General features: G+C 57.8%; 58 protein-coding genes and 1 tRNA gene (2 of these 59 running past the window's edge). 32 read left to right on the top strand and 27 right to left on the bottom strand.

All coding sequences use genetic code 11. The annotated features are described in order from the left end of the window. The 4 genes in view from ACR0DB_RS16705 to ACR0DB_RS16690 are tightly spaced (at most 34 nt apart) and all read left to right on the top strand, a layout consistent with a single transcriptional unit that may run on beyond the window. Positions 1-1,466, top strand: partial view of a L,D-transpeptidase family protein gene (locus tag ACR0DB_RS16705; RefSeq protein ID WP_480552147.1) — the 3' portion only. The gene continues 133 nt to the left of window position 1, outside the view; 1,466 of the gene's 1,599 nt are visible here — the last part of the coding sequence; the start codon falls outside the window, past its left edge; its stop codon occupies positions 1,464-1,466. Between the two features lie 34 nt (positions 1,467-1,500). Then, positions 1,501-2,592: a UDP-3-O-(3-hydroxymyristoyl)glucosamine N-acyltransferase gene (lpxD, locus tag ACR0DB_RS16700; RefSeq protein ID WP_480552146.1), complete on the top strand. Its 1,092-nt coding sequence runs from the start codon at positions 1,501-1,503 to the stop codon at positions 2,590-2,592. Positions 2,593-2,624: 32 nt separating this feature from the next. Next, complete coding sequence (locus ACR0DB_RS16695; RefSeq protein ID WP_170786803.1) at positions 2,625-2,882, top strand: acyl carrier protein; 258 nt, start codon at positions 2,625-2,627, stop codon at positions 2,880-2,882. Between the two features lie 9 nt (positions 2,883-2,891). Then, positions 2,892-4,100 (top strand): beta-ketoacyl-[acyl-carrier-protein] synthase family protein, encoded by a 1,209-nt coding sequence (locus ACR0DB_RS16690; protein WP_170769776.1) that lies wholly within the window; start codon positions 2,892-2,894, stop codon positions 4,098-4,100. A 42-nt stretch (positions 4,101-4,142) separates the two neighbouring features. On the opposite strand, the gene ACR0DB_RS16685 is transcribed toward ACR0DB_RS16690, so the two are convergent. Beyond that, complete coding sequence (locus tag ACR0DB_RS16685) at positions 4,143-4,742, bottom strand: invasion associated locus B family protein (RefSeq protein WP_480552145.1); 600 nt, start codon at positions 4,740-4,742, stop codon at positions 4,143-4,145. Between the two features lie 437 nt (positions 4,743-5,179). Between ACR0DB_RS16685 and ACR0DB_RS16680 the strand changes: the two genes are divergently transcribed. Beyond that, entirely contained in the window at positions 5,180-6,721 is a 1,542-nt protein-coding gene (locus tag ACR0DB_RS16680) for a helicase HerA-like domain-containing protein (RefSeq protein ID WP_480552144.1), read from the top strand. Positions 6,722-6,757: 36 nt separating this feature from the next. Here ACR0DB_RS16680 and ACR0DB_RS16675 read toward each other — a convergent pair whose 3' ends face one another. The 7 genes from ACR0DB_RS16675 to ACR0DB_RS16645 form a co-directional block, all read right to left on the bottom strand. Then, complete coding sequence (locus ACR0DB_RS16675) at positions 6,758-7,012, bottom strand: hypothetical protein (protein WP_170769773.1); 255 nt, start codon at positions 7,010-7,012, stop codon at positions 6,758-6,760. Between the two features lie 180 nt (positions 7,013-7,192). Next, on the bottom strand, positions 7,193-8,506 hold the full coding sequence (locus ACR0DB_RS16670) for a branched-chain amino acid ABC transporter permease (protein WP_480552143.1): 1,314 nt from the start codon (positions 8,504-8,506) through the stop codon (positions 7,193-7,195). Further along, positions 8,503-9,513, bottom strand: a complete 1,011-nt coding sequence (locus ACR0DB_RS16665; RefSeq protein WP_170786795.1) for a branched-chain amino acid ABC transporter permease — start codon at positions 9,511-9,513, stop codon at positions 8,503-8,505. The genes ACR0DB_RS16670 and ACR0DB_RS16665 overlap by 4 nt, the downstream gene beginning before the upstream one ends. Then, on the bottom strand, positions 9,513-9,977 hold the full coding sequence (locus ACR0DB_RS16660) for a hypothetical protein (RefSeq protein WP_480552142.1): 465 nt from the start codon (positions 9,975-9,977) through the stop codon (positions 9,513-9,515). Before ACR0DB_RS16660 ends, ACR0DB_RS16665 begins: the two co-directional genes overlap by 1 nt. A gap of 2 nt (positions 9,978-9,979) precedes the next feature. Beyond that, positions 9,980-10,810 carry an ABC transporter ATP-binding protein gene (locus ACR0DB_RS16655; RefSeq protein WP_480552141.1) on the bottom strand — a complete coding sequence of 277 codons (831 nt, stop codon included), beginning with the start codon at positions 10,808-10,810 and terminating at the stop codon, positions 9,980-9,982. Then, complete coding sequence (locus ACR0DB_RS16650; protein ID WP_480552158.1) at positions 10,807-11,595, bottom strand: ABC transporter ATP-binding protein; 789 nt, start codon at positions 11,593-11,595, stop codon at positions 10,807-10,809. Before ACR0DB_RS16650 ends, ACR0DB_RS16655 begins: the two co-directional genes overlap by 4 nt. A gap of 126 nt (positions 11,596-11,721) precedes the next feature. Continuing rightward, on the bottom strand, positions 11,722-12,903 hold the full coding sequence (locus ACR0DB_RS16645) for an ABC transporter substrate-binding protein (protein ID WP_480552140.1): 1,182 nt from the start codon (positions 12,901-12,903) through the stop codon (positions 11,722-11,724). Between the two features lie 151 nt (positions 12,904-13,054). Between ACR0DB_RS16645 and ACR0DB_RS16640 the strand changes: the two genes are divergently transcribed. After that, positions 13,055-14,149, top strand: a complete 1,095-nt coding sequence (locus ACR0DB_RS16640; protein WP_480552139.1) for a PQQ-dependent sugar dehydrogenase — start codon at positions 13,055-13,057, stop codon at positions 14,147-14,149. Here the strand turns inward: ACR0DB_RS16640 and ACR0DB_RS16635 are convergent. Beyond that, positions 14,146-15,150: a GlxA family transcriptional regulator gene (locus ACR0DB_RS16635; RefSeq protein ID WP_170786786.1), complete on the bottom strand. Its 1,005-nt coding sequence runs from the start codon at positions 15,148-15,150 to the stop codon at positions 14,146-14,148. The two genes, ACR0DB_RS16640 and ACR0DB_RS16635, sit on opposite strands and share 4 nt — an antisense overlap. Before the next feature lie 170 nt (positions 15,151-15,320). Between ACR0DB_RS16635 and ACR0DB_RS16630 the strand changes: the two genes are divergently transcribed. Then, positions 15,321-16,691 (top strand): class II 3-deoxy-7-phosphoheptulonate synthase, encoded by a 1,371-nt coding sequence (locus tag ACR0DB_RS16630; protein WP_480552138.1) that lies wholly within the window; start codon positions 15,321-15,323, stop codon positions 16,689-16,691. Between the two features lie 264 nt (positions 16,692-16,955). On the opposite strand, the gene ACR0DB_RS16625 is transcribed toward ACR0DB_RS16630, so the two are convergent. Then, positions 16,956-17,630: a PAS domain-containing protein gene (locus ACR0DB_RS16625; protein WP_480552137.1), complete on the bottom strand. Its 675-nt coding sequence runs from the start codon at positions 17,628-17,630 to the stop codon at positions 16,956-16,958. Positions 17,631-17,884: 254 nt separating this feature from the next. Here ACR0DB_RS16625 and ACR0DB_RS16620 point away from each other — a divergent pair, with 254 nt between their 5' ends. The 12 genes from ACR0DB_RS16620 (at position 17,885) to ACR0DB_RS16565 (ending at position 29,608) form a co-directional block, all read left to right on the top strand. Beyond that, on the top strand, positions 17,885-18,763 hold the full coding sequence (locus ACR0DB_RS16620; protein WP_480552136.1) for a YicC/YloC family endoribonuclease: 879 nt from the start codon (positions 17,885-17,887) through the stop codon (positions 18,761-18,763). A gap of 16 nt (positions 18,764-18,779) precedes the next feature. Continuing rightward, positions 18,780-19,421: a guanylate kinase gene (gmk, locus tag ACR0DB_RS16615; protein WP_480552135.1), complete on the top strand. Its 642-nt coding sequence runs from the start codon at positions 18,780-18,782 to the stop codon at positions 19,419-19,421. Then, complete coding sequence (locus ACR0DB_RS16610) at positions 19,418-19,942, top strand: gamma carbonic anhydrase family protein (RefSeq protein ID WP_170786778.1); 525 nt, start codon at positions 19,418-19,420, stop codon at positions 19,940-19,942. Before gmk ends, ACR0DB_RS16610 begins: the two co-directional genes overlap by 4 nt. Positions 19,943-19,972: 30 nt before the next feature. Next, positions 19,973-21,046 (top strand): sensor histidine kinase, encoded by a 1,074-nt coding sequence (locus tag ACR0DB_RS16605; protein WP_480552134.1) that lies wholly within the window; start codon positions 19,973-19,975, stop codon positions 21,044-21,046. Positions 21,047-21,206: 160 nt separating this feature from the next. Then, complete coding sequence (locus ACR0DB_RS16600) at positions 21,207-22,247, top strand: substrate-binding domain-containing protein (protein ID WP_170769759.1); 1,041 nt, start codon at positions 21,207-21,209, stop codon at positions 22,245-22,247. 83 nt (positions 22,248-22,330) lie between these two features. Then, the gene (gene pstC, locus ACR0DB_RS16595) at positions 22,331-23,803 is read left to right on the top strand and encodes a phosphate ABC transporter permease subunit PstC (RefSeq protein ID WP_480552133.1); all 1,473 of its coding nucleotides are present in this window, start codon (positions 22,331-22,333) and stop codon (positions 23,801-23,803) included. Then, a complete protein-coding gene (pstA, locus tag ACR0DB_RS16590; RefSeq protein WP_170769757.1) occupies positions 23,800-25,161 on the top strand; it encodes a phosphate ABC transporter permease PstA in 1,362 nt (453 codons plus the stop codon). The genes pstC and pstA overlap by 4 nt, the downstream gene beginning before the upstream one ends. Before the next feature lie 10 nt (positions 25,162-25,171). Continuing rightward, positions 25,172-25,969, top strand: coding sequence for a phosphate ABC transporter ATP-binding protein PstB (pstB, locus tag ACR0DB_RS16585; protein WP_170769756.1), 798 nt, complete (start codon positions 25,172-25,174; stop codon positions 25,967-25,969). A gap of 16 nt (positions 25,970-25,985) precedes the next feature. Beyond that, positions 25,986-26,687, top strand: coding sequence for a phosphate signaling complex protein PhoU (gene phoU / locus ACR0DB_RS16580; RefSeq protein WP_170769755.1), 702 nt, complete (start codon positions 25,986-25,988; stop codon positions 26,685-26,687). A 13-nt stretch (positions 26,688-26,700) separates the two neighbouring features. Continuing rightward, positions 26,701-27,390 carry a phosphate regulon transcriptional regulator PhoB gene (gene phoB, locus ACR0DB_RS16575; protein WP_170769754.1) on the top strand — a complete coding sequence of 230 codons (690 nt, stop codon included), beginning with the start codon at positions 26,701-26,703 and terminating at the stop codon, positions 27,388-27,390. A 110-nt stretch (positions 27,391-27,500) separates the two neighbouring features. Then, positions 27,501-28,730 carry an acyl-CoA dehydrogenase gene (locus ACR0DB_RS16570; protein WP_480552132.1) on the top strand — a complete coding sequence of 410 codons (1,230 nt, stop codon included), beginning with the start codon at positions 27,501-27,503 and terminating at the stop codon, positions 28,728-28,730. Between the two features lie 110 nt (positions 28,731-28,840). After that, positions 28,841-29,608 (top strand): SDR family oxidoreductase, encoded by a 768-nt coding sequence (locus tag ACR0DB_RS16565; RefSeq protein WP_170786762.1) that lies wholly within the window; start codon positions 28,841-28,843, stop codon positions 29,606-29,608. A gap of 5 nt (positions 29,609-29,613) precedes the next feature. Here ACR0DB_RS16565 and ACR0DB_RS16560 read toward each other — a convergent pair whose 3' ends face one another. Together ACR0DB_RS16560 and ACR0DB_RS16555 are read right to left on the bottom strand one after the other, a co-directional pair. Further along, on the bottom strand, positions 29,614-30,474 hold the full coding sequence (locus ACR0DB_RS16560; RefSeq protein WP_170786760.1) for an acyl-CoA thioesterase: 861 nt from the start codon (positions 30,472-30,474) through the stop codon (positions 29,614-29,616). A gap of 49 nt (positions 30,475-30,523) precedes the next feature. Further along, complete coding sequence (locus ACR0DB_RS16555; protein ID WP_480552131.1) at positions 30,524-31,753, bottom strand: serine hydrolase domain-containing protein; 1,230 nt, start codon at positions 31,751-31,753, stop codon at positions 30,524-30,526. 143 nt (positions 31,754-31,896) lie between these two features. Between ACR0DB_RS16555 and ACR0DB_RS16550 the strand changes: the two genes are divergently transcribed. After that, the gene (locus tag ACR0DB_RS16550; protein ID WP_480552130.1) at positions 31,897-32,502 is read left to right on the top strand and encodes a DsbA family protein; all 606 of its coding nucleotides are present in this window, start codon (positions 31,897-31,899) and stop codon (positions 32,500-32,502) included. On the opposite strand, the gene ACR0DB_RS16545 is transcribed toward ACR0DB_RS16550, so the two are convergent. After that, entirely contained in the window at positions 32,488-33,531 is a 1,044-nt protein-coding gene (locus ACR0DB_RS16545; RefSeq protein ID WP_480552129.1) for a phosphotransferase family protein, read from the bottom strand. The two genes, ACR0DB_RS16550 and ACR0DB_RS16545, sit on opposite strands and share 15 nt — an antisense overlap. A gap of 17 nt (positions 33,532-33,548) precedes the next feature. Further along, entirely contained in the window at positions 33,549-34,367 is an 819-nt protein-coding gene (locus ACR0DB_RS16540; RefSeq protein ID WP_480552128.1) for an SDR family oxidoreductase, read from the bottom strand. A gap of 138 nt (positions 34,368-34,505) precedes the next feature. Here ACR0DB_RS16540 and ACR0DB_RS16535 point away from each other — a divergent pair, with 138 nt between their 5' ends. The 3 genes from ACR0DB_RS16535 to ACR0DB_RS16525 all read left to right on the top strand — a co-directional run bounded on the left by ACR0DB_RS16535 (position 34,506) and on the right by ACR0DB_RS16525 (position 36,839). Further along, positions 34,506-35,501 carry an NADPH:quinone oxidoreductase family protein gene (locus ACR0DB_RS16535; protein WP_480504319.1) on the top strand — a complete coding sequence of 332 codons (996 nt, stop codon included), beginning with the start codon at positions 34,506-34,508 and terminating at the stop codon, positions 35,499-35,501. Positions 35,502-35,637: 136 nt separating this feature from the next. Further along, complete coding sequence (gene aroQ, locus ACR0DB_RS16530; protein WP_480552127.1) at positions 35,638-36,084, top strand: type II 3-dehydroquinate dehydratase; 447 nt, start codon at positions 35,638-35,640, stop codon at positions 36,082-36,084. Then, positions 36,084-36,839 (top strand): helix-turn-helix transcriptional regulator, encoded by a 756-nt coding sequence (locus tag ACR0DB_RS16525; protein ID WP_170769744.1) that lies wholly within the window; start codon positions 36,084-36,086, stop codon positions 36,837-36,839. Before aroQ ends, ACR0DB_RS16525 begins: the two co-directional genes overlap by 1 nt. 372 nt (positions 36,840-37,211) lie before the next feature. Here ACR0DB_RS16525 and tsf read toward each other — a convergent pair whose 3' ends face one another. From tsf to ACR0DB_RS16500, 5 genes are all read right to left on the bottom strand, one after another. Next, positions 37,212-38,087, bottom strand: a complete 876-nt coding sequence (tsf, locus tag ACR0DB_RS16520) for a translation elongation factor Ts (RefSeq protein ID WP_480552126.1) — start codon at positions 38,085-38,087, stop codon at positions 37,212-37,214. A 77-nt stretch (positions 38,088-38,164) separates the two neighbouring features. Further along, a complete protein-coding gene (rpsB, locus tag ACR0DB_RS16515; protein ID WP_170769743.1) occupies positions 38,165-38,947 on the bottom strand; it encodes a 30S ribosomal protein S2 in 783 nt (260 codons plus the stop codon). A 167-nt stretch (positions 38,948-39,114) separates the two neighbouring features. Beyond that, on the bottom strand, positions 39,115-39,951 hold the full coding sequence (gene olsA / locus ACR0DB_RS16510; RefSeq protein WP_480552125.1) for a lyso-ornithine lipid O-acyltransferase: 837 nt from the start codon (positions 39,949-39,951) through the stop codon (positions 39,115-39,117). A 3-nt stretch (positions 39,952-39,954) separates the two neighbouring features. Further along, entirely contained in the window at positions 39,955-40,710 is a 756-nt protein-coding gene (olsB, locus tag ACR0DB_RS16505) for an L-ornithine N(alpha)-acyltransferase (protein ID WP_170769741.1), read from the bottom strand. A gap of 97 nt (positions 40,711-40,807) precedes the next feature. Further along, the gene (locus tag ACR0DB_RS16500; protein WP_170786746.1) at positions 40,808-40,990 is read right to left on the bottom strand and encodes a DUF3553 domain-containing protein; all 183 of its coding nucleotides are present in this window, start codon (positions 40,988-40,990) and stop codon (positions 40,808-40,810) included. Between the two features lie 43 nt (positions 40,991-41,033). Here ACR0DB_RS16500 and ACR0DB_RS16495 point away from each other — a divergent pair, with 43 nt between their 5' ends. After that, positions 41,034-41,630, top strand: a complete 597-nt coding sequence (locus ACR0DB_RS16495; protein WP_170786745.1) for a histidine phosphotransferase family protein — start codon at positions 41,034-41,036, stop codon at positions 41,628-41,630. On the opposite strand, the gene ACR0DB_RS16490 is transcribed toward ACR0DB_RS16495, so the two are convergent. The 8 genes from ACR0DB_RS16490 to ACR0DB_RS16455 all read right to left on the bottom strand — a co-directional run bounded on the left by ACR0DB_RS16490 (position 41,627) and on the right by ACR0DB_RS16455 (position 48,604). Beyond that, a complete protein-coding gene (locus tag ACR0DB_RS16490) occupies positions 41,627-42,889 on the bottom strand; it encodes a glutamate-5-semialdehyde dehydrogenase (RefSeq protein WP_480552124.1) in 1,263 nt (420 codons plus the stop codon). The genes ACR0DB_RS16495 and ACR0DB_RS16490 overlap by 4 nt on opposite strands. A gap of 22 nt (positions 42,890-42,911) precedes the next feature. Next, positions 42,912-44,018, bottom strand: coding sequence for a glutamate 5-kinase (gene proB, locus ACR0DB_RS16485; RefSeq protein WP_480552123.1), 1,107 nt, complete (start codon positions 44,016-44,018; stop codon positions 42,912-42,914). Then, positions 44,006-45,040 carry a GTPase ObgE gene (gene obgE, locus ACR0DB_RS16480; RefSeq protein WP_480552122.1) on the bottom strand — a complete coding sequence of 345 codons (1,035 nt, stop codon included), beginning with the start codon at positions 45,038-45,040 and terminating at the stop codon, positions 44,006-44,008. Before obgE ends, proB begins: the two co-directional genes overlap by 13 nt. Positions 45,041-45,077: 37 nt before the next feature. Beyond that, complete coding sequence (locus tag ACR0DB_RS16475; RefSeq protein ID WP_480552121.1) at positions 45,078-45,614, bottom strand: GNAT family N-acetyltransferase; 537 nt, start codon at positions 45,612-45,614, stop codon at positions 45,078-45,080. 249 nt (positions 45,615-45,863) lie between these two features. Then, positions 45,864-46,133 carry a 50S ribosomal protein L27 gene (gene rpmA, locus ACR0DB_RS16470; protein ID WP_010440093.1) on the bottom strand — a complete coding sequence of 90 codons (270 nt, stop codon included), beginning with the start codon at positions 46,131-46,133 and terminating at the stop codon, positions 45,864-45,866. Between the two features lie 11 nt (positions 46,134-46,144). Then, the gene (locus ACR0DB_RS16465; protein WP_480552120.1) at positions 46,145-46,756 is read right to left on the bottom strand and encodes a 50S ribosomal protein L21; all 612 of its coding nucleotides are present in this window, start codon (positions 46,754-46,756) and stop codon (positions 46,145-46,147) included. Positions 46,757-46,964: 208 nt separating this feature from the next. Next, entirely contained in the window at positions 46,965-47,762 is a 798-nt protein-coding gene (locus ACR0DB_RS16460) for a DUF2059 domain-containing protein (RefSeq protein ID WP_480504330.1), read from the bottom strand. Beyond that, the gene (locus ACR0DB_RS16455; RefSeq protein WP_480552119.1) at positions 47,762-48,604 is read right to left on the bottom strand and encodes a DUF2059 domain-containing protein; all 843 of its coding nucleotides are present in this window, start codon (positions 48,602-48,604) and stop codon (positions 47,762-47,764) included. Before ACR0DB_RS16455 ends, ACR0DB_RS16460 begins: the two co-directional genes overlap by 1 nt. A gap of 124 nt (positions 48,605-48,728) precedes the next feature. Between ACR0DB_RS16455 and ACR0DB_RS16450 the strand changes: the two genes are divergently transcribed. From ACR0DB_RS16450 to ACR0DB_RS16415, 8 genes are all read left to right on the top strand, one after another. Then, positions 48,729-48,818 (top strand) — tRNA-Ser (locus tag ACR0DB_RS16450). Positions 48,819-48,998: 180 nt separating this feature from the next. After that, complete coding sequence (locus ACR0DB_RS16445; protein ID WP_480552118.1) at positions 48,999-49,403, top strand: hypothetical protein; 405 nt, start codon at positions 48,999-49,001, stop codon at positions 49,401-49,403. Positions 49,404-49,563: 160 nt separating this feature from the next. Continuing rightward, positions 49,564-50,592, top strand: a complete 1,029-nt coding sequence (locus ACR0DB_RS16440; protein WP_480552117.1) for an alcohol dehydrogenase catalytic domain-containing protein — start codon at positions 49,564-49,566, stop codon at positions 50,590-50,592. A 74-nt stretch (positions 50,593-50,666) separates the two neighbouring features. After that, positions 50,667-51,542: a branched-chain amino acid ABC transporter permease gene (locus ACR0DB_RS16435; RefSeq protein WP_480552116.1), complete on the top strand. Its 876-nt coding sequence runs from the start codon at positions 50,667-50,669 to the stop codon at positions 51,540-51,542. A 4-nt stretch (positions 51,543-51,546) separates the two neighbouring features. Continuing rightward, positions 51,547-52,644: a branched-chain amino acid ABC transporter permease gene (locus ACR0DB_RS16430; protein ID WP_170769728.1), complete on the top strand. Its 1,098-nt coding sequence runs from the start codon at positions 51,547-51,549 to the stop codon at positions 52,642-52,644. Then, complete coding sequence (locus ACR0DB_RS16425) at positions 52,641-53,405, top strand: ABC transporter ATP-binding protein (RefSeq protein ID WP_170786725.1); 765 nt, start codon at positions 52,641-52,643, stop codon at positions 53,403-53,405. Before ACR0DB_RS16430 ends, ACR0DB_RS16425 begins: the two co-directional genes overlap by 4 nt. Continuing rightward, a complete protein-coding gene (locus ACR0DB_RS16420) occupies positions 53,402-54,175 on the top strand; it encodes an ABC transporter ATP-binding protein (RefSeq protein WP_170786723.1) in 774 nt (257 codons plus the stop codon). The genes ACR0DB_RS16425 and ACR0DB_RS16420 overlap by 4 nt, the downstream gene beginning before the upstream one ends. Positions 54,176-54,180: 5 nt before the next feature. Next, positions 54,181-55,405, top strand: partial view of an AMP-dependent synthetase/ligase gene (locus tag ACR0DB_RS16415; protein WP_480552115.1) — the 5' portion only. Its footprint extends 662 nt past the window's final position; only the first 1,225 of its 1,887 coding nucleotides appear in the window; its start codon is at positions 54,181-54,183; its stop codon lies beyond the right edge, outside the window.

Here is a 55,405-nt window from a genome sequence, read left to right as displayed (position 1 = left end):
GGTCGGAGATTGCTGATTTTTACCGCGCGAACGGGTTTACACCGATTTGGGTGGGTGAGACGCCAGAACATGCGACGCGTCGTGCGAGCCTGATTCAGGCGTTGGCCACTGCCCATAGGCACGGCCTGCCCGATGCCTATAACGTCGAGGCGCTGTTGACCAAGATGCAAGAGGCCCGTTCGGTCCGGGATCTGGGCGCTGTCGAAATGGCGCTGAGCCGGGCCTTTATCGCATATGCAAATGACCTTTATTCCGGAGCGCTCCGGCCTGCGGATATCGATGAGGGGTTGGTGCGCAAGGTACAGCGCCGCTCGACCGTGGATCATTTGCAAGGGGTCGTGTCCGAGAACGCGGCCTATTTTGATCAACTTGCGCCGCAGACCGCCCAGTATCGGGCATTGATGAAGCAGAAAGTGGCCTTGAAAGCTTTGATCGATCAGGGCGGATGGGGTGCGACTGTGCCTCAGGACAAGCTGGAACTTGGTGATACCGGTCCCAACGTCATCAAGTTGCGCAACCGTCTGGTTGCCATGGGGTATCTGAAGCCGACGGCAAGTCCGCGTTTTGATGACGCGATGCTAACCGCAGTAAAGGACTTTCAGACGGCCCATGGTCTGGCTTCCGATGGTGTCGCGGGGCAAGGGACGATCACCGATCTCAACCGTTCGGCCGCTGATCGGCTTAAGGCTGTCTACGTTGCGTTGGAGCGTGAACGCTGGTTGCCGCGTGAACGGGGCGAGCGGCACATCCTGGTCAATCAAGCGGATTTCTCGGCCAAGATCGTAGATGACGGCTTGGTGACGTTTGAAACCCGTGCGGTCATTGGAAAGAACGTTCACGATCGCCGCAGCCCGGAGTTCTCGGATGAGATGGAGCACATGGTCATCAACCCTAGTTGGTATGTACCACGCTCGATCATCACAAAAGAATACCTGCCGCAGCTGCAATCGAACCCGAATGCGGTGAACCATATCCATATCACTGACCGCAGCGGGCGGCAGATCGACCGCGGGGCGGTGGACTTTACGCAATTCACCGCGCGCAACTTCCCGTTTGCGATGCGTCAGCCGCCCAGCAAAAGTAATGCGTTGGGGTTGGTGAAGTTCATGTTCCCCAACCAGTACAATATCTATCTGCATGATACGCCCCAGAAATCTCTGTTCGCGCGCGAGTCGCGGGCGTTTTCGCATGGCTGTATCCGGCTGGCGCAACCCTTTGAGTTTGCCTATGCGTTGCTGGCCAAGCAGGAGGAAAACCCAAGGGCGTTTTTCCAGCGGGTTCTGGCAACCGGCAAGGAAACCACGGTGCCTCTGAAACAGCACGTCCCGGTGCATTTGATCTATCGCACGGCCTATATCGGCCCCAAGGGCGAAGTTCAGTATCGCCGCGACGTCTATGACCGTGACCAGAAAATCTGGGACGCTTTGCAGAAAGCGGGGGTAGCCCTGCCGGACGTTCAGGGGTAGTCACCGGGTTAAGCCTTAATCCGGGGAACCCGACATGCACTATACCATCCAGCAAATTGCCCAAGCCCTTGGCGTGGAATGTCAGGGCGATGTTAGCCTGATCATCGCGCGCGCAGCGGAACCGGCGGATGCAGGTCCTGATGATCTGGCGATGGCAATGTCCCCCAAATATGCCGAGGCTTTGGGCAACGGCGCGGCCCGCGCGGCCGTGTTGTGGGAAGGTGCGGATTGGCAGGCCATGGGGTTGCAGGCCGCCATCTTTGTTCCGCGTCCACGGATGGCAATGGCGGGGATCACCACGATGCTGGACCGGGGGCAGGGGATTGCGCCCGGCATTCACCCGTCAGCCGTTGTCGACCCAACGGCAGAGATCAGCGAAGACGTCTCGATCGGCCCATTGGCGGTGATCGGCGCTCGGGCGAAAATCGGCGCGAGGTCGGTTATCGGGGCGCATTGTGTGGTCGGGATGGATGCAGTTCTGGGTCAGAACGCCATGCTGCGCGAAATGGTCAGCATCGGTGCCCGCGCACAGATCGGAGACCGCTTTATTGCTCAACCCGGCGCGCGTATCGGCGGCGACGGATTCAGCTTTGTCACGCCCGAGGTGTCGGACGTCGAAAACGTGCGCAAGACCATGGGCGACAAGGGCGACGCACGGGCCCAAAGCTGGTTGCGCATTCACTCACTCGGCGCGGTCGAGATCGGTGATGATGTCGAAGTTGGCGCCAACTGCACTGTCGACAATGGTACGATCCGCAATACCCAGATCGGCGACGGCTCGAAACTGGATAACCTGGTCCATGTGGGCCACAATACCCGCGTGGGGCGCGATTGCTTGCTGTGCGGGCAAACCGGTGTGTCAGGCTCGGTCGAGATTGGAAACAACGTTGTTTTGGGCGGTCAGACCGGTGTGGTCGACAATATTTTTATTGGCGACGGCGTGATCTCAGGCGGTGGCACAAAGATCCTGTCCAACGTACCAGCGGGCCGTGTCATCATGGGTTATCCGGGAATAAAAATGGAATCTCATACGGACATTTACAAAGCGCAACGCCGCCTGCCGCGTATGGCCCGTGACGTAGAGGCGTTGAAAAAGGCTGTTTTCAAACAGTCTCCGAGTGATTAAATCACCCTCAACGGGATAATCAGAGGATCGACATGAGCATCACCGATCGCGTCATCGCCATCATCGCCGAACAGGCCGTGCTGGACCCTTCGGATGTGACGCCCGAAAGTACGCTCGAAGATCTGGGGATCGACAGCCTTGGGCTGGTCGAAAGCATCTTCGCCATCGAGGAAGAGTTCGACATCTCAGTCCCGTTCAATGCCAACGAACCGACAGCCAGCGATTTTGACATCTCGAATGTCGCTGCGATCATCGCCGGTATCGAAAAGCTCGTGTCGGAAAAGGTCTGACGCAGGATCATGAAACGCGTTGTTATTACCGGTGCGGGCACGATCAACTCGTTGGGCCACTCCGTTCCGGCGACGCTTGAGGCGATGCGAGAAGGGCGCTGCGGAATTTCCGAACTTGAGTTCCGCGATGTCGAGCGCCTTGCCATCAAGATTGGCGGTCAGGTGCGCGGGTTTGAGGCCGAGGGCCGGTTCAACCGCCAACAGATGACCCTGTATGATCGGTTTACGCAGTTCACCCTGACGGCGGCAAAAGAAGCAATCGAACAGTCTGGGATCGAATTTCATGGCGATCTAGCGGCGCGCTCAGGCGTTGTTTTGGGAACAGCCGGTGGCGGCGTGTCGACCTGGGATGACAATTACCGCTCGGTCTATGAGGACGGTAAGAACCGGGTTCACCCCTTTGTCGTGCCCAAGCTGATGAACAACGCGGCGGCCAGCCACGTATCTATGGAACATAACCTCAAAGGGCCCAGCTTTACGGTCTCGACCGCCTGTGCCTCGTCAAATCACGCGATGGCGCTGGCGTTCCAGATGGTGCGCAGCGGCGCGGCCCCGGCGATGCTGACGGGTGGAGCGGAATCCATGCTGTGCTTTGGCGGCGTCAAGGCGTGGGAAGGGCTGCGGGTCATGTCCAAAGACGCCTGCCGTCCGTTCAGCGCAAACCGCAACGGTATGGTTCAGGGCGAAGGCGCAGGTGTTTTTGTCTTTGAAGAATACGAACACGCCCGCGCGCGCGGGGCCGAGATCCTGTGTGAGGTGGTGGGGTTTGCTATGACTTCGGACGCCGCAGATATCGTGATGCCCAGCAAACAAGGCGCGGCTCGGGCAATTTCGGGCGCTTTGGCGGATGGTGGGATCAATGCCGATCAGGTGGGCTATATCAACGCGCACGGAACCGGCACGGCGGCCAATGACAAGACCGAATGCGCGGCTGTGGCGGATGTCTTTGGTCCGCATGCGGATGATCTGATGATATCGTCCACCAAATCCATGCATGGACACCTGATCGGCGGTACCGGCGCGGTAGAACTGTTGGCCTGCATTATGGCACTGCGTGACGGCGTGATTGCGCCTACGATCGGCTATGAGGAACCTGACCCGGAATGCGCTTTGGATGTGGTTCCGAACGAAGCCCGCAAAGCCAAGGTAGAAGTCGCGCTGAGCAATGCGTTCGCCTTTGGTGGCCTGAATGCTGTTCTTGCTCTAAGGCAAGTCTAAAAGGAACGCGCTGTCTTTTGACAGCGCGCTCCGGCGGTTCGGTTAGTTTTGCGCTGGCTCAAGCGTATCAAAACCAGCGGTGAATCCGGCCAGCGACACTTCCATTTCCAACAACTGAGTCGGTGCCAACAAAGACACCAACGACAGCGTTGCCGTTGTCCCTGCTTTCATTGCGTCAATGTCACCTTGAGTGAACCCAAGCTGTGCGAGGCATCCGACCGGGTTGCAATGGTGATAGTTGTACCGCTTGCCAGGTGCGCCGTCGATGGACAGAGCAAGCTGTGCCTGCAACAGGATTTCAAGCGGAACTACGACAGTTGCTCGGGCGGCAGCGGGAGAGCCCTCGGGCAGATTCTGAATAGTGATGTCAGCAATGGGTTGCCCCTGGTCACCGGCCAGAATTTGGCGGAGGAAACAGGGATCTTCACCTGCTTCAGTCTTCACACACGAGATCATCCAATCACCGTGCTCTTCTTTTATGTAGCGGCTACCTACGCGTGGTCCTTCCTCGCCAAGATCCAAATCCGCACCAGCCTGATTCTGCGGAGCAGTTGTAGTGTCGGCTTGATTTTCCTGCGCCGCGACCGCCCCGGCCCAAAGCATGGCGGCAACAACATTGAGAGTGAGAAGTTTCTTGATCATGAACGCCTCGGTTCTGTGGATACGCTTTTTGCACGGTCTAACATTGTTCCGGCAGGGTGTCAGGCACTATGCCAAGAAAATGCGTTGATGTGATCGGATTTTTGCCTGTCCACAGATGAAAACTATCGTTGGAGCAACAAAAAAAAGGGAGCCGGTGGAGCGGCTCCCTTTTCTATAATTTTCTCCCCGTCGGACTGGCCGACTTAGTTATGCGCAGACGTTACGAGAGGGAATCGCGGCGGTCAACTGCTAACCTGAAAAATTGATCACTTCGGCGGTTTTCTTGAAAAAAGCCGCGCCCAAAGGCGCGGCCAGTCGACAGGGAGGAAGTCTGCCGCCTGCTTCCGGTTTGGTTACAGGCGGCGAATAGACTATCGCAGTTATTTGTTAAATTTGTATGCTGCCCTCAGACCGGTGGAAATTGGGGCAAATTTCATATGCAAAACAATATCTTTTTGGGCGGAGCCGGGGATGGCTACAGCGAACCGGAAAACCTGACGCTGAAATACGCCAACCGCCACGGGCTGATCGCAGGTGCGACCGGGACCGGAAAAACAGTGACTCTGCAAATTCTGGCAGAGGGTTTCTCGCAGGCCGGGGTGCCCGTATTTTTGTCGGATGTTAAGGGCGATCTTTCGGGGTTGGCCAAGGCGGGCAGCGCAGCGCACAAACTTCATCAGGCGTTTCAGGATCGCGCCCAGACAATCGGGTTTTCGGACTATAGCTATGGCGCTTGTCCGGTCACGTTCTGGGATTTGTTCGGAGAGCAGGGTCATCCCGTCCGCACCACTGTAACCGAGATGGGTCCGCTGCTGTTATCGCGCTTGATGGACCTCAGCGAGGCGCAGGAAGGTATCCTGAACATTGCCTTCCGTGTGGCTGATGACGAAGGGATGCCACTGCTTGACCTCAAGGACCTGCAATCGCTGCTGGTTTGGGTGGGAGAGAACCGAGGCCAGCTTTCATTACGGTTTGGCAATGTCTCGACATCTTCGATTGGTGCGATCCAACGGCGGCTGCTGGTGCTAGAAAATCAGGGCGGCGCGAACCTGTTTGGTGAGCCCGCGCTGGAACTGGCTGATCTTATGCGCACCGACACGCAAGGGCAGGGGGTCGTGAACATTCTCGCCTCGGACAAACTGATGGGGTCGCCCCGGCTTTATGCGACGTTCCTGCTGTGGCTGCTCAGCGAATTGTTCGAAGAACTGCCCGAGGTGGGCGACCCCGACAAGCCTAAACTGGTATTCTTTTTCGACGAAGCGCATCTTCTGTTCGAAGATGCACCCAAGGTTTTGGTGGACAAGGTGGAACAAGTCGCACGCCTGATCCGGTCCAAGGGCGTGGGGGTGTATTTCATTTCCCAGAACCCCGCCGACATACCCGAAGATATTCTGGGCCAATTGGGCAACCGGGTTCAACATGCGCTGCGGGCCTTCACCGCGCGCGACCGCAAGAACTTGCGTCTGGCGGCGGAGACCTACCGAGAGAACCCCGCTTTCGATACCGAAGCCGCGATCCGCGAGGTCGGCGTAGGCGAGGCGGTCACTTCGATGCTGGAGAAAAAGGGCGTACCTGGCGTGGTCGAGCGGACTTTGATTCGTCCGCCGGGGTCTCAGTTGGGGCCAATCACGAAGGCTGAGCGTCAAGCCATTGTTGCCGCTTCGTCGATGGAGGCGAAGTACCGAGAGCTGAAGGACAGAAAATCGGCCTTTGAAATCCTTCAGACCCGCGCAGATGCGGCCGCTCAGGCGGCAGAAAAGGCCGAGGAAGAAATCGAAACCCAATCCGTGGCCGAGCGGGAATTCGCAACGGCACGCAGATACTCCGGCAGCCGGGTTGGGCGGTCATCCTCACGCGTGATGCGCAAGAAGGACAGCTTTGCCTCCGCCATGAGCGAGGCGGTCATCAAAGAACTCAAAGGAACAACAGGCCGCCGCATCGTGCGCGGCATTCTGGGCGGGTTGTTCAAAAGCAGGTAGGGCCGGGGACAGTCGCGGACCGCTCCGGCGACGGGCTTATCCCTTAAGGCGGCGCTGGCCTTCTTGCTTGCAATAGGCGTCCGCCTCGGGGACCGTCATTTTGGTGGCCGGGAAATCAATCGCGCGGTCCCAAATGACGCGATCAGGGCGGTACAGTTGGCACGTAACTTCACCCTTCGGAGTTTGGACTTTGACCGGTGTGGTTTCAAAATCTTCCGGGCTTGGAACGCAAGCTGCCAATCCGGCGATCAGAGGAAGCAGCAGCAGTGATTTGGTCAGCGTCGAAGTCATGTGAACTCTTTTATACTCAACAGGGTGGTCGCATCATTCTACGGATTTTCTAAATTCCCGTAAACGCGTGGGATTTCGGCCAATGCCAAACTGGTTGTACCCCGTCTAGACGGACAGTGCGCTTAGATCAAGAAACCGCGCCTGAAAAGAGGCACGGTTTCGTCGCTTTTGAGATAACTGTTACTTTTCTGGTATCAATCCGCGTGGGCTGAACCTGAGGACGATCAACAGTATCAAACCCATGGTGAACAGGCGCATATGGGCAGCGCTGTCGATCAGATGCGCCTTCAATGCGCTGCCTTCGGGCATGGTTGAAGTAATCAGGTTCATCAGCCAAAGGCCCATCGGCTCGACCTGGACCCACAGGAACCAGATCAGGAACGCGCCCAGAACAGCGCCAAAATTGTTGCCCGAGCCGCCGACGATCACCATCACCCAGACGAGGAAGGTAAAGCGCAGCGGATTGTAGGTGCCCGGCGTCAGCTGCCCGTCCAGTGTGGTCATCATCGCGCCCGCAATACCGCAGATCGCGGAGCCCAAAACGAAGATCTGCAAATGGCGGCGGGTGACGTCCTTGCCCATCGCCTCGGCTGCAACTTCATTGTCGCGAATGGCGCGCATCATCCGTCCCCATGGGCTTTTCAATGCCATCTGTGCCATCCAAAGCAGGACCAGCAGCACTATGGTGAACAGCAGCGAATAGCCCAGCTTGACCGAAAGCGTCGAGGCCGTGACTGGATCAAGACCCAGCCATTCGGCGCGGGCGATGAATCCGGGATCTGCTTGCAACTCGACCTCATAGCCGACCACAGGCGCAGGGCGCGGGATGCCGTAGACATTCTTGACGCCGCGGGCCAGCCAGTCTTCGTTTTTCATGATGGCGATGATGATTTCGGCAATACCCAGCGTCGCAATCGCCAGATAATCCGAACGCAGACCCAGCGCGGTTTTCCCGATCAGCCACGCCGCACCAGCAGCCAGCAGACCACCGGCGGGCCAAGCAAGCAGAACGGGCAGGTTCAGGCCTCCGATATTACCCGCGACCGCAGGGTCGATGGCCTCTATCGCGGCGACGTTGGGGTCGAAAATGGCTCGGTAGACAAAGAATCCGAAAATCAGAATGCCGATGATCGCCAAGGTTTGCACCCGCCCTTTGGGCATCTTCTGCGCGGTGATCACAGCGGCTACAACCGTCGCGGCGCCCAGAAGCAGCGCGAGGATGACGCCAAAGCCCCCCCCGGTCCATGCGCCCGGCGTCGGTGGGGTCGAGACAAGCACAACCGCCAGCCCGCCCAGCGCGACAAAGCCCATGACGCCGACGTTGAAAAGGCCCGCAAAGCCCCATTGCAGGTTCACCCCGATGGACATGATGGCCGAAATCAGCCCCATGTTCAGGATCAGGATCGCCGCGTTCCAGCTTTGCGTGAACCCGGTCAGCAGGATCAGGCTGCCGACGGCAACGAAAAGCAGCGTGTTCTTGACAGTCTCGGTCATACCGCTTTCCCCTTGAACAGGCCCGTGGGTTTAAACAGAAGCACAATCAGCAGGATCACGAAGCTTACGGCGAATTTGTAATCAGTGGACAGAAATTGGACCAGGCCAGAGGGCTCAAGGTTTTCAGGGGCCAGATAGGTCAGTACCTTTTTCCACGCGTAGGTGATGGTCACCTCGGAAAAGGCGATGATGAAGCCACCCGCAATGGCCCCCAGCGGATTGCCAAGCCCGCCCACGATGGCCGAGGCAAAGATCGGCAGCAGAAGCTGGAAATAGACGAAGGGCTTGAAGCTTTTGTCGAGGCCATAGAGCACGCCCGCCGTGGTCGCCAGCGCGGCAACGATGATCCATGTGATCATCACCACGCGTTCCGGGTTGATGCCGGACAGTAGGGCCAGATCCTCGTTATCAGAGTAGGCCCGCATCGACTTGCCGGTGCGCGTTTTGTTCAGGAACCAGAACAGCAGCGCAACGGCGACAACGGCAACAATTACGGTGATGCCCTGAGAGGTCTTGATCGCCAACCCCTCACGCAAGCCGGTCATCGCTTTGAAGTCGCGCGCCGAGACGATGAAACGCTCTCCGTCCGAGAAGCGCTGGTCATCCGGGCCGATGATGAACCGTACGATCCCGTTCATAATGAACATCACACCCATCGACACGATCACCAGAATGACCGGCTTGGCCTTTTGTTCGCGGTAGAACCTGTAAACCAGTCTGTCCGTGACCAGCACCAGAACGATACAGCCCAGAATAGCAAAGGGCAGGGCCAACAGAGCGGTCGGAAGCGGCCCGAAACTGACCCCTGCGGCTTGCAGACCCCACGTGACCAGAACGGCGATCATCGCGCCAAAGGCCATCGTGTCGCCATGGGCAAAGTTCGAGAACCGCAGGATGCCATAGATCAGCGTCACCCCCAGAGCGCCCAGCGCCAACTGGCTGCCATAAGCGATTGCGGGAACAAGAACGAAGTTGGAGAGCGCCACAAGGGCGTTGAGGAAGTCCATTATTTGCCAACCTCGCAAGTGCCGATGTAAGCTCGAACAGATGGGATGGTGTTCACAAGTCGTTCTTCCACCCGAATTTTTTCCTTGTTTGCGAGAAGTATCTCCCAGCGATCAAGGTCCGTTTTAGACACGTCTCCAGAGACGAAGAGATAGACGTCTTTTTCTTGTCCAGATAAAACAAACTCGACATCCTTGTATTTAACTTTAACAAATGATGCCTTCACTTCCGGATCGACGGGGGAGAGTGGTTGAAGCGAGAAATTGATTGGATCGACACAGTATCCTACTCTGGGTGTACACTCATTGGAGGTGCCGTCTCCACAATCCAGAGGAGGTTCACAATCGTGCACTGCATTGCACTGAAGGCTCTTTCCTGTCTCCTTCAACTGCATCGTTTTAGTGAGTCCCGCAGCGGGTGAGATCGTTGCCATAAGTACTGCAAGAAGCAAAAAGAACTTATTCATCTTCATCCCCCCAAGAAACTCTTACGAACTTCGGGATCGGCCAGCAGCTCCTTGCCCGTACCGGTATAGGCATTCCGCCCCTGAACCAGCACATATCCCTTGTCCGCGATTTCCAGCGCCTGGCGGGCGTTCTGTTCGACCATCAGGATCGGCAGCCCGGTGCGCGACACCTCGATAATCCGATCGAACAATTCATCCATCACGATTGGCGAGACCCCAGCGGTCGGCTCGTCCAGCATCAGCACCTTGGGCTGGGTCATCAGCGCGCGGCCCACGGCGACCTGTTGGCGTTGACCGCCCGATAGCTCTCCGGCCGCCTGATTGCGCTTGTCGCGCAGGATGGGGAAGAGGTCATAGACCTGCTCCATCGTTCCCGAAATATCGTCTCGGCGGATGAAGGCACCCATCTCAAGGTTCTCTTCCACCGTCATCGACGTGAATATGTTCGAGGTCTGCGGCACAAAGCCCATCCCGCGCATCACCCTATCTTGTGGGCTGAGGTTGGTGATGTCCTCACCGTCTAGCCGCACCGCGCCCGAGCGCACGTCCAGCATGCCGAACACGGCTTTCATCGCGGTGGATTTGCCCGCGCCATTGGGGCCGACGATTACCGCAATCTCACCCTTTTCCACGGCGATGGTGCAGTCGTGCAGAATGTCTGGCCCCTTGCCATACCCGCCAGTCATGGTGTCGCCGATCAGGAAGGGGCCGCCCTCGACCTTATGCGTCTCACCGCTTTTACGATGGGCGGGGGTCATGGTGCCGACGCCATGCGTGTTGGTGATCGAGGCGTCCTTGTTGCCCTTGTCGTCGTGATAAGGGTTATCACTCATGCCCCGGCCTCCAGCTTGTCCTTGTTCTTGAGGCCGGTGCCCAGATAGGCCTCGATCACGTGCTCATTGGCCTTGATCTGATCCAGAGTACCTTCGGCCAGCACCTTGCCTTCAGCCATACAGATGACCGGGTCGCAGATCTTGCCGATGAAATCCATGTCATGTTCGATGACCACGAAGGTATAGCCGCGTTCCTTGTTCAGGCGCAGGATCGTGTCGGCGATGGTCATCAAAAGGGTACGGTTCACGCCCGCGCCAACCTCGTCCAGAAACACGATCTTGGCGTCGACCATCATGGTGCGACCCAGTTCCAGCAGTTTTTTCTGTCCGCCCGAGACCTGACCGGCCTTGTGGTCGGCCAGATGTTCGACGGTCAGGAACTCCAGCACCTCATCGGCCTTGGCCTTCAATGCGCGTTCTTCATCGGCAATGCGTTTGCGCCCGAACCACGTGTTCCAAAGCGATTCACCTGATTGCGCACCCGGAACCATCATCAGATTCTCGCGGCAGGACATCGAAGAAAATTCATGCGCAATCTGGAAGGTGCGCAGCAGGCCCTTGTGAAACAGCTCATGCGGGGGCAGGCCGGTGATATCCTCACCATCCATGAACACCTTGCCGCTGGTCGGCGGCAACACGCCCGCGATGACATTGAACAGAGTGGTTTTTCCGGCCCCGTTCGGCCCGATCAGACCGGTGATCGAGCCCTTTTGGATTTCCAGCGATGCCCCGTCCACCGCATGAAACCCGCCGAAATGCTTGTGCACGTCTTCGACGACGATCATCTTTTCCCCTAGCCGCCGTTTTCGGCGTTGTTGCCACATCCCTGTACGAATGGTGCGGGCTTTTGTCATTGAAACAGCCCGGACACAAGGCCCGGGCTGCTTGTTTTTATGACTGTTAACCTTGGATCAACGGAAGTTGACGGTTTTGTTCTCGCCGTCGGTCACTTCGATCTCGCGGTACGAACCCGCGCTTTCGCCGGGGCCGATCAGCTCAACGCCGGACGCGCCGACATAGTCGATGTCCTGACCTGCGGCCAGCAGTTCCAGACCCTTGGCCAGCTCACCTGGGTAGATCTTTTCACCCGGTGCGTTGGCGACGTCCATGATCTTGCTGCCGTAATCGGCGGGGCTGGTCGAGCCTGCGGCCTGCATGGCCAGCATGAACAGCGCAGCTGCGTCATAGGCTTCCGGCGAATAAGGCGACGAACCGTCGAAACCGGCGGCTTCAGCCATCGCAAAGTACTTCTCGGCGCCCTCGCCACCCGAACCGGCGATCTGACCGAACGAGCCGTTCAGGTCGGGGCCAACATTGTTGGGAAGCGAGTCACCGATCATGCCTCCGGGTAGACCGAACGTGTCAAACGCACCGCTGTCCAGTGCCGACTGGATGATACCCAGACCACCTTGGTCGAGATAACCCGCGACAACCAGAATGTCGCCACCGGCCGAGGCCAGCGCGCCCACTTCGGCCGAGTAGTCGGCCTTGCCGTCTTCGTGTGCGGCAACGATGGTCACTTCGCCACCTGACGCCTCAAACGAGGACTGGATCGCGTCTGCCAAACCCTTGCCGTAATCGTTGTTGGTGTAGGTCAGTGCAATCGAGCTGATGCCACGGTCATTCAGGATGTCCGCCATCACCTGACCTTCACGCGCATCCGACGGCGCGGTGCGGAAGAACAGGCCGTTGTCTTCCATGGTCGACAGGCCGGGCGAAGTCGCCGATGGCGAAATCATCACCATGCCGTTTGGAATAGCGACGTTCTGCAGGATCGCGCCGGTCACACCCGAGCAGTCGCCGCCAATGATGCCAGCAACGCCATCTGCGATCATACGCTCTCCGTTCGAGGTCGCCAGGCCATTGTCGATACAACCAGTATCGGCGCGGGACGCGTTGACCTTGGTGCCGTCCAGCAGCTTGCCAGATTCGGTGACTTCGGCCATTGCCAGTTCCGCACCTGAACCCATCGCCGGGGCCAGTGATTCAATCGGGCCGGTGAAGCCGAACAGGACGCCCAGCGTGATATCTTCGGCCAGAGCCGGACCAGCCAGCAGAGCGGATGCCGCAGTTGCAGTAAGCAGCTTTTTCATATGGTTACTCCCTATTGTGAACGTATTCGTTCTGGTCACGACCCTAGGCAAGCTGCTCGGAAAAGAAAAGTCCTAACGCAAACGTGTTTTTGCGCAAAGGAAAGCTATTTGGTCTCATAGGGCTGACGCAGTGATTTTGAAGGGAAAAATGATGGTCCGAGCATTTGCGCTTCTTCTTTTGACGCTGCTAAGCGTCCCGCTGCGTGCTGAGGTCTTAAGCACCCCTTCGGGCTCAGTGCAGGTTGAGCCGATGGTTCAGGGGCTGGATACGCCGTGGGCCGTCGGAATTATGCCTGACGGATCGTTTCTGGTGACAGAACGGGATGGAGAGTTGCTGCATGTCTCGGATGGCAAGGCAAAGAAGGTGCGCGGTGTCCCAAAGGTTGCGGCAAACGGACAGGGTGGGTTGCTGGATGTAACAATCGCCCGTGATTTCACGCAAAGCCGGGAGATTTTTCTGACGTTCTCAAAGCCTCAACGGGGTGGGGCCGGTACCGCCCTAGCCGTGGCGCGGCTGTCTGAAAGCGAGGATCGGCTGACCAATCTGCGGGTCCTCTTCGAAGCCGTTCCCGGAGGGTCCGGTGGTCGACATTTCGGTTCGCGTGTAGTCGAGGCCAACGACGGCACTTTATTTGTCACTATTGGGGATCGCGGCGACCGTCCCCAAGCGCAGGAAACGTCCAACCCTATTGGTTCAGTGATCCGCGTGAACCGTGACGGAACAGTTCCTGCGGATAACCCGTTTGTGGGGGCGCCGGATGTTCGGCCCGAAATCTGGTCCTATGGCCATCGCAACCCACAGGGGGCCGGATTGGACGCTCAGGGCCGCTTGTGGGCCGCAGAACACGGTGCGCGCGGCGGGGATGAGGTGAACCTGATCCAACCCGGACGGAATTACGGCTGGCCGATCATTTCGTACGGTCGTCACTATTCGGGTAAGAAGATTGGCGAGGGAACTTTCAAAGATGGGCTTGAACAGCCGAAATTTTATTGGGACCCGTCCATCGCACCCTCGGGTCTGTTGGTTTATTCCGGCAAGCTATGGCCGCAATGGGCCGGCGATATATTCGTTGGCTCCCTGAAGTTGGACTATATTGCCCGTCTCGCAGGATCGCCCCTGACCGAGGTCGAAAAGATCGAGGGCTCAGCGACCGAACGAGTCCGCGATATTGTGGAAGCGCCGGACGGGGCGATCTGGTTTATCTCTGTCGGGCTGGGGGCGGTTTACCGGATGACACCGGGTTAAACAGACAGTTTCCCGCCTTGAGCGCCTCGCTCGCGATATGGCGTGGTGTTGTAATGGGCGCGGTAGCATTTCGAGAAATGCGACGGGCTGGCAAAGCCACAGGCCAGCGCCACGTTGATCACGCTCATATCGGTCTGCATCAGCAGGTTTCGCGCCTTGTGCAGCCGCAGCTCCATGTAATACCGCTTGGGTGAGCGGCTCAGGTAGCGCCGGAACAGCCGTTCCAGTTGGCGCGTGGACATGCCGACATCCTTGGCCAGAATCGAGGGCGAGATCGGCTCTTCGATGTTTTTTTCCATCATCAGGATGACCTGGCTGAGCTTTGGATGCCGAACCCCGATCCGGGTGGGGGTCGACAGGCGCTGCGTGTCCTGATCGGTGCGGATCGACGAATAAATCATCTGATCCGCTACTGCATTCGCCAGATCTTCACCATAGTCATCCGCGATGATCTTCAACATAAGGTCGATGGACGAAGTCCCGCCCGCCGTCGTCATCCGGTTACCGTCGATCTGAAACACGGATTTCGTCAGTTCGACCTCATCGAATTCCTCGATGAAGCTGTCCGAATTCTCCCAGTGGATTGTCGCCCGTTTGCCATCCATCAAACCAGCCTTGGCCAGAGTGAAGGCTGCTGTACACAACCCGCCAATTTTCAATCCCCGCCGCGCCTCGCGTCGTACCCAATTCAGCACCTTCTTGGTGGTGGCGTTCTGAACATCTACGCCGCCGCAAATCAGGATCACGGCATCGCGCTGTAGTTCAACGAGATCGGAATCAAGTTTGAAGTTGGCCCCAGCCGAACATGTAACGGTGTCACCGCCTTCACCGGCAAAGGTCCAGGTGTACAGCTCTTTATCGGCCATACGATTGGCGATGCGCAGGCTGTCCAGTGCCGACGCAAAAGACAGCAAAGAGAACTTGTCCAAAAGGACAAACACGAAATTCTTAGGGTTGGCCGCAGTGTCTTGCACCGTGACAACTTGGCGTTGCTCTTGCATGGCGAGGTGTCCTTGATTCGCCGCCAGGGGACGATAGGTCCGGCGGCACGTATTAAAACCACCATGATCAAAGCTTGTTTACGACGTCAAGGGGGCGCAATTGGGATATGGTCACTCTGTCACGCATTTTGTATAGAGACGACCTGAATACTTCAGCGGAGATCAAAGCTATGACCGAGTGGCAAAAAACGAACTGGCGCAACAAGCCCCGAGTTCAGATGCCAGATTATACCGACGCGGCCGCGCTGGCCAAGGTCGAGGCCCAGCTTGCCCAGTATCCCCCGCTGGTTTTTGCGGGCGAGGCACGGCGGTTGAAACAACACCTGGCTGCGGCTGGACGGGGTGAGGCGTTCCTGCTTCAAGGCGGCGACTGTGCTGAAAGCTTTGAACAATTCAGCGCGGATGCGATCCGTGACACGTTCAAGGTAATGCTGCAGATGGCGATGGTTCTGACCTATGGTGCGAAGGTGCCGGTGGTCAAAGTTGGCCGTATGGCCGGTCAGTTCGCCAAACCGCGCAGTGCCCCGACCGAAGTGGTGGATGGTGTGGAACTGCCCAGCTACCGTGGTGATATCATCAACGAGTTGGCCTTCACTCCCGAGGCCCGCATTCCGAATCCGTCCAAGATGCTGCAAGCCTACACGCAGGCGGCGGCCACGCTGAACCTGCTGCGCGCGTTTTCGACTGGTGGTTTCGCGGATATGAGCCGCGTGCATTCCTGGACGTTGGGCTTCACGGATGAGCAGGACGTTCAAAAATATTCCGAGATCGCGGACCGCATTCAGGACACCATCGACTTTATGGATGCTGCCGGAATCACCGCCGACACCACGCACGAGTTCTCGACCGTCGAATTCTACACCAGCCACGAAGGGCTGCTGCTGGAATACGAAGAGGCGCTGACCCGTCTGGATTCGACCTCTGGCAACTGGCTGGCTGGCTCGGGTCACATGATCTGGATCGGCGACCGTACCCGTCAGCCCGACGGCGCGCATGTTGAATTCTGCCGGGGCGTACAGAACCCGATCGGTCTGAAATGCGGTCCGACCACGACTGCCGAAGACCTCAAGGTTCTGATGTCCAAGCTGAACCCCGAAAACGAAGAGGGTCGCCTGACCCTAATTGCGCGGTTTGGTGCAGGCAAAGCGGGTGAGCATCTGCCGCGCTTGGTGAAGGCCGTCAAGGAAGAGGGTGCCAATGTGACCTGGGTCTGCGATCCGATGCATGGCAACACGATCAAGTCGGCCACGGGTTACAAGACTCGCCCATTCGATTCGGTCCTGCGCGAAGTCCGTGATTTCTTTGGCGTCCATCAGGCCGAGGGCACCGTCCCCGGCGGCGTGCATTTCGAGATGACCGGTCTGGACGTCACCGAATGCACTGGCGGCGTGCGCGCAGTGACGGAAGAGGACCTCTCGGACCGCTACCACACCGCTTGCGACCCGCGTTTGAACGCGTCGCAATCGCTGGAACTGGCGTTCCTTGTGGCCGAAGAACTGACGAACCTGCGCCGTGACCGCACCAAACGCGCGGTTGGCTAAGGCGGCGCGCTTCTTTACGCGAACCCAAAGGGGGCCAAGTTGTTTGGGCTGAGCTTCCTTTGGGCACGTTTGCGCCGTCGGCATTTTCGTAAGGCGTCACAGAGTTTCTACTGCCTGACGCCTTACTTGCAGAATCTCGATCCGATCGAGAATCCAAGAACCCGTATGCGCGCCGATGGCCGGTTCGAGCGCGAGGTTGGGCGAGACAAAAAAACCGGCAAGACGATTTGGTTGCCGGTTCTAAAATAACATCGGGTTCCGAACTCAGTCGTCGCGCGACACGACCAGTCGCAGATGCGATCCCGGATGTTTAAAATCTGTCTGATCCTCGGCAAAACCAACCTCAGACGGCCGTGCCGGTTTTTGAGGGGCCTGAACATCTGAGACGGGGCGCAGTTTCTGATCCGAGACGTCAAAGCGCCGTGGGGTTGCACCGATCACACCGTCGCTGACCATCACGCCCAGAATGCGGCTGATATCACCCAGATCGCTTTTCAAAGGCAGCAGGATCATCCGTGCCTGCATTCGGGTGCGACCCAGTGCGCCGGACGAGATCAACCCAAGCTCCGCAATCGCGGGCTTGGCAAAGACTTCTTCCAATACGTCGGTGATTTGAGTCCGCGCACCGGGTTCGAAAAACGCTGTCAGAGGCATTCCGCGTACCTCCATACCTGCCAGGTTGTTCAGATGGCTGCCCGCAAGGCGAAACCTTGCCAGACCGGGTGCGATGCGTTCCAGGATGAAGGTGTATTCCAGAATATTCTCGAGTCCGCGCGGATCAATCTGCGACCGCATGGGCACACCGTCGCCCGTCAGCAACGCTGTCCAATATGCCTCAGCCTGCCGGATGGGGGACAGGCTGCGCCCGCTGTCAAAACGATCCATTGCGACGATCTTTCCAAAGTTTGACCCGGAACTGTTCCCGAAAAACGTCTTCATTTTCATCACCCTAGCGTCAATCGACCGTCATTTTCATAAAATGCCACATATCGGGGACATCACCCACTGACCACCCCAACAGCAACCAGATTGACACGGGTTAATACAATTTTGGAGGAATTCTTTAATGAATGGTTAACTGCGTACTGGATGCGACAAACTCAGCAAACTCTTGCCCTGCGCTGGTGGTTGGCTTTAGGTGCTGGCGGAATAGGGCCATGGGCTATAACGAAAGGTCGGCTATGATCAGATCCATGACGGGCTTCGCCTCGGGCAAAGGCGCTTTGGGGCCGCATAGCTGGACGTGGGAGCTGCGCAGCGTCAACGGCAAGGGGCTGGACATGCGCATTCGCGTTCCAGATTGGCTGACCGGGCTGGAGGCGGCGCTGCGGGCGCAGATGTCCAAGGCGCTGAGCCGGGGGAATGTCACCTTGTCGCTGCGCTTGAACCGGGACGAATCCGCGCCTGAGATCGTGTTGAACGAAACGGCCATGGCCGCAGCCCTGGCGGCGGTGAAGCGCACCCAGCAGATGGCGGAGGAAGCTGGCGTAGCACTTGCAACGCCAAGCGCTGCCGATTTGGTGGCGCTAAAAGGCATGCTGGATGCAGGGGCCGATGTGGATGATCCGACCGCTCTGGTAAAGCAGCTCAGCACCGAATTTGCGACCGTTTTGGCCGAGTTCATCGCCATGCGCGAGGCCGAGGGGCAAGCGCTGGCCAAGGTTCTAGACAGCCAGCTGGATCAGGTGGCATCTTTCACCGATCAGGCCGCCGCGCTGGCCGAACAGCGCAAGGACAAGATGGCCGATGCCTTACGCGAAAATCTGGCCCGCGTGCTGGAAAACGCACAAAGCGCAGATCCGGACCGGGTCGCGCAAGAACTGGCGCTGATCGCGGTCAAAGCGGATGTGACCGAGGAAATCGACCGCCTCAGAACCCATGTCACGGCCGCGCGTGACTTGCTGGCACAGGATGTGGCCGTGGGGCGCAAGCTGGATTTTCTGATGCAGGAATTCAATCGCGAGACAAATACCTTATGCTCCAAGGCGCAAAGCGCCGAACTGACCTCGGTAGGGCTTGAGTTGAAAGCCGTAATTGATCAGATGCGAGAGCAAGTGCAGAACGTGGAATAACGACAGGAACACCCTTATGGCGGATCGACGCGGCCTACTCATCATTTTGTCTTCACCTTCGGGGGCGGGCAAATCCACTTTGGCCCGGCGGCTGATGCAGTGGGACAGCGACCTTGAATTCTCGGTCTCGGCCACAACGCGCGCCCCACGTCCGGGTGAGGAACATGGCCGCGAATACTTCTTCCTCAGCGAGGATGCGTTCAAACAGCAGGTCGCCGACGGTCAGATGCTGGAGCACGCGCATGTATTCGGGAATTTCTATGGCTCACCTGCGGGGCCGGTGCGCGAGTCGATCAACAGCGGCAAAGACGTGCTGTTTGATGTGGACTGGCAGGGCGAGGTACAGATTCGCAACTCAGATCTAGGCAAGCACGCTTTGTCGATTTTCATCCTGCCGCCCTCGATCCCCGAACTGCGTCGTCGGCTGGAAAGCCGGGGTCAGGACGCCGCCGACGTGATCGCCAAGCGGATGCTGAAAAGCTGGGATGAGATCAGCCACTGGGGCTATTACGACTACGTTCTGGTGAATGACGATCTGGATGCGACCGAGGAAAAGCTGAAGACCATCGTCAGCGCCGAACGCATGCGGCGTATTCAGCAACCGGTGCTGCAAAACCACGTTCGCACACTGCAAAACGAATTCGAGGAATTGTCATGACCGTCTACGCCCTCGGCCCGCACACGCCGCAAATCCACGAGGACACCTGGGTCGCGCCCGATGCGAACCTGATTGGGAAGGTGGTGCTGGAGCAGGGGGCCTCGGTCTGGTTTGGCTGCACCATACGCGCCGATCATGAAGAGATCCGGGTGGGCGAAGGCAGCAACGTGCAGGAAAACTGCGTGATGCATATTGATGCGGGCTATCCGCTGACGATCGGCAAGAACTGCACCATTGGGCATAAGGTCATGCTGCATGGCTGCACGATCGGGGAAAATACTCTGATCGGGATGGGGGCAATTGTCCTGAACGGCGCAAAAATAGGAAAGAATTGCCTGATCGGGGCAGGGGCGTTGATCACAGAAGGCAAGGAAATCCCGGATAATTCGCTGGTGATGGGTGCACCGGGCAAGGTGGTGCGAGAATTGGATGCGGCTGCGGCGCAAAAGATCACGTTCAGCGCGCTGCATTATCAGGAAAACATGCGCAAGTTTCGTGAAACTTTGACACCCGTGCCCTAGAACGCCCTCGAATATCACCGAGTACCAACGATGTCAGACGATCTGCTTGCCGAAATTGTGTCGGCCATTCCCCTACCTGCCCTGATGGTCGACCAGACCGAGCGGATCATAGCGGCCAATACAGATGCACGGACGTTGCTTGGGCAAAACATCGTCGCCCGTCATTTTGCCACCATCCTGCGTCAGCCGCAGGTGATTGAGGCGATGGAGCAAAGCCTGCGCGACAAGGGGCGGGCGAAGACGAGGCATCTTGCAAATGACGGCGCTCAGGACACCACGTTCGAGGTCGAGTGCCGCTATATGAACGGTGTTGGCGCTGTCTCAGGCGGGGCTGTTCTGGCCGTTTTTCAGGATGTGACCCATCTTGAACAGGCCAGTCAGATGCGGCGCGATTTTGTCGCCAATGTCAGTCACGAACTGCGCACGCCGCTGACCGCGTTGATGGGCTTTATAGAAACCCTGCGCGGCCCCGCCCGCGAAGATGCCGCCGCGCGCGAGCGCTTTCTTCAGATCATGACGGATGAGGCCAACCGCATGAACCGGCTGGTAGGGGACTTGCTGTCGCTGAACCGGGTCGAAAGCGAAGAACGGGTGCGGCCACGAGAGGAGCTGGACCTGTCGGGCTTGCTCCAATCCACGATAAATTCACTGCGGCCACTGGCCGAGGATGCGGAAGTTGAACTTCGCCTTACCGATGATCCCCAGGGACCGGTGTCCTTGATCGGTGACAGCGATCAGTTGCGGCAGGTTTTTACCAACCTGATCGAGAACGGAATCAAATACGGCGGTAGCGGCGGCTTGGTTGAAGTACGAATTCAGTCTTTCGAACGGGACACCGCCATGCGCGGCCCGGCTGTGCGGGTTCAGATTTCGGATAAGGGGCCGGGTATCGACCCGACTCACCTGCCGCGTTTGACCGAGCGATTCTACCGGGCGGACAATCACAGGTCCCGGCAATTGGGTGGAACCGGTTTAGGGCTGGCGATCGTAAAACATATCGTCAATCGGCATCGCGGGCGCTTGCGGGTGGAAAGCGAGTTGGGCAAAGGGTCTGTTTTCACAGTGATTTTGCCGCAGCAAAAATCGGAAGAGGCTCAGGTTTGACGCCCGGCATACCGGGATTGTCACAAAGTCATAGCTGAATCTGCCGGTTTGTCATGAAACTGTTACAAACCTGTCACAAAAGGCTTACGCACGGCTCTTAGGGGTGCCGGCAAGATCATCATGGGGGTGATCAAAAACAACCATTCTCAAGGAGACTGAGATGTCCTTTGTAAAACTGTCGGCTTCTGCTCTGGCGATTGCGGCCGTTTCGGCCACTACCGCTGCTGCACGTGATCAGGTTCAGGTTGCCGGTTCCTCGACCGTTCTGCCTTACGCTTCGATCGTTGCCGAAGCCTTCGGTGAAAACTTCGACTTCCCGACCCCTGTTGTTGAATCGGGCGGTTCCTCGGCTGGCCTGAAGCGTTTCTGCGAAGGTGTTGGCGAAAACACCATCGACGTTGCCAATGCTTCGCGCGCCATCCGTGAAAAAGAAGTAAAAGCCTGTGCCGAAAACGGCGTGACCGACATCATCGAAGTTCAGATCGGTTATGATGGCATCGTTTTCGCCTCCGACATCAACGGCAACTCGTTCGAGTTCACGCCGGAAGATTGGTACAAAGCCCTGTCCGCACAGATCGTTGTTGACGGTCAGCTGGTCGATAACCCGAACAAAACCTGGGCCGACGTGAACCCTGCTTTCCCGGCGCAGCCGATCGCAGCTTTCATCCCGGGCACCAAGCACGGCACCCGTGAAGTGTTTGAAGACAAGGTGATCCTGGCCGGTTGTGAGCACCTGGGCGACTTTGACGTTTACAAAGCAGCCAACGGCGACGACAAGAAAGCTGCCGAGAAAGCCTGTATCGCCCTGCGTACGGACGGCGTTTCGGTCGACATCGACGGCGACTACACCGAAACTCTGGCGCGTATCGACAGCAACAAAGACGGCATCGGCGTCTTTGGTCTGGCCTTCTACGAGAACAACACCGACAAGCTGCAAGTTGCAACCATGTCCGGCATTGTTCCGACCACCGAGTCGATCGCAACCGGCGAATACCCGGTCTCGCGTCCGCTGTTCTTCTACGTGAAGAAAGCGCATATTGGCGTGATCCCCGGCCTGAAAGAATATGCTGAGTTCTTCGTCGCCGACGAGATCGCAGGCCCCGATGGTCCGTTGGCTGAATACGGCCTGGTTTCGGATCCCGAGCTGGTCAAAGTTCAGGAAGCTGTTGCGAACGAAACCGTTCTGGGCGGCGGCTCCTAATCACCCTTGCTTATGGAACCGGGGCGGTTTATGCGCGCCCCGGTTCTTTTTGACTCTTCTCCAGCCATTCCGACGGAGTTCCCATGGCACTATCCTGGCTGTTGCTCATCCTGCTTGCATTCGCAGTGATCGGATATTTCGCAGGGCGGTCCCGTGCCCTTGCAAGCGCAGGAGGAGACGCGCGGGATCTGCACTCTCTGCCGTCCTATTATGGCTACAATGTTGCGCTGACGGCGCTGGTGCCGGCGCTTGGCATTCTGGTCGTCTGGTTGCTGGCGCAGCCGATGATCGTGAACAGCACCGTCACCGGCATGATCCCCGACCACGCGATCCCTGAAGGCGCGGACCGCGGCCTGATCATGAGCGAGGTTCGGCGCGTTTCGAACGGGTTGGCCGGGGCCGTTGCAACCGGCGCGCTGAGCGAAGCGCAGGCTGGGAATGCCGATGCCGATATTGCCGAGCTGACCCAGACGTTGAAAGATTCAGGTCAGGTCCTGACTCAGGAGATTACCAAACCTATTCTGGTCGCGGCCCAGAAATACCGCAGCATGACGTCGACCGGAACGATAGCCATGCAGGTGATCGTTGTGATCGTCGCGTTGTTTGGTGCAGCCTTTGCCTATATCCGAACGCACAAGGAATTCCGCGCCCGCAACGTAGTGGAACAAGGCGTTCTGGCGCTGTTGCTGCTGGCGGCCTCGATTGCGATCCTGACAACGGTGGGCATCGTTTTGTCCATGTTCTTCGAGACGCTGAACTTCTTCCAACTGCACTCGTGGAAAGACTTCTTCTTCGGCAGCACATGGGCCCCGAACTTCCGTGGCGGCTCGGAACTGTCGATCCTGCCGCTTCTGTGGGGCACTCTCTATATCTCGGTGATCGCGTTGTTGGTGGCGGTGCCAATTGGCCTGTTTGCCGCGATTTACCTGTCGGAATATGCCTCGGGCGCGACCCGCTCGATTGCAAAGCCTTTGCTAGAGATCCTCGCTGGTATCCCGACCATCGTTTATGGTCTGTTTGCCTTGCTGACGGTTGGTCCTGCGCTGGTGTCGATGTTCGGCGAAGGCGGGGCGCTGGGAGTGGGCTGGATGGCCAGTTCGAACGCGGTGCTAACGGCGGGTCTGGTTATGGGCATCATGCTGATCCCGTTCGTGTCGTCGCTGTCCGATGACATCATCAACGCGGTCCCGCAATCGATGCGTGACGGTTCGCTTGGGCTGGGCGCGACCCATTCCGAGACGGTCCGTCAGGTGGTGCTGCCGGCCGCGCTGCCGGGGATCGTCGGAGCGATCTTACTGGCCGCCAGCCGCGCCATCGGTGAGACGATGATCGTGGTGATGGCTGCCGGTGCAATCGCCAAATTCTCGGGCAACCCGTTCGAGGCAATGACCACGATCACCACTCGGATCGTCAGCCAGTTGACCGGCGATACCGACTTTGCCAGCCCCGAAACGTTGGTTGCGTTCGCGCTGGGTCTGACCCTGTTCATCATTACGCTGGGGCTGAACATCTTCGCCCTCTACATCGTACGCAAATACCGGGAGCAGTACGAATGACCGATATTTCCCAAACGCCCGCTGCTGCTCCGGCTGCGAAACCCAAAAAGGGGTCGTTGTTCGAGCAAGACGCACGGACCAAAAAGCGCAATGCAGCCGAATCCCGGTTTAAGATGTATGGGATTGCTGCCATTGGTATCGGCCTGCTGATGCTGATCGTGCTGGTCACAAACATTGTGACCGCAGGCACCGGCGCGTTCCAGCAGACGTTCCTTGAACTGAATGTTGAGCTGAAAGAAGACAAGCTGGACAAGAAGGGCAACCGCAATATCGAGGATATCAAGAAGGTCTCGACCTTTGGCTACGCGCCGCTGATCGCCTCGGCGATTGAGACGGAAGTGCAAGAGCTGGGTATCCAGACCGATCTTTCGCCCAAGGAGATGGGCAAAATCCTGTCCAAAGCCGCACAGGCCGAGCTGAGGAACTATGTGATCGCCAACCCCGATGAGATCGGCAAGACGGTCAGCTTCCGCTTTTTGGTCAACAGCCGTGTCGATGGCTATATGAAGGGTCGCGTGACCCGCGAATCCATCGCCAATGACAAAAGCATCACGGTTGCCCAGCTGGATTTCGTAGATCAACTGCGGGATGCGGGCGTGCTGTATAAAGCGTTCAACCCCGATTTCATCTTCGGCTCGGACGCGTCCGACCAACGGCCCGAGGCTGCGGGGATCGGTGTTTCGATGCTGGGCTCGCTGTTCATGATGTTCGTGGTGCTGGCTTTGGCGCTGCCGATTGGGGTGGCCGCCTCGATCTATCTTGAGGAGTTTGCGCCGCAGAACCGGCTGACCGATATCATCGAGGTGAATATCTCGAACCTGGCCGCCGTGCCGTCGATCGTGTTCGGTATTCTGGGTTTGGCCGTGTTCATCAACTACATGCATCTGCCGACCTCGGCACCGCTGGTGGGTGGTCTGGTTCTGACGCTGATGACTCTGCCGACGATCATCATCTCGACGCGTGCGTCGTTGAAGGCGGTTCCGCCGTCGATCCGCGATGCCGCACTTGGGGTAGGGGCCTCGAAAATGCAGGCGGTGTTCCACCATGTCTTACCGCTGGCCGCGCCCGGTATTCTGACCGGCACCATCATCGGTCTGGCGCAGGCGCTGGGGGAAACCGCGCCGCTGCTGCTGATCGGGATGGTGGGCTTTATCGCCTCGAACCCGCCCGACGGGCTGGTGGCGGGCTTCCTGTCACCGAACTCGGCCATGCCGGCGCAGATCTACGAATGGTCCAAACGCGCTGACCCGGCCTTTTACGAACGCGCATGGGGAGGGATCATCATCCTGTTGATCTTCCTTGTGACAATGAACACCATCGCGGTCATCCTGCGCCGCCGCTTTGAACGCCGCTGGTAAGGGGCTTATTATGAACGACATGACACGAGTGGAGAGAGCCGTGGACTCCAAAGCCATCAAGATCGCCGCGAATAATGTGCAGGTCTACTACGGTGAGACGCACGCTATCAAAGACGTCAACGTCGAGATTGAAGACAAGACCGTTACCGCCTTTATCGGCCCGTCGGGCTGCGGCAAGTCTACCTTCCTGCGCTGCTTGAACCGGATGAATGACACGATCGACATCTGCCGGGTTCAGGGCGATATCCTGCTGGATGGCGAGGATATCTATGACAAGCGCGTCGATCCGGTACAGCTGCGCGCCAAAGTGGGCATGGTGTTCCAGAAGCCGAACCCTTTCCCTAAGTCGATCTATGACAACGTAGCCTACGGCCCGCGCATCCACGGCCTTGCCAAGAACAAGGCGGAACTGGATGAGATCGTTGAGAAATCCCTGCGTCGCGGTGCGATCTGGGATGAGGTCAAGGATCGTCTTGACGCCCCCGGCACCGGCCTGTCGGGCGGTCAGCAGCAGCGCCTGTGCATCGCCCGCGCCGTCGCGACCGAGCCCGAGGTTCTGCTGATGGACGAGCCTTGCTCGGCCCTGGACCCGATTGCAACTGCGCAGGTCGAAGAACTGATTGACGAGTTGCGCTCGCGTTATTCGGTGGTGATTGTGACCCACTCGATGCAGCAGGCCGCGCGAGTCAGCCAGAAAACCGCATTCTTCCATCTGGGCAACCTCGTCGAGTTCGGCGAGACGGGTCAGATCTTCACCAACCCCGAAGATCCCCGCACCGAAAGCTATATCACTGGCCGGATCGGCTGAGGACAGGTATCTGATCATGACCGAACAACATATTGCATCCGCCTTCGACCGCGATCTAGAAGCCATTCAGGCCCACATCATGAAGATGGGCGGGCTGGTCGAAGCCGCCATCATGGGTGCGGCCCGGTCGTTGGAAACGCGCGACGAGGAACTGGCGCAACAGGTCCGCGCAGGCGACAAGGCCATCGACGCGCTTGAGGAACTGATCGACGAGGAAACCGCCCGCCTGATCGCGCTGCGTGCGCCAACAGCCAGCGATCTGCGTCTGGTTCTGTCGGTTCTTAAAGTCTCTGGCAACCTTGAACGCATTGGCGATTATTCCAAGAACATCGCCAAACGTACCACGGTTCTGGTTAATGCGGGTGAAATCAACGGTAGCGCCGCAGCCTTGCGTCGCATGGCGCGTGAAGTCGAGCATATGCTGCGCGACGCGCTGGACGCGTACATCCAGCGTGACGCAGAATTGGCGACCGACGTGATCAACCGCGATGAAGAAGTGGACCAGATGTATAATGGTCTGTTCCGCGAATTTCTGACCTTCATGGCAGAAGATCCGCGCAACATCTCGTCCTGTATGCATCTGCATTTCATCGCCAAGAATATCGAGCGTATGGGTGATCACGTCACCGCAATCGCCGAGCAGGTCGTGTATCTGGTGACCGGCGAACGCCCCGCCGAAGCGCGGCCAAAGGCCGATGTAACCTCGCAATCCGTCTGAGGAGATTTCTGAGATGTCTGCCGATCAACCCACAGTGCTGGTGGTCGAGGATGAACTGGCCCAGCGTGAAGTGCTGGCTTATAATCTTGAAGCGGAAGGGTTCCGCGTATCCAAGGCGGCTAATGGCGACGAAGCCATGTTACTGGTGGACGAAGACAGCCCGGACATCATTGTCTTGGATTGGATGATGCCCAACCTGAGCGGGATCGAAGTCTGCCGCCGCCTCAAATCACGCCCTGACACACGCTCGATTCCGATCATCATGCTATCGGCCCGCACTGAAGAGGTCGATAAGGTGCGCGGTCTGGAAACCGGTGCTGATGACTATGTAGTCAAACCCTATTCGGTGGTTGAACTAATGGCACGGGTGCGGACGCAACTGCGCCGCGTGCGCCCGGCAACGGTTGGTATCCGATTGGAATTCGACGATATCATTCTGGACTCTGAAACTCACAAGGTCAGCCGCGGCAGCAAGCCTTTGAAACTGGGCCCGACTGAATTTCGGCTGCTGAGCACGTTTATGGAGAAACCGGGCCGTGTCTGGAGCCGTGAGCAATTGCTCGATCGGGTTTGGGGTCGCGATATCTATGTCGACACCCGAACGGTGGACGTCCATATCGGTCGCTTGCGTAAAGCTTTGACGCAACATGGCGGCGACGACCCAGTTCGAACCGTTCGCGGCGCGGGATACGCGTTGGGGTAGGGCGCGCGCTATCCTATGAGTTTTACTCATGAGGAAATGCAAAACTCTTTCTGTCCTTTGGCGCATCACCGGGTTAGGTTGCGCCGAAGCTGACAGAGCGGAGAAGCCCCATGAACGCCCCAGATACTAAACCGACCTTGCGTGCCAAAGATGCGCCGGACCTTGGGCGATTTGCATGGGAGGACCCATTTCGCCTGTCTGATCAGTTGACTGAAGACGAACGGATGATCGCCGACAGCGCGCGGGCCTATGCGCAGGAGAAACTGCAAACGCGGGTTCTGGACGCGTTTCAGAACGAGGAAACAGACCCCGAGATTTTCCTCGAGATGGGCGAAATGGGTCTGCTGGGCACCACGATTCCCGAAGAATATGGGGGTATCGGGGCAGGGTATGTCGCCTACGGTCTGGTCGCGCGCGAGGTAGAGCGTGTGGATTCCGGTTATCGCTCGATGATGTCGGTACAAAGCTCGTTGGTGATGTACCCGATCTATGCCTATGGCAGTGAGGAACAGCGCCGCAAATACTTGCCGAAACTGGCCAGTGGTGAATGGATCGGCTGCTTTGGCCTGACAGAGCCCGATGCGGGCTCTGACCCGGCGGGCATGAAAACCCGTGCGGAAAAGATCGACGGCGGCTACCGTCTGACCGGTAGCAAGATGTGGATTTCAAACTCTCCGATCGCTGATGTTTTTGTCGTTTGGGCCAAGTCCGACGCGCATGACGGGAAGATCCGGGGCTTTGTGCTTGAAAAAGGCCTGAAGGGCCTAAGCGCGCCGAAGATCCAGAACAAGATGAGCCTGCGCGCCTCGATTACCGGCGAAATCGTGCTGGACGGCGTTGAGGTTGACGAGGGCGCTTTGCTGCCGCACGTACAGGGGTTGAAAGGACCGTTTGGCTGCCTCAATCGCGCCCGATATGGTATCAGTTGGGGCGCCATGGGGGCCGCGGAATGCTGCTGGCACGCGGCGCGTCAATACGGGCTGGATCGCAAGCAATTCGACAAACCCTTGGCGCAGACACAATTGTTCCAACGCAAACTGGCGGACATGCAGACCGAAATCGCGCTTGGTTTGCAAGCCAGTCTGCGTGTTGGTCGTTTGATGGATGACGCTGCTGCTGCGCCCGAGATGATCTCGATCGTAAAACGCAACAATTGCGGAAAAGCGTTGGACATCGCGCGGATGGCACGGGACATGCATGGGGGCAACGGTATCTCGCTGGAATTCCAGGTGATCCGCCATATGGTCAATCTGGAAACCGTGAACACCTACGAGGGGACGCATGACGTGCATGCGTTGATCCTGGGGCGTGCGCAAACGGGCCTGCAAGCCTTCTATTGAGTTTCGCGTAATTGGTATTATGGTAAAATAATGCCTGCGCGTGATTTGAACTTTGCACAGTTCCTCAAAGCCTTACGATGCTCTCCTGATAACCACTTCAGGAGCGCAAAATGCAATTGAACGGAAAAACCATCGTCATAACCGGCGCCGCTGGTGGTATTGGTAAAGGTCTCGCCGAACGGTTTGCGCAGCTTGGTGCAACGGTCATCTGCTCGGATGTTGACCTGGACGCAGCGGAACGCGTTGCGCGTTCTATCGGTGGTCACTCTCTGCACTGCGATGTGTCCAGCGAAGATCATGTGAAGGCTTTGATCGATACCGTTGAAGATCAGATCGCGCCAATTGATCTGTTTTGCGCGAATGCCGGGATTTTGACGCTTGGCGGTTTTGATACACCCGATGCGGATTGGGATCGGACGTGGAAGATCAATGTCATGTCCCATGTCTGGGCCGCGCGACATCTGGTTCCAAAGATGCTGGCACGCGGCGGCGGTTATTTTTTGATGACCGCATCGGCTGCCGGGCTGTTGAATCAACCCGGTGCTGCGCCGTATGGCGTCACAAAACACGCAGCCGTTGGTTTTGCCGAGTGGCTGGCGCTGACATATGGGCGCAAGGGTTTGAAAGTTTCGGTTCTGTGCCCACAGGCGGTGCGTTCAGACATGACCAAGGGACATGAAGTGTCTGTCGCGTCGATCGACGGTATGTTGGAGCCGTCCGAGGTCGCGGAAGCCTGTGTTCAAGCCATTGAAGCAGAGCAGTTTCTGATCCTGCCGCATCCGCAGGTTCTGGACTATATGCGCCATAAAGCGACGGACTATGACCGGTGGCTGGGCGGAATGCAGAAGTTAAATCAAATGTTTATCGAGGATAGTTGATCAGTCTACCGCGCCCGTCGCATCAACCCTTCCTGTGCGACAGATGCCACCAATGTGCCGTCCTGAGTATAGATTGAGCCACGATTGAAACTGCGGCCGCGGCCGCCCCAAGGCGAATCCATTGAATACAGATGCCACTTGTCGAAATGCACTGGCGCGTGGAACCACAGGGCGTGATCCAGGCTGGCTCCGTTTACCTCACCGGTGAACCAGCTCAGTCCGTGGGGCCTTAGTCCCGAGCTGAGCAGGTACATATCCGAGGCATAGGTCAGCAGCAATTGCTGGGTGATCTGGTCCCTGCCCTGTGCGGCGTTCATTCGAAACCAAATGGCGTTTCGATCGTCGGACTTGTCAGGCGCGAACAGGTCCAGATGGTGGACTTCGCGTACATCGATCGGACGGTCGCGCATCAGCTCGGATCGCAGACGTTCGGGAACGCGATCCAGATATTGTCGTCTGACCTCGGACCGCGCGGGCAATCCCTCGGGGCCGGAGATGTCGGGCATTGGATGCTGGTGGTCCCAGCCGTCATCTGCAATATGGAAGGACGCCGACATGTTGAGGATTTGTTTCCCGTGTTGGATCGCAATGACTCGGCGGGTGGTGAAAGAACCTCCATCTCGGGCCCGATCCACTTGATAAATAACGGGAATAGACGGATCACCGGGGCGAATGAAATAGGCGTGCAAAGAATGGCACAGACGGTCTTCCACAGTTCGGTATGCAGCAGACAGGGCTTGGGCGACGACTTGTCCGCCAAATATCCGCGTGGGCGTTTCACCGCCGGATCCTGTGCCACGAAACAGATCAACCTCAAGCCGTTCCAGAGATAGCAAATCCAGCAGAATGCGCTCGGCTTCGGTCATGTGGGGCTCTCCGATTGATCTGCGCCATGACGTAACAGGCTGCTGAAGGTCATTCAATCATTGCCCCGAGGACAAGCGCCTTGAGTTCCGACCGCGACGGATAGGAACTGGAGGGTGAGAGTTGGGTAAAGAAGACGGCTGTCACGTCATTGCTGCGGTCGACCCAGAAAAAGGTCGAGGCCATGCCGCCCCAACTGAAATCGCCCAAAGAGCCCGGAGTGGCCGTTCGGCCTGGATCAATCACCACCGAACCGCCAAGACCAAAACCCGTTCCCTCCATTGGTTGTTCCGCGAAACTGCTGGGCCCCATAGAGGCAATGTCGCCTGCTAAGTGATTGCGCATCATGAAATCTACCGTCCTGCTGCTAAGCAAACGGTGGCCATTCCCCTGCCCTTTGTTGCGCAGCATCTGGACGAATTTGGCGTAATCGTCGATGGTTCCGACCAGACCGCCCCCCCCAGAGCACATGGTGGTGTTGAGAAAGGCAGAATCTTCGTAGCTATCTGTCAAACGCAGGCTGTCACCACCGGTCTCAGCCGAATTCAGATCCATCGCATTGCCAGCTAAGGGCGTGTAGAGTGATGCAAAACGGTCCCCGGCATCTTTGGGAACAGTAAATCCGGTCTCAGACATACCCAGCGGGTCAAAAATCTCTTCCTGAAAGAACTGATCCAGCGTTTTGCCAGACACGATTTCCACGACCCGGCCGATCACGTCGATGCCCACCGAATATTCCCAACGACTGCCGGGATGGAATGCCAGCGGCAGGTCAGCGAGCGCAGTCACCCGGTTCGCCAAAAGACCCTCACGCGGGCCAAAGACGATGGATTGATCTTCCATCGCACTCGGCAGCAGCCCGGGGTTAAACGGATAGCTCAAACCACTTGTATGGGTCAGCAATTGATGCAAGGTCGGGGTTGTCGAGGGTTCGGTTTGGTCCATCCGGCTTGCGCCCGGCACAAGGGCATGAATATTCGAAAACTCTGGAATAAAGTCAGATACCTGCGCGTCGAGGTGAAAGTTTCCGCGTTCGGCAAGCATCATCAATGCCACAGACGTCACTGGCTTGGTCATTGAATAAATTCGGGCAATTGAGTCGCGTTGGAAAGGCAAGCTCTGCTCCACATTCCGAAGCCCGCAGGCGTGGAAGAACGCCTCTTGACCCTGATGGTGGATCAGGACGGAACTTCCTGCATACTTCCGCTCATCCACATAGCGTTGCATCCACATCGGAATGCGCCCGAGGCGGGAAGGGTCGAGCGTAATCTGACTGCACATGTGGACGTCCTGAATTTGCCTAGCAATTCCCCGGATTTTGCCGGGCGTGGTCACCTAACGCAATGGGGATGCAGCTATTTCCATATGGCTGTTACACTCAACGGGTTAAAGAATCGACGAGTCGGGATGGAAGGATCAAAATCATGTCACAAACTCTGGATTTTATATATGATTTTTGCAGCCCGAACGCATTTCTGGCTCATAAGGTGATGCCAAAGCTGGTGGCGGATCATGGGGTGCAGATCAACTATGTGCCAGTTCTTCTGTCGACAATTTTCAAAGCGACCAACAACCAAAGCCCGTTTCAGGCATTCTCGGAAAACCGTCAGAAAACTGCTTATCTGACCCATGATCTCCATCGCTATGCCCGTAGGCGCGGCGTAAGTTTTCATATGAGCCCCCATTTTCCGATCAACACCAAATTCGCCATGCGCGGAGCGGTCTTTGCCTCGGGAAAACAATGGGAAGCCAAATACATAGACGCGATCTTTGATGCTATCTGGGTGCATGGTCAAAAAGCAGATGAGATTACGGTGCTGATGGATATTCTGCAAGACAACGAACTGCCTGTCCGAAAACTGCGCGAAGCGATGACGGAGCCGGACATTAAGCAGCAACTAAAGGATCAGTCCAAAAATGCGGCCAAGCGCGGTGTTTTTGGTGTTCCCACATTTTTTGCAAGCTCCGAGATGTTTTTTGGCAAAAACAGCTTGCCCAATCTGGAACTAGAATTGTCACGTACTGTGTGAGTTTGCGCCCTCAAGCGCTTTCAAGCCATACTGGGCAAACATCGGAACATAACCACCTAATTTTCTAGCTCTTTCCGGGTCCGAGGCATTACCGTCCAAGGCGCGTTTGTAGACACCTTGCAGGATACCGGCCATGCGGAAAAAATTGAAAGCAAGGTAGAATCCGAAGTTGTCGATGCCGGGCAGTCCGCGGCGCTTGCAATAGGCTGCAATGAACTCGTTGTCCGACGGCAGGCCGAGGCTGGATCGGTCGATGCCTGCCAGGCCCCGCCCCTCTTTTCCCGGTGGCATTTGCCACTGCATGATCACCGCCGCCAGATCGGCATAGGGGTGGCCGATCGTGGAAAGTTCCCAGTCCAGAACGCCAATACAACGGGTGCCGTTCTTTTCGAATAGCATGTTGTCGATGCGATAGTCCCCATGAACCAGCGTTCTCTGGCCGTCATCAGCAGGCATTGACGCGTCGAGTAAAGAAATCAGTTGGTCCATCTGCGCAATGGTTTTGGTCTCGGACGCGCGGTATTGCTTGGTCCAGCGTGAGATCTGCCGTTCGAAATAATTTCCCGGCGGTCCAAAGTCGGAGAGGCCCACGGCCTGGATATCGACCATGTGGAGCTCGGCCAATACGCGGTTCATCTCGTCAAAAACACCGGCGCGCGTTTCCTTGGTTTCGCTTGTCATAGTCGGCTCAAGAAAGTTACGGCCGTCCAGGCGCTCCATTACGTAAAAGGCCGATCCAATGACGGTGTCGTCCTCGCACCAAAGGAACATTTCGGGCACCGGCACTCGACTGTTCGACAGGGCTTTTTGAACCCGAAATTCCCGGTCCACGGCATGAGCGGATTTTAGGAGTATGCCAGGAGGTTTACGCCGCAAAACATAGACTTGCGTCGGTGTCTTCAATTCAAATGTTGGGTTGGACTGACCGACGGCGAATTTGGTGGCCTCCAACGGGCCTCGATAGCCGTCGAGATGCGCGCTGAGATAGGCATCAACGGCCTTCAGGTCCAATTGCGTGTCCGTGGACATATCAGTCTCCTTACCGCTCACAAGGCCTCTGCGAAGATATTTCCCGCGGTCACCACATTAATCCCACCCGAAACCGGGATGACGGCTCCGGTGACATAGCTGCCGCCGCGACCGCACAGAAACAGCATGCAGCCCGCAATATCCTCATCCGCGCCGACCCGACCCAGCGGAACTGACTTTCCGACTTTGTCGCGGGTGGTTTCATCGGCAGTGGCAAAGGCGGTCATACGCGACACAAACGGCCCCGGTGCCAAGGCGTTGACTGTGATGTGGTAGGGCGAGAATTCCTTGGCCATGATCTTGGTCAGGTGCAAAACCGCTGCTTTAGAGGCTGAATAGCTGTAGGCGCCGTCGCCCATCGGTACCTCACCCATGACCGATCCCACATTGACAACACGGGCCGGATCATCGGCCGAACCTGATTTCATAAGCGTTGGCAACAGTTTCTGGGTCAATTCGAATATACCTGTTACATTCACCGACATGACCTTATCCCAGGCCTCATAAGGGAACTGCCCCATTGGCGCACCCCAAGACACGCCTGCGTTATTCATAAGGATATCAAGCTTGTCCGTGCGGTTGTGAACCTCGTCCACCAGCGCGTCCACGCCCTCTTTGCTACCAACGTCACCGGCAAACCCCTCTGCGCTGCCCGGCGCGTCTAGCGCACTGAGTTCGGCAGCTACGGCCTCGCACGCGTCCTGCTTGCGCGAGGCGATGAGAACCCTTGCGCCGGCCCGCACCAGGGCTTCGGCGGCCATGCGGCCAATTCCCGTGGCACCGCCAGTTACCAGGGCTGTCTTTCCCTCTACCGAGAATAGGGATTCGGGTGTCATCGGGTGCTCCTCGTGTTTGTTCATTTGGCGCTGGCATGGTGTCTGCATACGCGTACCGCTGCAACGTCATATCCTTGACAACGTATCGGGCTGCGCCAAACTTCCTCCTGTAGGAATAACAGGGATAACGGGGTCAACATGCAAGCTTTACTCAGCGTCGCTCCGGGTGGACCAGAAACTTTGGAACTGACCACCCTGCCCGATCCGCAGCCGGGCAAGGGCGAGTTGTTGGTGGGCGTCAAAGCCGCCGGGGTGAATTTTCCTGATACGCTGATGATCCGGGACCTCTACCAGATCAAACCGCCGCGCCCTTATGCTCCGGGTGGCGAGATTGCGGGTCAGGTGCTGGCGGTAGGTGAAGGTGCCGCTGGGTTCGAAGTCGGCGACCGTGTGTTGGCGCTGACCGGTCATGGCGGCTTCGCAACACATCTGACGATTCAGGCTTCGACTGCGGTGAAGTTCCCGGATTCCATGCCCTTTGAGGATGCCGCGTGTTTCATCTTTACTTACGGCACCTCTTATCACGCTCTGAAGGATCGCGCGGCGCTGAAGGCCGGCGAAACCCTGTTGATTCTGGGGGCTGCGGGTGGAGTAGGAACCGCTGCCATCGAATTGGGCAAGGCAATGGGCGCGCGTGTCATCGCCGCCGTGTCATCGGAAGAAAAAGCCGCGTTCTGTCGACAAGTTGGGGCGGATGATACAATCGTTTACGCGACCGAAATGGATCGGGACGCGCAAAAGGCTTTTTCATCCGATATTAAGGCGTTGGCTGGGCCAGTTGGTGTCGATGTTGTCTATGACGCGGTTGGCGGAGACTATGCGGAACCCGCATTGCGTGCGATGGCGTGGGGTGGTCGTTTTCTGGTAGTGGGATTCCCGGCTGGGATTCCCAAAATTCCGCTGAACCTGCCACTGTTGAAAGGCTGTCAGATTGTTGGAGTGTTTTGGGGCGCTTCGGTCTTCAGAGACCCTGCAGGACACGCGGAGAATGTGCAGGAACTGTTCCAGTTCTACGACGCTGCCAGGATCAAGCCGCAAATCAGCACGACGTTTCCACTGGAAAAAGCCGCTGAGGCTTTGTCCTTACTATCCGGGCGCGGTGCCTTGGGCAAAATTGTCGTGACGATGCTCTGACACCCCTACAATAAGGGCGGGCCGGTGTTGCGTTGCAGCACTGCGTTCGGGCAACCAGGAAAGTGACGCAGCGCTGGCGGTGGACAAAGGGACCCATTGGCGTTTAAGAACCAAAAAAACGGGAACAGTGAAAAAAATGCGTAAAGCCCTGATTTTAAACGGCCCGAACCTGAATCTGCTGGGCACGCGTCAGCCAGAGGTATATGGTAAAACAACCCTGAAAATGGTTGAGGAAATGTGCGTAACGCACGGGGAAAAAATCGGTTTCGAAGTCGCGCATATGCAGTCGAACCATGAAGGTGCCTTGCTGGACGCGATCCACGCAGCCAAAGGGACGCAGGACGGCATCATCCTGAACGCCGGTGCCTATACCCATACGTCTATTGCGCTGATGGACGCTATCGCCTCGGTCGAGCTTCCTACCATCGAGGTGCATCTGTCAAACATCCATGCACGCGAGAGCTTTCGCCATACCTCGTATATCTCGAAAGTCGTCGTCGGCCAGATTTGTGGCTTTGGTGCGCAAAGCTACATTCTGGCGTTGGACGCGCTGGCTGGGTTCCTTGACCGTGAGGGCGCTTAATGAGGTTGAGTGAGTATCTTTATTTCCTGAGCTACACCAAAACGCTTGAGGAATTGTGGGATGCCCACTGCCGCCAAATGGCTGAATACGGCTTCGACCGGCTGTTGTACGGGTATACGCGCTACAAGACCCCGACCTCGTTGGGCGACCCGGAAGATTTTGTCATTCTCACCAACCATACCAAACCCTATCTGGATGGATTCCTGCGCAGTGGGCTGTATTTTCATGCGCCGATGCTGAAATGGGCGCTGGAAAATGAAGGTGCGGCCAGTTGGCAGATGACGCAGGATATGATGATGTCCGGCGCTTTGACTGCGCAGGAGTTGGAAGTGCTTGAGTTCAACCGCTCGAAGGGTGTTGTTGCCGGGTATACGGTTAGCTTTACGTCAGTGTCGGCGCGGTCGAAAGGTGCGATTTCTCTATCTGCCTGTGGCGCACGGTCTCAGGAAGACGTAGATGCAATCTGGGCAGAGCACGGCGAAGATATTTTGCTGATGAACAATATGGCGCATCTCAAGATCCTGACCCTGCCTTACAACGCTCCAAACAGAGCTTTAACAAAGCGCCAAAGAGAGGCGCTGGAGTGGGTCGGAGATGGAAAAACCACGCAGGATATCGCGCTGCTGATGGGCCTGACAGCAGCCACTGTTGAGAAACATTTGCGTCTGGCGCGTGAGTCGCTAGCGGTCGAAACCACAGCCCAGGCGGTTCTGAAGGCATCTTTTCAAAATCAGATGTTCGTGATGGAGGCCTAAACCCCAATTTTTTGACGCTCACCTGCGTCAATTTACCTAGGGTAAGGAAAACATTACTTTTCGATTATAACCCGTAGTTGCAAAATGAGAGCGTTCCGTGAGTGGTGGCTTTAGCCTGGGAACATTTGGTCGGATCTTTGTGATTTCAGGGCTCTCCGGCCGCTCTGACACAGGGGCGTCTATTCGTCCGCGTACCTATGTCGGAAATCAGGGGGGCCTCGACCATCCCCATCATGCGGGGCCCCCCAACCCTATGTTTCAATACCAGGCGCTTCGGCGTCTTTTTTGTTGCCCAAACAAAAAAACCGGCCACGCTGTACGTGACCAGTTCTGATAAGGTGCCGACCCCCTTAAGGGGGCGGCCAAAACGTCTTAGCCCTGAGCGGCTTTGGCAACTTCTGCTGCGAAGTCTTCTTTTTCGACCACGATGCCTTCGCCAACTTCCAGACGGATAAAGCCGGTGATGGTTGCGCCTGCTTCTTTGGCGGCTGCTTCAACGGTCAGGTCAGGGTTCACAACGAAGGACTGGTTCAGCAGAGTCGATTCAGCCACGAATTTCTTCATACGGCCTTCGATCATCTTCTCGATCACCTGCTCCGGCTTGCCGGATTCGCGGGCGATGTCCATCTGAACCTGCTTTTCCTTCTCGACGACCGTCGGGTCCATGTCGGCCTCGGACAGAGCTGCCGGGTTCACAGCTGCGATGTGCATCGCAACCTGCTTGCCGATCGCTTCGTCGCCGCCCGACAGCGCAACCAGAACGCCGATTTTGCCCATGCCGTTGGTGGCTGCGTTGTGGACGTAGGACACAACGGTGTCGCCCGACAGTTTCGCCATACGGCGTACCGACATGTTCTCACCAATGGTGGCGATCTTGTCGGTCAGAGTGTCGGCAACGGATTTGCCACCCAGGTCAGCCGCCAGCAGAGCGTCAACATCTGCAACACCTTCGGCTGCAAACGCGATCTTGCCGACCATTTCCTGGAACTCAGCGTTCTTCGCAACGAAGTCGGTTTCCGAGTTCACTTCGACAGCAACACCGTTGCCACCGTTGACGTGAACAGCAACCAGACCTTCTGCTGCGGTACGGCCCGATTTCTTGGCCGCTTTCGCCAGGCCTTTGGTGCGCAGCCAGTCAACGGCCTCGTCCATGTTGCCGCCGGTTTCGGTCAGGGCTTTTTTCGCGTCCATCATGCCTGCGCCTGTGCTGTCGCGCAGTTCTTTAACCATTGCTGCTGTGATTGCCATCTTTTGGCTCTCCTCAATTCAAACGGAATTGGGGCAGGTCATACCCTGCCCCATGTGTCAATTACGTGACGGGCAGCTTACGCTTCAGCCGGAGCTTCAGCGGCTTCTTCTGCAACGACTTCTTCAACCGGTGCTTCTTCGAATGCACCCAGGTCTACGCCAGCAGCACCCATCTGAGCGGTCATGCCGTCCAGAGCGGCGCGAGCGGCCAGGTCACAATACAGACCGATGGCGCGGGCTGCGTCGTCGTTGCCGGGGATGATATAGTCCACACCATCAGGCGAGCAGTTGGTGTCGACAACAGCCACAACCGGGATACCCAGCTTGTTGGCTTCGGCGATGGCCAGTGCTTCTTTTTTGACGTCAATGACGAACAGCAGGTCAGGAACGCCGCCCATCTCGCGGATACCGCCCAGCGAAGCCTGCAGCTTCTGTTGGTCACGCTCCATGCCCAGACGCTCTTTCTTGGTCAGGCCTTCTGCGCCGGCTTCCATTGCTTCGTCGATCTGGTTCAGACGGTTGATCGACTGGGAAACGGTTTTCCAGTTGGTCAGCGTACCGCCCAGCCAGCGGTGGTTCATGTAGTACTGAGCCGACTTTTCAGCCGCTTCGGCGATCGGGCCAGCGGCCTGACGCTTGGTACCAACGAACAGAACGCGGCCACCTTTTGCAACGGTGTCACGAACAGCCTGCAGAGCCTGATCCAGCATCGGAACGGTCTGGGTCAGGTCCATGATGTGGATGCCATTGCGCGAGCCGTAGATGAACGGGCCCATGCGGGGATTCCAACGCTGTGTCTGGTGACCAAAGTGAACGCCAGCTTCCAGCAGCTGACGCATGGTGAACTCGGGAAGAGCCATGCTATTTTCCTTTTCCGGTTTACGCCTTGGCGGGGGTGAAAGAAGCGGATGCTCCAACCGGCGGGCCTGATGAGGATGTCTCCCTGCAAAAGACCCAAACCCCGCCTGCGGGTTTGAATGGCGCGCGTATACGGCAGGTTTTGGTGCAACGCAAGAGGCTTTCGCCCCTATTTTTCAAGCCGCGCCAAGCTATGGGCATGACGGACGGCTTCCTCGCAATGAGCAGCCAACGCTTTGCGGTTTTCAAAATCGCTGACCTTGGCGGGTGTGTGGTAGATCAACTCGACCCAGCCTTGCCGACGGGCGCCCAGCGTTTTCAGCAAATGCGGACCGAAATCCATATCTCCCCACCACCCATAGAACCTGTTGGGTTGTCCGGCAGGTGCATGGTAAATAACGGAAACCGGCTGCACATACATGAATTCGCGCAGTTCATCGGTAAAGAATGCAGCAAAGAGTGTTGTTTTAAAGGGCAAAACCCTGATTCCATCGGTCGAGGTGCCTTCCGGGAAGAACACCAACTTATGACCTGCGGACAAGCGTTCCTGAAACAACAAGGTTTGCTCGCGCGCCTTTTTTCGGTTGCGTTCGATGAAGACCGTACCCGTGGCCCGGGCAAGCCAGCCGATACCGGGCCATTTCGCCACTTCGGCTTTTGAGACGAAATAGACCCTTTTGCGGGCGTTTAGCGCGAAAATATCCAACCACGAGGAGTGATTGGCTACCACTGCTCCACGTTGGGTCATCAACTCTCCGGAACTGCGGAATCCCATTCCTAGAATGCGAAAAGCGTTGCGACAGACAAACTGTGTGATGAAGGGCGTGATTGGGCGGCGGACGCCGTAAATCGGTATCTCGATCAGGCGGAGGGTCAGCAGGACGATCAGCCCGCCGAAGACTAAAACCGCCAGAGGCAGACCTCGCAAAACGACCAGAATCCAGCCGACCAGGCCCAGTTCAATGGGATCAGGCGCGTCTTCGCTGTGCCAGGATGCGTCGCTCAAGGGTTACGCTCCGCTATAGATGCGCCGTTGGCGCTCGTTCATGCGCGCTGTGTCCAGGATCAGGCACACGTCCGTTGTGTTGAAGGCATGGTCGATGAAAGCGCCCTCGCCCACAAACCCGCCCAGCCGAAGATAGGCCTTGATCAGCGCCGGAACCTGAACCATGGCAGCGCGGCGGTCCAGCGCATCCACGCCCACCAAATCCATCGACTGAAACACATCGGGTTGCGCCCGGACCCTCAGGTCTGGCGGCGCGAGGTGGTTGTGATGCAACATCGACAGAGGCTGCTCCAGCGCCTGAACATCGGTGCCATGAAAGCTGGCGACGCCGAACAGAACTTCAATCTGGCGCGCATTCACATAGGCGGCCAGACCGTTCCACAGATGATACATTGCCGTGCCGCCGCGATAATCCGGGTGCAGGCAGGATCGCCCCAATTCCAACAGCTTGCGACCGCTGTCTTTCAGGACGCTGACATCATATTCGTCTTCGGAATAAAACTGACCCAGATCTGCTGCACGTTCGCCCGGTAACAGCCTGTAAACGCCCACAGTTTCGCCGGTCTGGTCGTCGATGGCCAGCATATGGTCGAAATACGGGTCGAACCGGTCCTGCTCTAGCCCTGCGTCGTGGTCCACCATCTCTCCGCCACCGCCCAGTTCGCGCACGAAGACGTCATAGCGCAGCCGCTGCGCGGCACGCAGTTCGGCCTCGGTCTCGGCGAGTTTGACGGTGAAGGATGGGCCTGTACCCGACATCAGAAAGTCCCTGTGGTTTCAGGGCTGATACCGCAGGTGTCGGGGGAATGGCAACATCGCCTGAACCGGTTGGATGTTAACTATTCCTAAACCAGTTTCACGGATCAAAGACGGGCATCAGGGCGATGCGCGATCCGTCAATCACCACTTTCCCCTGCTCGCGGAAGTTCACGGTGATTTTGCCGCCGATATTGGACTGCACCTGTCCAATGCCCCAATCGGGGAAATCGGGGTGGCGGACAAACATGCCCGGTGCAAGAATGGCATTGAGTTCTGACATGACTGGGCTCCGGGTCCGGCGGCAGATACAGCAGGAGGTACGCATGAGCGCAACAGACGTCAACCTGGCCGAGCTGATCGGCTCGCGGATCTGTCATGATCTGATCAGCCCGATCGGCGCGATCACCAACGGGTTGGAGCTGCTGGAAATGGTTGGCGGCACCCAAGGCCCGGAGATGGAGCTGATCTCGGGCAGTGTCGGCAGCGCAGGCGCGCGTATCCGCTTTTTCCGGGTGGCGTTTGGATCGGCCAGCGATCAACCTCTGGGCCGCGCCGAAGTCAGTGCCTTGCTGAAAGATGTCGAAGCCGCAGGTCGCGTTCGTGTGAGCTGGAACCTGACCGAAGCGGTGCCGCGCAATCAGGTCAAACTGGCGTTTCTGGCGCTGATGTGCTGCGAAAGCGCGATGCCCTTTGGGGGTGCGGTGACGATCCGCAACGATGTTGATCAATGGACCGTGACAGGCGTGGCAGACAAGCTGAACATAGAAAACGATCTGTGGAATAACCTGCCCAAAGGCCGGTTTGCCGATAAGGTCACCCCCGCCAAGGTGCAATTCGCCCTTCTGCCGGAAACGGCGCATGCGATGCGGCGGCGGATTACGGCGGAAACCACCGCAACCCGCGTCGAGATCATGTTTTAGGCGCGGACCGTCCCGTTGCCCCGCACAAGGTATTGAAAACTGGTCAGTTGGGCGGCCCCAACCGGCCCACGGGCATGCATTTTGCCCGTGGCAATCCCGATCTCGGCCCCCATTCCAAACTCGCCGCCATCGGCGAACTGGGTTGAGGCGTTGTGCATCAGGATCGCGCTGTCCAGCCGTTCAAAGAACCGGGCCGCAGCTTGCGGGTCCTCGGTCATGATACAGTCGGTGTGGTTCGAGCCGAATTGACGGATATGCGCGATGGCCTCATCGATATCTGCTACGGACTTAGCGGCGATGATACTGTCGAGGAATTCTTTACCCCAATCCTCATCCGTCGCTTTCAACGCACCGTCGAGAGCCAAGGAGCCCTCGGCGTGAACCTCAACTCCGGCGGCCAGCAGCGCGGTGATGACATCCCGCCCCAGCGTTTCAGCAATGTCCTGATGGATCAGCAGGCACTCGGCGGCACCGCATATCCCCGTCCGCCGGGTCTTGGCGTTCAGCACGACCTCAAGGGTTTTCGCGGGGTCTGCCGCCTTGTCGATATAGATATGAACAATGCCTTCGAGATGAGCAAAGACAGGAACACGGGCTTCGCGCTGAACCAATCCGACCAGCCCCTTGCCACCACGAGGCACGATCACGTCTACAAAGTCCGTCATGGTGAGCAATTCCTGAACGGCTGCTCGGTCGCGTGTGGGTACTAGTTGGATCGCGTCTTCAGGCAGGTTTGCGGCCTTCAGACCCTCGACCAAACAAGCATGGATCGCGCCAGACGAATGGAAGCTTTCCGAGCCCCCTCGCAGGATCACCGCATTGCCCGATTTCAGGCACAGCGCACCCGCATCCGCTGTTACATTCGGGCGGCTTTCATAGATCACTCCGATCACACCCAGAGGCGTGCGCACGCGCTGGATATGCAGCCCCGAGGGCATGTCCCATTCGGTCAGAACCTCGCCCACCGGGTCGGTCTGATCCGCCACGGTTCGCAGTCCATCGACCATTCCCAGAATTCGGGATTCGTCCAGCATCAGACGGTCCATCATCGCTGGGCTCAGGCCCTTGTCGCGCCCAAATTCCAGGTCCTTCTTGTTGGCTTCGATAATCTCAGCGCGGCGAGCCCAGACGGCCTCGGCCGCGGCGATCAGAGCGGCGTGTTTGCGTTCTGCACTGGCAAAGGCCAACTCAGCAGCGGCAGCCTTGGCGCGCGCGCCCAAATCGGCCATCAGGGCGGGAATGCTGTCGAAATCCTTCATCTTGGGTGCCTTTCCTGTTGTCCTATAGCGCCAGATCGTCCCGGTGGATCAACACGGCGCGACCAGGATAGCCCAGCGTTGCCTCGATCTCGGATGATTTACGCCCTTTTATCGCGTCCGCCTCTTGCGCGGTATATCGGCTGAGACCCTGCGCCAAACGCCGCGCCTGCGGGTCGATGATGGCCACAGGATCGCCGCGCTGAAAATCGCCGGTCACTTCGACAATACCTGCAGGCAGCAAGCTTTTGCCATTTCCAAGCGCACGCGCCGCGCCGGCATCCACCACAATCTCGCCACGTGGCTTCATCGCCGAGATCCAGCGTTTGCGCGCCGCGTGCGGATCGACGGTGGCCGTGAACCACGTGCAGTTCGCACCATTCTCAAGCGTATTTAAAGGGTTCAAGGGCGATCCTTCGGTAATCGCCATATCGCAACCCGCTGCCGTCGCCATCTTGGCCGCCAGCAATTTAGTCTTCATCCCACCCTTGGAAAGGCCCGAACCAGCGTCACCGGCCATCGCCTCGATCTCGGGCGTGATGTCCTTAATCACATCATAGCGCGTGGCCGAGGCGTCCTCGGTCGGGTTCCCGGTATAGAACCCGTCCACATCCGACAGCAGGATCAGTTGATCGGCGCCGACTGTAACAGCGATTTGCGCCGCGAGGCGGTCATTGTCGCCATATCGGATCTCATCTGTGGCGACTGTATCGTTTTCGTTGACAATCGGGACAACACCCAGTCCCAACAGGGTCTCAAGCGTCGCGCGCGAGTTCAGATAGCGGCGGCGATCAGAACTGTCCTCTAGCGTGACAAGAACTTGCGCCGTGGTGATATTGTGCGGCGCAAGAGCCTCCTCATAAGCGCGGGCCAGCCGGATTTGACCGACAGCGGCAGCGGCCTGAGATTGTTCCAGCGGTAAGGTAGCCATCGGCAGGCCTAGAATCCCACGCCCCAGAGCAATCGACCCAGAGGACACCAGAATAACATCCGTCCCCTGCCCCTTTAGCCATGCCACGTCCTGCGCCAGCGAATGCAGCCAGTCGGACCGCAACAACCCAGTATCCCGATCCACTAGCAAGGCAGATCCGATCTTCACCACCAGACGTTTGGCCGAGGTCAGGGTTGCCAAGGCGCGGCCTCCTCGGCGGGCTTGTGACGAAGGCGGTTGTCGTCAATTTCCGCGCGCAGGGCGCGCAGAACCTCGGTCACGCCCAAATGTGCGACGCCAGACATAGTCATGACGGGGCCGCCTACGGCCTCTTCCAACTCAGACTTGGCCAGTTCGCGTTCCTCATCATCCAGCGCGTCGACCTTGTTCAGCACGGTGATCCGGGGCTTCTCGGCCAGCTCACCGCCGTAAGCCTCAAGCTCGTGAATGATGGTGCGGTAATCCTCGGCCACGGTTTCCGAGGTGCCATCGACCAGATGCAGCAAAACCGCGCAGCGTTCCACGTGGCCCAGAAAACGGTCGCCGATACCGCGCCCTTCATGGGCGCCTTCGATCAGGCCGGGGATGTCGGCCACAACGAATTCGACGCTATCCACGCCCACAACACCCAGATTGGGGTGCAGCGTGGTAAACGGATAACCGGCAATCTTGGGCCGTGCGTTCGAGGTGGCTGCCAGAAAGGTTGACTTGCCCGCATTGGGCATCCCCAAAAGGCCCACATCGGCGATCAGTTTCAGCCGCAGCCAGATGGTGCGGTCGATGCCCGCCTGCCCCGGATTGGCACGACGCGGGGCCTGGTTTGTGGCCGATTTGAAATGCAGGTTGCCGAAACCGCCATTGCCACCCTTGGCCAGCAGCACGCGCTGCCCGACCTCGGTCAGATCGCAGATGACGGTCTCTTCGTCCTCGTCCAGAATCTCGGTCCCAACAGGTACGCGGAGGACAATGTCATCGCCATCCTTACCGGTGCGCTGCTGCCCGCGGCCGGGCTGGCCATTTTTGGCAAAGAAATGTTGCTGATAACGGAAGTCGATCAGCGTGTTCAGACTGTCTACAACCTCAACCCAGACGGAACCGCCCTTGCCGCCATCGCCGCCATCTGGACCGCCATATTCGATGTATTTTTCGCGCCGAAAGCTGACGCAGCCGCCACCTCCGGCCCCGGACCGGATGTAGACCTTTGCAAGATCGAGAAATTTCATGACTGTCCCCTACTGCAAAGGCCCCATCGGCCACAAGTCAGAGTTTCTTTGTATATGTCCAGGTGGACACGTTTGCGTCACGCGCCACCGAGTATGTTTCGGCGTCGCCCAGATATTCGAACCCGCAATGGGTCAAGACCCGCGCCGAGGCAGGATTGTCCTGAAACACGCTGGCGAACATCGTGGCGTTTTCCAGCGGGTTCGCCGTAACCAGTGTTTCCACCGCCATCGAGGCTATCCCGGTGTTCCAATAGACCGGCGCGACCCAATAGCCCACCTCGGACTGGTTGCGATCCAGCCGCGTCAATGAGATCAGACCGATCAGTTCCGGCCCGCCATCCTTGGTGGCATCCATCGCCCAGACGTCTTCGTCCCGGTCCTCGGACATGGCGCGGTTCACAAATGCCTCGATCGAACCGGGCGGCAACGGATGCGGAATCCGTGTGGTCATCCGCGCCACGCGCTCATCACCTGCATAATGTTCAATGAGACCCATATCCGACCGGCGCAACGGGCGTAGGTCGAACCGCTCGGCTTCAATCACCGGCTGGTTTATTATCGTCTCAAGCTTCATGAGTGCGGTCCTCCTCCGAACAACACGTAAATTGCGGACGCAATAGTAAAACCAATTACAGTCCACATCAGATATTTGCGGCCCAGACGATCTTCAACCGCGTGGGCAATCCGTCCCTGAAACAGGGGCGGTATTGTGCTTGCTGCGTGTGTCATCGGGCTCATAGGTCAAAACTGTGTTAAAAACGAGAAAAGGGACCGGCATTTTCTGCCGGTCCCCCATTTATTTCTAAACCTTTAGGGTTTCGGCTTACTCTGCGGCCTCCGCCACTGGCAGGACCGAAATAAAGGTGCGGTTCTTGAGTCCCTTGTGGAACTTCACGGCGCCATCAACAGTTGCAAAAATGGTGTGATCTTTGCCCATGCCCACGCCTTCGCCCGGCCAGAACTTGGTGCCGCGCTGACGTACGATGATGTTGCCTGCGATGGCCGCCTGGCCACCATAGAGTTTCACGCCAAGGCGGCGACCCGCTGAGTCGCGACCGTTACGGGAGGAACCGCCAGCTTTTTTATGTGCCATTCTCTCTCTCCTTAGCCTTGAGCCAGCTCTTTGGCTTGCTCAACCCATTCGGGCTTCACTTTGATGGTGTCGATAGCAGCAATCTGCTCATCCGACAAGGCGGCCAGAGCGGCAAAGCTCTCGATACCTGCGTCAGCCAGCTTTTTGGCAGCGGCGGGACCGACACCGTTCAGCTTGGTCAGATCGTCGGCAGCAGCAGCGGCGGGTGCCTCGGCCTTGGCTTCAGCTTTCTTGGCAGGCTTTGCAGCAGGTGCCGCGTCGCCAGCCGGTGCCGAACCGGTAGCTGCTTTGATGCCCGACTTGTCAGCGCCTGACGACAGGATATCGGTGATCTTGACCAGGGTCAGTTTCTGACGGTGGCCAACAGTACGCTTCGAGCTGTGCTTACGACGGCGCTTGACGAATTTGATGACCTTGTCACCTTTGATCTGTTCGATCACTTCGGCTTGTACGCCTGCGCCTTCAACGAAAGGTGCACCAACAACCGGAGCGTCACCGCCCAGCATCAGAACATCGTTGAATTGAACTTTTTCACCTGCGTCGGCAGCCAGCTTTTCAACGCGGAGCACATCGCCCGCCTGAACCTTGTACTGCTTGCCGCCAGTCTTGAGGACCGCAAACATGCGTCTTTCCTTTGTCTAACCGCGTTCTGTGGTCCCCTGCTGGGTGTTGCTGGCGTTCGCCACCTCGAACAGCGCGCCCTTTTCGGGCTGTGTGACGACCCGTGGGATCAGCCCCTTGGGTCAATAATAACGATACCCGGCGCGGAAGAACCGGCCGGGATGCGCGCTTATCCATAGAATGCGAGGGAAAGTCAACATCAAAAGCAACTCAAAGATCCGAGCCGCGCAGTACCTGTGAAACGGCAAGACCCAACCGGTAATAGATCTTGTCATAGGTGCGGTCGAAACTGTCGAAAAAGGCCTCGTTCACGGCGCGGCCGGTCTGGGTCCGTGAAAAGGCGATGTTCTCGCGCAGTTGCGCCTCGTCCAGCGGTTGATAAGCCATCAGAAGGAAAGAATACAGCCACGTACGCGTTTCTTGCGTAATGGCGTCTTTTTCAGCGAGAAGCTGGGCCAGAACCTCGCCATCATCGCCGCCAATTTCGGAATTCAAGCCTCGGAAAAAGTTATAATCTGCGCTCACGGCGCTTTTAACATTCTTCTCGATCAACTCGTTGACCTCGATATACTCATCCACAAGTTGGAAGAATGTGCTGTCCTGATCCTGTGCGGAATACGCGTCTTGCGCCATCTCTTCTATGGTGTCGTCCTGAAAAGCCTGACGGGCAGAGTTTTCAAGCCGCACAACGGTCTGTCCCAGATCGCTTTCGAAAAACAGCACGGCGCGTTCCATTTGGCTGTCTGACAGCGTTTCCACAAAGGCGGTGGAAAACTGGTCGCGCATCCAGTCGGGGTCGTAGATCATGTCGACCTGTGTTGCGAAATAGGCTCCGCCTGCCCCGTCCAGCATCGTTGTGTTTATCTCTTGCGCCTGCATCTGCCCTTCGTGGCGCAGCAGTTCGATCACCTCGTCCATGTGCAGGGCCGTCATCAAACGGTCAATCTGCTCGGCGACCGCTGGGGTCACACTCAGAGCAAGTGAAAGGACGGCCGCCAGCAGTCGCATCAGATGTCCTGTGCTGGGTGAAGATCGGCCATCCGCGCGGCCAGAACCTCGAATTTCATCGCCATGATTTCATATTGGATGGCATTGAGCAACTCATAGACCTCTTGCATCAAGGGTTGTTCTAATGCGTCAGCATAGGCGGTCACGTCGGCATCCGAGAAATCCTGATACGTGTAGGCCGCGCCAGCCAGTGCCGAAAGCTGAATGGCTTGCCGCATGGCGCCTTCGTTCTGTTTCATCAACTCACGCAAATCGCCCGCATCCATTTGCAGGTCGATCACACCGGACGCGCTTGCGGCCAGCAGAAACCGGATCTGGATTTCCTGCAGCGCCCGCAGCGCGGTGCCGCTGGAATCGATCGCATTGTTCATGCGCTTCAACTCTTCGGCCCGCTGTGACCCTTGCTGAATCAGGTCGGCGAAGATCTTCTGGCCCTCCAACTGCTTGGCATCTTCGTCTTCGTGGATATGAGCGGCGTTTTCCGCCACGACCAGCCGCTGCCCCAGATCCGAGGCATAGAATTCGACCGCGTGTGTCAGCGCCTCATTGCTGAGCGTTTGTTCCAGAATAGCCACTGCGGTTTCATGCATATCTTCAGTGTCGAACACTTCTTCGGTTAGACGCGCCCAGTCCGAACCGAACCCTTCAGGATCAATGCCCAACATCTGCGGCGCCGAGGCCGAGGCCAGCGCGATACTTTGCAGCGCGACGTCAAAGCCGGTGGTGGTCAGAAAGGCTTCGATCCGGTCGCGATCCGCTGTGGCCGCATGGGACGGCAACGCGGCCAGCGCGAAAAGAAGCAGTGAAACGGGCAATGCGAAGAAGCGAGCGATATGTGTCATGGACATAGACCCTAGGTGATTTACGCCATCAGGCAATGGAAAATCCCAGAAGAGTGAATTTGGGGAATTTTCTGCTTGCACCCCTGCGCGTTCCTCACTAAATCCCCCCCTCACAGACCCCCGCGGAGAGGTGCCGGAGTGGTCGAACGGGGCGGTCTCGAAAACCGTTGTGGGTGCAAGCCCACCCAGGGTTCGAATCCCTGTCTCTCCGCCACTTTCTCAAGTGACGCCCAATTCCGAAACTGCCGCCGGACGGCGTGTTCTTGCCTGCTGGTTGGGCCGTATCGGCACAAGGTAGCCCAATTCGCCTGGGTGACGCTTGGCGCACGCAATTCCCCTTGGGCAATGCATATATTCAAATCATCTTAAGTTTATAAAACTAAAGGAGATTCGTATGATGCAGAAACTAATTCCAGCCATCCTTGTGGCAGCGATCGTGGCGGGCGGTTATTATTACCTCAATACGTCAGAGACGCCTGAACCGGCAACGGCGACGGCCCCGGATGAGACACCATCTCAGACCATTGGGGAAACAGCCAGCCAGCTTGTTGATCAGGCTGGCCAGGAAGTCGCCGCTCTGGCCGATCAAGGGCAGGACCTGATGAACCAGTGGATCGAAGACGGGATGCTGACCGTTCAGAATTTCGACTACGATACCCTTATGGCGTCGGTTCAGGACAGCGATCTGGCGCAGGACATCAAATCACAGGCCACAGCTATCTTGGAGGAGATCAAGGCCTCGCCCGAAACGCTTGCCGCGAAAATTCAGGAACTGCGGGACTTGTTGAACGCAAATTGAGTTCTGCAATTGCCTGCGCCGTTGCGCGACGTAAGCTTTGCCCTGCGTTGACCCTTGCCGGATCACGTGATTGGCTGGCCTGAGGGTTACAATGCCAACAGACGTTTTTGTATCAAACCATACACGGGATGCTTCAAGCTGTTGTTTTCAGGGGATTGAAATGAACACACCGCCATCAACCATGTTTGCCGTTGTTCAGACACAGGACGGGTATTCAGGAACCTCCACCGGCCCAGTATTGGAAGACGCCGCAGAATGGTTGAGTGAAGCGGAGTTGCCGGTGCCCGCTCCAGGCCCCGGTCAGGTGTTGATCAGGCTGCGCGCGGCCTCCGTAAACCCGTCGGATATTCACTTTATCAAAGGCGAATACGGCCAGCCCCGCGTCAAGGGAGCTGCCGCAGGGTTTGAGGGATGCGGCGAGGTGGTTGCGACAGGTGCCGGGGCCGAAGCCCTGAACGGTCAGCGTGTGGCCTTCGTTGCGGCGGGCGCCGGGGCGTGGGCTGAATATGTGGTGACACAGGCGATGATGTGCATCCCCCTGAGGCCCGAGATTTCGGATGAGGACGGCTCGGCCCAGATCGTGAACCCGATGACAGCCATGGCGATGGTGGATATCGCGCGAAATGCCGGCGAGGCTTTCATAGTCTCTGCCGCGACAAGCCAGTTGGGCAAGCTGATGTGCAGTCTGGGTCGCGATCTGGGCCTGAAACCCATTGCCATCGTGCGCCGGGCGGATGCGGTAGACAGTCTGAAGTATCTTGGCGCGCATGAGGTTCTGGTGACGTCTGACCCGGACATGCCGAAAAAACTAACCGACTTGAGTCACGCTCTGAAACCGCGCGTTTTCCTGGATGCGGTGGCCGACCAGATATCCGAGCAGGTGTTTTGTGCAATGCCAAATGGCGCGCGCTGGGTGTGCTATGGCAAGCTCAGCCCCGATCTGCCCAAACTGACCCAGATGGGCCAGATGATTTTCATGGGTAAGCAGATCGAAGGCTTCTGGCTAACCAAGTGGATGACCACCACCCCGCCCGCCGATCAGATGCGGGTTGTGGCCGAGGTTCAGGCACGTTTCGCCGATGGTCGGTGGAAAACAGATGTTGCAGACCGCCTGCCGCTCAGAAACGTGGTGTCAGATCTGGCCCATGCGCTAAAAAAGAGTGACGGAAAGGTGATTATCACCCCATAGTAGAACAAAGCCCTTTGGTCATCGTGGCCGAGGGGGACGAAGAATGCCGGACAAACCGGTATTGGGAGGTGAAGTTGGATAACGCGCAGCTGCTGATTAGCGGGCTGGCGAATGGCTGTGTCTACGGCCTGATCGCACTCGGTTTTGTTCTGATCTACAAAGCGACCGAGGCGGTGAATTTCGCGCAGGGCGATTTCATGATGCTGGGCGCGTTCGTCACCATCGGCCTGACCAATACCGAATATATGGGGCTGCCATTCTGGCTGGCGCTGCCTATCTCACTGGGGATTATGGGAGCGTTGGGATATCTGCTGGATCGGTTGATCATCCGACGGCTGTTCGGAGAAAGTCAGACGGCTGTGGTAATCCTTACCATCGCCTTGGGCTTTGTGATCCGCTTTGTGGCCGGGCTGATCTGGGGGCACGAGCCGCAGACGCTTCAGAACCCGCTGGCCGGGAAAGAGGTGCGGTTTGGCGGGCTGGTGCTGGGGATGGAGGATGTGGCCGTCATCATCGTCACCATCCTGCTGACATGGGGGCTATATGTGTTTTTCAGCCGGACCAAGCTGGGACTGGCAATGCAGGGGGCCTCGCAAAACCAGTTGGCCGCTTACTACATGGGCGTTCCGGTCAAACGGGTGCAAGGGTTTATCTGGGGTCTTGCAGGCGTGGTCGCCGGGATCGCGGGTATCCTGTTTGCCGCCAAGGGCTCGGTCGATCCGACCACGGGTCTGCTGGGGATCAAGGCGTTTGCCGCCGCCGTGATCGGCGGGTTCGGCAGCCTGCCCGGTGCGCTGGCCGGAGGGCTGATCGTCGGTGTCATCGAACCCTTTGCCAGTCGCTATATCGCAGCAGGCTACAGCCAGATTGCGCCGTATGCGCTGTTGCTGGCTGTGCTGATCTTCCGCCCCAACGGGCTGTTTAGTCAGGTTCGGGTCAAGAAGGTTTAGGCAGATGCGGATTGTATTCAAAACCGACTACATGCAGGATATCCGGCCATGGAAAGACGGCCATCAATTGGTCCTTTACCTGATCCTATTGGCGGTGGTGGCTGCGGCCCCGTGGTGGTTGGACGATTTCTATCTGGGTGAGCTGACAAACGTCCTGATCTGGGCCATCGCAGGTCTGGGCCTGATGGTTCTGACAGGCCACACGGGGCAAGTCAGTTTGGGTCACGCGGCATTTCTGGCCTTTGGGTGCTATGCTAACGTCATCCTGCTTGAGGCGGGCGTGCCCTTCCTGATCGCCTTTCCGCTGGCTGGTATCCTGACCGGTATTGCGGGCGTGACTGTCGCGATCCCTGCCCTGCGGTTGCATGGCATTTATCTGGCAATCTTCACCATGGCCCTGTCCATCCTGATGGATGATGTCATCGTCTTGGCCGAGCCGATCACCGGCGGCGTTGGTGGCAAGTTCATCGGAGGCGTCGACATCTTTGGCCTGACGATCGACCGCTGGGGCACTCCGGTACATTTCTTCTGGCTGGTGCTGGTGGTCGCCGTTCTGGTGACGCTGGGCTTTATTAACTTGCTGCGCGCGCCTTTGGGACGCAGTTTCATCGCCGTGCGCGATTCCGAGGTTTCGGCGCAGGCGATGGGTGTCGATATCGCGCGCACCAAGATGATATCTTTCGCTTTGTCCTGTGCCGTCACCGGATGGGCGGGTGCGCTGATGGGCATGTTCTCGGGCGCGTTCAACAACGAGACGTTCAGTGTCGTGATCTCGATCCAGTTGCTGATGATGATCGTGATCGGCGGGCTCGGCTCGATCCACGGCGCGTTTCTGGGCGCAATCATCGTGGGGTTCCTGCCGCAATTCTTGTCGATTTCAAAGGAATATGTGGGTGCCTTGTTCGGCGGCAATACCGTCGCCATTCCGGGGCTGGAGTTTGGCATCTTCGGCATGATCCTAATTGCCTTCATCCTGTTTGAACCGATGGGCATGTATGGCCGATGGCTGAAAATACGCACGTGGTTCGAGCTGTTCCCGTTCTACCGCAAGGACATGTTCAAGCGTCAGAAATCCTACCTCAAGACGGAGCGCCTGAGATGAGCTTGCTCGCGTTCCAGAACGTCACCCTGAAATTCGGCGGCCTGACGGCGGTGAATGACCTGTCCTTTTCGGTCGAAGAAGGCGAGGTCTTTGCCATTGTCGGCCCCAACGGCGCGGGTAAGTCGACGGTATTCAACCTGATCTCACGCTTCTACGACCCGATTGCGGGCTCTATTCGGTTTGACGGACATGATTTGCTACAGGTCAAACCCTCTGGCGTGGCAGCCTATGGCGTGGCGCGGACGTTCCAGAATATCGAACTGTTCGAACATGCCACCGTGTTGCAGAACCTGCTGGTCGGACGGCACCGCCATCGAAAAACAAACCTGATATCAGAGGTTCTGTTCCTGCCCTCGGCCCGGCGGCAAGAGTTGGAAAACCGCGAAAAGGTCGAAGAGATCATAGATTTCCTCGACCTGCAGGCCTATCGCGACAAGATGATCTCTGGCCTGCCTTACGGCGTCCGCAAAGTGGTCGAGGTTGCCCGTGCACTGGCCACGGAACCCAAACTGTTGTTGCTGGACGAACCTGCATCCGGCCTGTCGGTCGAGGAGACGTCGGATCTGCGCTGGTGGATCGACGATATCCGCAGGCAGATGGGGATTACGGTGCTGATGGTCGAACATGACATGGGGCTGGTCTCAGGCGTGTCTGACCGCGTGTTGGCGATGGCTGATGGTGCGATGCTGGCGCTGGGAACACCGGCCGAGGTGCAATCACACCCGGCTGTGGTCGAGGCCTATCTGGGGAAGGCCTCATGAGCGCGCCGATCCTGACCATCCGCAATGTCGAAAGCTTCTACGGCCCGATCATGGCCATTCGCGGCGTGTCGCTGGATGTGCATCCGGGGCAGATCGTCTCGATCCTGGGCGCGAACGGCGCCGGCAAGACGACGCTGATGAAAACCGTGTCCGGCGTGATGGACCCCGAAAAGGGCAAGATCACCTTTGATGGTGAAGAAATCCAAGGGTCCGAGCCGCATAAGGTTGTGCAAAAAGGCATCGTCCATGTCCCGGAGGGGCGCGAGGTGTTTCCTCTGCTGACGGTCGATGAAAACCTCAGCCTTGGGGCCTATACCGCAACGGACAAGGGGCAGATCGACCATGACCGCGAGCTGGTGTTTTCATACTTCCCGATCCTGAAAGAGCGTCGCACCCAAGAGGCCGGAACGCTGTCGGGCGGACAGCAACAGATGCTGGCCATCGGGCGCGGGCTGATGGCGAACCCCAAGATCATGCTGTTGGACGAACCCTCGCTGGGTCTGTCACCGCTGCTGGTGCAGGAAATCTTCGGCATCCTCAAACGCCTGAATGACGAGCAGAACATGACGATGATGCTGGTCGAACAGAACGCCAATGCGGCGCTGGAACTGGCCCATCATGGCTATGTGATGGAGGTCGGGCGCATCGTCATGGACGGGACGGCAGATGTGTTGATGCAATCCGAGGACATCCAGAATTTTTATCTGGGCGTGCAGGAAGACGGCGCGCGGGAAAACCGCCGCTGGAAACGCAAGAAAACCTGGAGGTAAGCGGCATGAATATCAGCACCCTGCCCCCTCAGACCAAGATCAACGGCATTCAGTTCAACGCCACCCCCGGCCAACGCCCCGTGCTGGTGGATGAATGCATGACGATCTGCGCGTTGTTTCAGAAACGCTGCGCCGATTTGGGCGACCGCACTGCACATCGGGAAAAGGATTTCGGTATTTGGAAGTCCTATTCCTGGGCCGATTACTGGCAACACGCCAAGTGGATCGGGCTGGCCTTACGGAAACTGGGGCTGCAACGGGGCGAGGTTGTCTCGATCCTGTCCGAGGACCGCAAGGAATGGGCGTGGTTCGATATGGGCATCCAATGTGTGGGCGGCATTGCTTCGGGCATCTACACCACAGATTCTGCCAAGCAGTTGAAATACCTTGTGAATGACAGCGACAGCCGCTTTCTTGTGGTCGAGAACGAAGAACAGTTGGACAAGTTCTTCGAGGTCGAAACCGAGCTTCCCGGTCTGCTGAACGTCATCATCCTCGAGGATGAGGGGCTGCATGATCTGAGCCACGACCGCTGTATGATGATTGGCGATCTGTATGACATCGGACGTCAGGTCGAAGCCGGAGAGCCTGACCGGTTCGAAGCCGAGATCGCCCTGGCCTCGCCGCAGGACACGGCTCTGTTGGTCTACACCTCGGGCACCACTGGGGCGCCTAAGGGCGCGATGCTGAGTCACGAGAACATCCTGGCCGCGATTGAATGCGGTGCGCACGCCCTGCCCTCGCTGGAAACGGATGAGCAGCTTTGCTTTCTGCCGCTGTGCCATATCCTGGAACGTGATGTATCGGTTTACCTGCCGCTTGCGTCGAAATGCGTGGTGAATTTCGCCGAAAGCCCCGAAACCGTGTTTGCGAACCTGCAAGAGGTCTCGCCCAGCACCTTTACCGCCGTCCCGCGGGTGTGGGAGAAGATCTATTCTCAGGTTCAGATTCTGGCGCAGGACGCCACCCCCGCAGGGCGCGCCGCCTTTGGGATGGCCGTGAAAGCGGGGATGGCGCGGGCCGAGTATATCCTGGCCGGAAAGCCGGTGCCCGCCGCTGTGAGCGCGCAGTTCTGGCTGTGGGACCGTTTGGTTCTGCGCAATCTGCGGCGGATGCTGGGGTTGGACCGGATGCGGCGCGGCGGAACCGGAGCGGCGCCCATCTCGGCTGACCTTCTGAAATGGTACTGGTCCATCGGGGTGCCCATTGTCGAAGGGTTCGGGATGACCG

This window comes from Ruegeria sp. AB6, from assembly GCF_056542685.1.
Note: the sequence above shows the minus strand (reverse complement) of the source record. Positions and strands in the feature narration are given on the sequence as shown.

Excerpts from the sequence above, each read along its gene's own strand:
- lpxD (WP_480552146.1), top strand. The coding sequence starts at position 1,501 with ATGCACTATACCATCCAGCAAATTGCCCAAGCCCTTGGCGTGGAATGT.
- ACR0DB_RS16695 (WP_170786803.1), top strand. The coding sequence starts at position 2,625 with ATGAGCATCACCGATCGCGTCATCGCCATCATCGCCGAACAGGCCGTG.
- ACR0DB_RS16690 (WP_170769776.1), top strand. The coding sequence starts at position 2,892 with ATGAAACGCGTTGTTATTACCGGTGCGGGCACGATCAACTCGTTGGGC.
- ACR0DB_RS16685 (WP_480552145.1), bottom strand. The coding sequence starts at position 4,742 with ATGATCAAGAAACTTCTCACTCTCAATGTTGTTGCCGCCATGCTTTGG.
- ACR0DB_RS16680 (WP_480552144.1), top strand. The coding sequence starts at position 5,180 with ATGCAAAACAATATCTTTTTGGGCGGAGCCGGGGATGGCTACAGCGAA.
- ACR0DB_RS16675 (WP_170769773.1), bottom strand. The coding sequence starts at position 7,012 with ATGACTTCGACGCTGACCAAATCACTGCTGCTGCTTCCTCTGATCGCC.
- ACR0DB_RS16670 (WP_480552143.1), bottom strand. The coding sequence starts at position 8,506 with ATGACCGAGACTGTCAAGAACACGCTGCTTTTCGTTGCCGTCGGCAGC.
- ACR0DB_RS16665 (WP_170786795.1), bottom strand. The coding sequence starts at position 9,513 with ATGGACTTCCTCAACGCCCTTGTGGCGCTCTCCAACTTCGTTCTTGTT.
- ACR0DB_RS16660 (WP_480552142.1), bottom strand. The coding sequence starts at position 9,977 with ATGAATAAGTTCTTTTTGCTTCTTGCAGTACTTATGGCAACGATCTCA.
- ACR0DB_RS16655 (WP_480552141.1), bottom strand. The coding sequence starts at position 10,810 with ATGAGTGATAACCCTTATCACGACGACAAGGGCAACAAGGACGCCTCG.
- ACR0DB_RS16650 (WP_480552158.1), bottom strand. The coding sequence starts at position 11,595 with ATGATCGTCGTCGAAGACGTGCACAAGCATTTCGGCGGGTTTCATGCG.
- ACR0DB_RS16645 (WP_480552140.1), bottom strand. The coding sequence starts at position 12,903 with ATGAAAAAGCTGCTTACTGCAACTGCGGCATCCGCTCTGCTGGCTGGT.
- ACR0DB_RS16640 (WP_480552139.1), top strand. The coding sequence starts at position 13,055 with ATGGTCCGAGCATTTGCGCTTCTTCTTTTGACGCTGCTAAGCGTCCCG.
- ACR0DB_RS16635 (WP_170786786.1), bottom strand. The coding sequence starts at position 15,150 with ATGCAAGAGCAACGCCAAGTTGTCACGGTGCAAGACACTGCGGCCAAC.
- ACR0DB_RS16630 (WP_480552138.1), top strand. The coding sequence starts at position 15,321 with ATGACCGAGTGGCAAAAAACGAACTGGCGCAACAAGCCCCGAGTTCAG.
- ACR0DB_RS16625 (WP_480552137.1), bottom strand. The coding sequence starts at position 17,630 with ATGAAGACGTTTTTCGGGAACAGTTCCGGGTCAAACTTTGGAAAGATC.
- ACR0DB_RS16620 (WP_480552136.1), top strand. The coding sequence starts at position 17,885 with ATGACGGGCTTCGCCTCGGGCAAAGGCGCTTTGGGGCCGCATAGCTGG.
- gmk (WP_480552135.1), top strand. The coding sequence starts at position 18,780 with ATGGCGGATCGACGCGGCCTACTCATCATTTTGTCTTCACCTTCGGGG.
- ACR0DB_RS16610 (WP_170786778.1), top strand. The coding sequence starts at position 19,418 with ATGACCGTCTACGCCCTCGGCCCGCACACGCCGCAAATCCACGAGGAC.
- ACR0DB_RS16605 (WP_480552134.1), top strand. The coding sequence starts at position 19,973 with ATGTCAGACGATCTGCTTGCCGAAATTGTGTCGGCCATTCCCCTACCT.
- ACR0DB_RS16600 (WP_170769759.1), top strand. The coding sequence starts at position 21,207 with ATGTCCTTTGTAAAACTGTCGGCTTCTGCTCTGGCGATTGCGGCCGTT.
- pstC (WP_480552133.1), top strand. The coding sequence starts at position 22,331 with ATGGCACTATCCTGGCTGTTGCTCATCCTGCTTGCATTCGCAGTGATC.
- pstA (WP_170769757.1), top strand. The coding sequence starts at position 23,800 with ATGACCGATATTTCCCAAACGCCCGCTGCTGCTCCGGCTGCGAAACCC.
- pstB (WP_170769756.1), top strand. The coding sequence starts at position 25,172 with ATGAACGACATGACACGAGTGGAGAGAGCCGTGGACTCCAAAGCCATC.
- phoU (WP_170769755.1), top strand. The coding sequence starts at position 25,986 with ATGACCGAACAACATATTGCATCCGCCTTCGACCGCGATCTAGAAGCC.
- phoB (WP_170769754.1), top strand. The coding sequence starts at position 26,701 with ATGTCTGCCGATCAACCCACAGTGCTGGTGGTCGAGGATGAACTGGCC.
- ACR0DB_RS16570 (WP_480552132.1), top strand. The coding sequence starts at position 27,501 with ATGAACGCCCCAGATACTAAACCGACCTTGCGTGCCAAAGATGCGCCG.
- ACR0DB_RS16565 (WP_170786762.1), top strand. The coding sequence starts at position 28,841 with ATGCAATTGAACGGAAAAACCATCGTCATAACCGGCGCCGCTGGTGGT.
- ACR0DB_RS16560 (WP_170786760.1), bottom strand. The coding sequence starts at position 30,474 with ATGACCGAAGCCGAGCGCATTCTGCTGGATTTGCTATCTCTGGAACGG.
- ACR0DB_RS16555 (WP_480552131.1), bottom strand. The coding sequence starts at position 31,753 with ATGTGCAGTCAGATTACGCTCGACCCTTCCCGCCTCGGGCGCATTCCG.
- ACR0DB_RS16550 (WP_480552130.1), top strand. The coding sequence starts at position 31,897 with ATGTCACAAACTCTGGATTTTATATATGATTTTTGCAGCCCGAACGCA.
- ACR0DB_RS16545 (WP_480552129.1), bottom strand. The coding sequence starts at position 33,531 with ATGTCCACGGACACGCAATTGGACCTGAAGGCCGTTGATGCCTATCTC.
- ACR0DB_RS16540 (WP_480552128.1), bottom strand. The coding sequence starts at position 34,367 with ATGACACCCGAATCCCTATTCTCGGTAGAGGGAAAGACAGCCCTGGTA.
- ACR0DB_RS16535 (WP_480504319.1), top strand. The coding sequence starts at position 34,506 with ATGCAAGCTTTACTCAGCGTCGCTCCGGGTGGACCAGAAACTTTGGAA.
- aroQ (WP_480552127.1), top strand. The coding sequence starts at position 35,638 with ATGCGTAAAGCCCTGATTTTAAACGGCCCGAACCTGAATCTGCTGGGC.
- ACR0DB_RS16525 (WP_170769744.1), top strand. The coding sequence starts at position 36,084 with ATGAGGTTGAGTGAGTATCTTTATTTCCTGAGCTACACCAAAACGCTT.
- tsf (WP_480552126.1), bottom strand. The coding sequence starts at position 38,087 with ATGGCAATCACAGCAGCAATGGTTAAAGAACTGCGCGACAGCACAGGC.
- rpsB (WP_170769743.1), bottom strand. The coding sequence starts at position 38,947 with ATGGCTCTTCCCGAGTTCACCATGCGTCAGCTGCTGGAAGCTGGCGTT.
- olsB (WP_170769741.1), bottom strand. The coding sequence starts at position 40,710 with ATGTCGGGTACAGGCCCATCCTTCACCGTCAAACTCGCCGAGACCGAG.
- ACR0DB_RS16500 (WP_170786746.1), bottom strand. The coding sequence starts at position 40,990 with ATGTCAGAACTCAATGCCATTCTTGCACCGGGCATGTTTGTCCGCCAC.
- ACR0DB_RS16495 (WP_170786745.1), top strand. The coding sequence starts at position 41,034 with ATGAGCGCAACAGACGTCAACCTGGCCGAGCTGATCGGCTCGCGGATC.
- ACR0DB_RS16490 (WP_480552124.1), bottom strand. The coding sequence starts at position 42,889 with ATGAAGGATTTCGACAGCATTCCCGCCCTGATGGCCGATTTGGGCGCG.
- obgE (WP_480552122.1), bottom strand. The coding sequence starts at position 45,040 with ATGAAATTTCTCGATCTTGCAAAGGTCTACATCCGGTCCGGGGCCGGA.
- ACR0DB_RS16475 (WP_480552121.1), bottom strand. The coding sequence starts at position 45,614 with ATGAAGCTTGAGACGATAATAAACCAGCCGGTGATTGAAGCCGAGCGG.
- rpmA (WP_010440093.1), bottom strand. The coding sequence starts at position 46,133 with ATGGCACATAAAAAAGCTGGCGGTTCCTCCCGTAACGGTCGCGACTCA.
- ACR0DB_RS16465 (WP_480552120.1), bottom strand. The coding sequence starts at position 46,756 with ATGTTTGCGGTCCTCAAGACTGGCGGCAAGCAGTACAAGGTTCAGGCG.
- ACR0DB_RS16460 (WP_480504330.1), bottom strand. The coding sequence starts at position 47,762 with ATGCGACTGCTGGCGGCCGTCCTTTCACTTGCTCTGAGTGTGACCCCA.
- ACR0DB_RS16455 (WP_480552119.1), bottom strand. The coding sequence starts at position 48,604 with ATGACACATATCGCTCGCTTCTTCGCATTGCCCGTTTCACTGCTTCTT.
- ACR0DB_RS16445 (WP_480552118.1), top strand. The coding sequence starts at position 48,999 with ATGATGCAGAAACTAATTCCAGCCATCCTTGTGGCAGCGATCGTGGCG.
- ACR0DB_RS16440 (WP_480552117.1), top strand. The coding sequence starts at position 49,564 with ATGAACACACCGCCATCAACCATGTTTGCCGTTGTTCAGACACAGGAC.
- ACR0DB_RS16430 (WP_170769728.1), top strand. The coding sequence starts at position 51,547 with ATGCGGATTGTATTCAAAACCGACTACATGCAGGATATCCGGCCATGG.
- ACR0DB_RS16425 (WP_170786725.1), top strand. The coding sequence starts at position 52,641 with ATGAGCTTGCTCGCGTTCCAGAACGTCACCCTGAAATTCGGCGGCCTG.
- ACR0DB_RS16420 (WP_170786723.1), top strand. The coding sequence starts at position 53,402 with ATGAGCGCGCCGATCCTGACCATCCGCAATGTCGAAAGCTTCTACGGC.